Origin of the sequence: Snodgrassella sp. ESL0253 (assembly GCF_013344965.1) — a bacterium.
Lineage (GTDB): Bacteria > Pseudomonadota > Gammaproteobacteria > Burkholderiales > Neisseriaceae > Snodgrassella > Snodgrassella alvi_B.
Genome location: NZ_JAAEDQ010000002.1, coordinates 230,687 through 288,357, shown reverse-complemented (window position 1 = coordinate 288,357; position 57,671 = coordinate 230,687). Strand labels below are relative to the sequence as shown.

The 57,671-nt window shown below is 44.7% G+C and carries 47 protein-coding genes, 2 tRNA genes and 1 riboswitch (2 of these 50 running past the window's edge); of the genes, 14 read left to right on the top strand and 35 right to left on the bottom strand.

Annotation, left to right across the window (positions count from 1 at the left end):
* The 11 genes from lpxD to rpsB form a co-directional block, all read right to left on the bottom strand.
* A protein-coding gene (gene lpxD / locus GYX26_RS03180; RefSeq protein WP_174827998.1) for a UDP-3-O-(3-hydroxymyristoyl)glucosamine N-acyltransferase crosses the window boundary here: on the bottom strand, positions 1-302 show its 5' end (the start). It extends 760 nt beyond the left edge of the window; only the first 302 of its 1,062 coding nucleotides appear in the window; the start codon lies at positions 300-302; its stop codon lies beyond the left edge, outside the window.
* A gap of 9 nt (positions 303-311) precedes the next feature.
* Positions 312-812 (bottom strand): OmpH family outer membrane protein, encoded by a 501-nt coding sequence (locus GYX26_RS03175; RefSeq protein ID WP_100090366.1) that lies wholly within the window; start codon positions 810-812, stop codon positions 312-314.
* A 24-nt stretch (positions 813-836) separates the two neighbouring features.
* The gene (bamA, locus tag GYX26_RS03170; protein ID WP_174827997.1) at positions 837-3,212 is read right to left on the bottom strand and encodes an outer membrane protein assembly factor BamA; all 2,376 of its coding nucleotides are present in this window, start codon (positions 3,210-3,212) and stop codon (positions 837-839) included.
* Positions 3,213-3,215: 3 nt separating this feature from the next.
* On the bottom strand, positions 3,216-4,556 hold the full coding sequence (rseP, locus tag GYX26_RS03165) for an RIP metalloprotease RseP (RefSeq protein WP_174827996.1): 1,341 nt from the start codon (positions 4,554-4,556) through the stop codon (positions 3,216-3,218).
* 14 nt (positions 4,557-4,570) lie between these two features.
* Positions 4,571-5,773, bottom strand: coding sequence for a 1-deoxy-D-xylulose-5-phosphate reductoisomerase (ispC, locus tag GYX26_RS03160; RefSeq protein ID WP_174827995.1), 1,203 nt, complete (start codon positions 5,771-5,773; stop codon positions 4,571-4,573).
* Positions 5,774-5,780: 7 nt separating this feature from the next.
* On the bottom strand, positions 5,781-6,590 hold the full coding sequence (locus tag GYX26_RS03155) for a phosphatidate cytidylyltransferase (protein ID WP_174827994.1): 810 nt from the start codon (positions 6,588-6,590) through the stop codon (positions 5,781-5,783).
* A gap of 4 nt (positions 6,591-6,594) precedes the next feature.
* On the bottom strand, positions 6,595-7,344 hold the full coding sequence (locus tag GYX26_RS03150) for an isoprenyl transferase (protein WP_100137966.1): 750 nt from the start codon (positions 7,342-7,344) through the stop codon (positions 6,595-6,597).
* 28 nt (positions 7,345-7,372) lie between these two features.
* Entirely contained in the window at positions 7,373-7,930 is a 558-nt protein-coding gene (gene frr / locus GYX26_RS03145; protein ID WP_100090360.1) for a ribosome recycling factor, read from the bottom strand.
* A 131-nt stretch (positions 7,931-8,061) separates the two neighbouring features.
* Positions 8,062-8,781: a UMP kinase gene (gene pyrH / locus GYX26_RS03140; RefSeq protein WP_174827993.1), complete on the bottom strand. Its 720-nt coding sequence runs from the start codon at positions 8,779-8,781 to the stop codon at positions 8,062-8,064.
* A gap of 174 nt (positions 8,782-8,955) precedes the next feature.
* Entirely contained in the window at positions 8,956-9,828 is an 873-nt protein-coding gene (gene tsf / locus GYX26_RS03135) for a translation elongation factor Ts (RefSeq protein ID WP_100137969.1), read from the bottom strand.
* Positions 9,829-9,940: 112 nt separating this feature from the next.
* The gene (gene rpsB / locus GYX26_RS03130; RefSeq protein ID WP_174827992.1) at positions 9,941-10,690 is read right to left on the bottom strand and encodes a 30S ribosomal protein S2; all 750 of its coding nucleotides are present in this window, start codon (positions 10,688-10,690) and stop codon (positions 9,941-9,943) included.
* A gap of 216 nt (positions 10,691-10,906) precedes the next feature.
* Here rpsB and GYX26_RS03125 point away from each other — a divergent pair, with 216 nt between their 5' ends.
* Positions 10,907-11,524, top strand: a complete 618-nt coding sequence (locus GYX26_RS03125) for a 5-formyltetrahydrofolate cyclo-ligase (RefSeq protein WP_174827991.1) — start codon at positions 10,907-10,909, stop codon at positions 11,522-11,524.
* A 2,326-nt stretch (positions 11,525-13,850) separates the two neighbouring features.
* Here the strand turns inward: GYX26_RS03125 and nfsB are convergent.
* From nfsB to GYX26_RS03105, 3 genes are all read right to left on the bottom strand, one after another.
* Entirely contained in the window at positions 13,851-14,495 is a 645-nt protein-coding gene (nfsB, locus tag GYX26_RS03115; RefSeq protein WP_100090353.1) for an oxygen-insensitive NAD(P)H nitroreductase, read from the bottom strand.
* A gap of 331 nt (positions 14,496-14,826) precedes the next feature.
* Complete coding sequence (locus GYX26_RS03110) at positions 14,827-15,759, bottom strand: nuclease-related domain-containing protein (RefSeq protein ID WP_174827989.1); 933 nt, start codon at positions 15,757-15,759, stop codon at positions 14,827-14,829.
* Positions 15,760-16,067: 308 nt separating this feature from the next.
* Positions 16,068-16,152: transfer RNA gene (locus GYX26_RS03105), tRNA-Leu, on the bottom strand.
* A 252-nt stretch (positions 16,153-16,404) separates the two neighbouring features.
* Here GYX26_RS03105 and GYX26_RS03100 point away from each other — a divergent pair.
* The 5 genes from GYX26_RS03100 (at position 16,405) to GYX26_RS11260 (ending at position 21,804) form a co-directional block, all read left to right on the top strand.
* A complete protein-coding gene (locus tag GYX26_RS03100) occupies positions 16,405-17,007 on the top strand; it encodes an SCO family protein (protein WP_174827988.1) in 603 nt (200 codons plus the stop codon).
* 101 nt (positions 17,008-17,108) lie between these two features.
* Positions 17,109-17,762, top strand: coding sequence for an ATP phosphoribosyltransferase (gene hisG / locus GYX26_RS03095; protein ID WP_100090350.1), 654 nt, complete (start codon positions 17,109-17,111; stop codon positions 17,760-17,762).
* 42 nt (positions 17,763-17,804) lie between these two features.
* Entirely contained in the window at positions 17,805-19,292 is a 1,488-nt protein-coding gene (locus tag GYX26_RS11640; RefSeq protein WP_100114163.1) for an NYN domain-containing protein, read from the top strand.
* Positions 19,293-19,340: 48 nt separating this feature from the next.
* Positions 19,341-20,630 (top strand): histidinol dehydrogenase, encoded by a 1,290-nt coding sequence (gene hisD, locus GYX26_RS03085; protein WP_174827987.1) that lies wholly within the window; start codon positions 19,341-19,343, stop codon positions 20,628-20,630.
* A 1,033-nt stretch (positions 20,631-21,663) separates the two neighbouring features.
* Positions 21,664-21,804, top strand: a complete 141-nt coding sequence (locus GYX26_RS11260) for a hypothetical protein (protein ID WP_202984271.1) — start codon at positions 21,664-21,666, stop codon at positions 21,802-21,804.
* A gap of 209 nt (positions 21,805-22,013) precedes the next feature.
* Here GYX26_RS11260 and purB read toward each other — a convergent pair whose 3' ends face one another.
* From purB to queF, 5 genes are all read right to left on the bottom strand, one after another.
* Entirely contained in the window at positions 22,014-23,384 is a 1,371-nt protein-coding gene (purB, locus tag GYX26_RS03075; protein ID WP_174827986.1) for an adenylosuccinate lyase, read from the bottom strand.
* Positions 23,385-23,452: 68 nt separating this feature from the next.
* Complete coding sequence (locus GYX26_RS03070) at positions 23,453-24,265, bottom strand: glycosyltransferase family A protein (protein WP_174827985.1); 813 nt, start codon at positions 24,263-24,265, stop codon at positions 23,453-23,455.
* A gap of 60 nt (positions 24,266-24,325) precedes the next feature.
* A protein-coding gene (prfB, locus tag GYX26_RS03065; RefSeq protein WP_100090345.1) for a peptide chain release factor 2 occupies positions 24,326-25,430 on the bottom strand; the annotation gives its coding sequence in 2 pieces (ribosomal slippage) (positions 24,326-25,348 and positions 25,350-25,430; 1,104 coding nt in all).
* 116 nt (positions 25,431-25,546) lie between these two features.
* On the bottom strand, positions 25,547-26,206 hold the full coding sequence (locus GYX26_RS03060) for a 7-cyano-7-deazaguanine/7-aminomethyl-7-deazaguanine transporter (protein WP_100090344.1): 660 nt from the start codon (positions 26,204-26,206) through the stop codon (positions 25,547-25,549).
* A 101-nt stretch (positions 26,207-26,307) separates the two neighbouring features.
* The gene (gene queF / locus GYX26_RS03055) at positions 26,308-26,778 is read right to left on the bottom strand and encodes a preQ(1) synthase (RefSeq protein WP_100099292.1); all 471 of its coding nucleotides are present in this window, start codon (positions 26,776-26,778) and stop codon (positions 26,308-26,310) included.
* 6 nt (positions 26,779-26,784) lie between these two features.
* A riboswitch (PreQ1 riboswitch) is annotated at positions 26,785-26,829 on the bottom strand.
* Between the two features lie 269 nt (positions 26,830-27,098).
* Here queF and aroG point away from each other — a divergent pair.
* On the top strand, positions 27,099-28,154 hold the full coding sequence (gene aroG / locus GYX26_RS03050) for a 3-deoxy-7-phosphoheptulonate synthase AroG (protein WP_100090342.1): 1,056 nt from the start codon (positions 27,099-27,101) through the stop codon (positions 28,152-28,154).
* A gap of 91 nt (positions 28,155-28,245) precedes the next feature.
* Here the strand turns inward: aroG and ftsX are convergent, their stop codons facing one another.
* Positions 28,246-29,157 carry a permease-like cell division protein FtsX gene (ftsX, locus tag GYX26_RS03045; protein ID WP_174827984.1) on the bottom strand — a complete coding sequence of 304 codons (912 nt, stop codon included), beginning with the start codon at positions 29,155-29,157 and terminating at the stop codon, positions 28,246-28,248.
* Positions 29,154-29,807 (bottom strand): cell division ATP-binding protein FtsE, encoded by a 654-nt coding sequence (gene ftsE, locus GYX26_RS03040; RefSeq protein ID WP_174827983.1) that lies wholly within the window; start codon positions 29,805-29,807, stop codon positions 29,154-29,156. Before ftsE ends, ftsX begins: the two co-directional genes overlap by 4 nt.
* A gap of 144 nt (positions 29,808-29,951) precedes the next feature.
* Here ftsE and grxC point away from each other — a divergent pair, with 144 nt between their 5' ends.
* Positions 29,952-30,209 (top strand): glutaredoxin 3, encoded by a 258-nt coding sequence (gene grxC / locus GYX26_RS03035; protein ID WP_174827982.1) that lies wholly within the window; start codon positions 29,952-29,954, stop codon positions 30,207-30,209.
* 87 nt (positions 30,210-30,296) lie between these two features.
* Positions 30,297-30,761: a protein-export chaperone SecB gene (secB, locus tag GYX26_RS03030; RefSeq protein WP_174827981.1), complete on the top strand. Its 465-nt coding sequence runs from the start codon at positions 30,297-30,299 to the stop codon at positions 30,759-30,761.
* A gap of 87 nt (positions 30,762-30,848) precedes the next feature.
* Here secB and GYX26_RS03025 read toward each other — a convergent pair whose 3' ends face one another.
* Complete coding sequence (locus tag GYX26_RS03025) at positions 30,849-32,144, bottom strand: MFS transporter (protein ID WP_174827980.1); 1,296 nt, start codon at positions 32,142-32,144, stop codon at positions 30,849-30,851.
* A gap of 213 nt (positions 32,145-32,357) precedes the next feature.
* Between GYX26_RS03025 and GYX26_RS03020 the strand changes: the two genes are divergently transcribed.
* On the top strand, positions 32,358-33,377 hold the full coding sequence (locus GYX26_RS03020; protein ID WP_174827979.1) for a sulfate ABC transporter substrate-binding protein: 1,020 nt from the start codon (positions 32,358-32,360) through the stop codon (positions 33,375-33,377).
* A gap of 94 nt (positions 33,378-33,471) precedes the next feature.
* On the opposite strand, the gene cysI is transcribed toward GYX26_RS03020, so the two are convergent.
* Complete coding sequence (gene cysI, locus GYX26_RS03015; RefSeq protein ID WP_174827978.1) at positions 33,472-35,241, bottom strand: assimilatory sulfite reductase (NADPH) hemoprotein subunit; 1,770 nt, start codon at positions 35,239-35,241, stop codon at positions 33,472-33,474.
* A 165-nt stretch (positions 35,242-35,406) separates the two neighbouring features.
* Between cysI and GYX26_RS03010 the strand changes: the two genes are divergently transcribed.
* Positions 35,407-35,616: a DUF1653 domain-containing protein gene (locus GYX26_RS03010; protein ID WP_100090334.1), complete on the top strand. Its 210-nt coding sequence runs from the start codon at positions 35,407-35,409 to the stop codon at positions 35,614-35,616.
* Positions 35,617-35,750: 134 nt separating this feature from the next.
* Here GYX26_RS03010 and mnmE read toward each other — a convergent pair whose 3' ends face one another.
* Both mnmE and GYX26_RS03000 read right to left on the bottom strand, forming a co-directional pair.
* On the bottom strand, positions 35,751-37,124 hold the full coding sequence (gene mnmE / locus GYX26_RS03005; RefSeq protein ID WP_194240683.1) for a tRNA uridine-5-carboxymethylaminomethyl(34) synthesis GTPase MnmE: 1,374 nt from the start codon (positions 37,122-37,124) through the stop codon (positions 35,751-35,753).
* Between the two features lie 78 nt (positions 37,125-37,202).
* Entirely contained in the window at positions 37,203-37,529 is a 327-nt protein-coding gene (locus GYX26_RS03000) for an FKBP-type peptidyl-prolyl cis-trans isomerase (protein WP_174827977.1), read from the bottom strand.
* A gap of 96 nt (positions 37,530-37,625) precedes the next feature.
* Between GYX26_RS03000 and GYX26_RS02995 the strand changes: the two genes are divergently transcribed.
* Entirely contained in the window at positions 37,626-38,561 is a 936-nt protein-coding gene (locus GYX26_RS02995; protein ID WP_174827976.1) for a D-2-hydroxyacid dehydrogenase, read from the top strand.
* A 6-nt stretch (positions 38,562-38,567) separates the two neighbouring features.
* Here the strand turns inward: GYX26_RS02995 and GYX26_RS02990 are convergent, their stop codons facing one another.
* The 10 genes from GYX26_RS02990 to GYX26_RS02945 form a co-directional block, all read right to left on the bottom strand.
* Positions 38,568-39,743 (bottom strand): DUF2827 domain-containing protein, encoded by a 1,176-nt coding sequence (locus GYX26_RS02990; protein WP_174827975.1) that lies wholly within the window; start codon positions 39,741-39,743, stop codon positions 38,568-38,570.
* A 77-nt stretch (positions 39,744-39,820) separates the two neighbouring features.
* The gene (locus GYX26_RS02985; protein WP_174827974.1) at positions 39,821-40,951 is read right to left on the bottom strand and encodes a DUF2827 domain-containing protein; all 1,131 of its coding nucleotides are present in this window, start codon (positions 40,949-40,951) and stop codon (positions 39,821-39,823) included.
* A gap of 3 nt (positions 40,952-40,954) precedes the next feature.
* Positions 40,955-42,100 carry a DUF2827 domain-containing protein gene (locus GYX26_RS02980; protein WP_174827973.1) on the bottom strand — a complete coding sequence of 382 codons (1,146 nt, stop codon included), beginning with the start codon at positions 42,098-42,100 and terminating at the stop codon, positions 40,955-40,957.
* A 97-nt stretch (positions 42,101-42,197) separates the two neighbouring features.
* The gene (locus tag GYX26_RS02975) at positions 42,198-48,131 is read right to left on the bottom strand and encodes an ESPR-type extended signal peptide-containing protein (RefSeq protein WP_174827972.1); all 5,934 of its coding nucleotides are present in this window, start codon (positions 48,129-48,131) and stop codon (positions 42,198-42,200) included.
* Between the two features lie 922 nt (positions 48,132-49,053).
* Positions 49,054-49,127, bottom strand: a tRNA-Gly gene (locus tag GYX26_RS02970).
* 769 nt (positions 49,128-49,896) lie between these two features.
* Complete coding sequence (gene purD, locus GYX26_RS02965; RefSeq protein WP_174827971.1) at positions 49,897-51,177, bottom strand: phosphoribosylamine--glycine ligase; 1,281 nt, start codon at positions 51,175-51,177, stop codon at positions 49,897-49,899.
* 78 nt (positions 51,178-51,255) lie between these two features.
* Entirely contained in the window at positions 51,256-51,864 is a 609-nt protein-coding gene (locus GYX26_RS02960; RefSeq protein ID WP_174827970.1) for a YigZ family protein, read from the bottom strand.
* On the bottom strand, positions 51,861-52,913 hold the full coding sequence (locus GYX26_RS02955) for a low specificity L-threonine aldolase (RefSeq protein ID WP_174827969.1): 1,053 nt from the start codon (positions 52,911-52,913) through the stop codon (positions 51,861-51,863). Before GYX26_RS02955 ends, GYX26_RS02960 begins: the two co-directional genes overlap by 4 nt.
* Before the next feature lie 202 nt (positions 52,914-53,115).
* On the bottom strand, positions 53,116-54,060 hold the full coding sequence (locus tag GYX26_RS02950) for an electron transfer flavoprotein subunit alpha/FixB family protein (RefSeq protein ID WP_174827968.1): 945 nt from the start codon (positions 54,058-54,060) through the stop codon (positions 53,116-53,118).
* A 10-nt stretch (positions 54,061-54,070) separates the two neighbouring features.
* A complete protein-coding gene (locus GYX26_RS02945) occupies positions 54,071-54,820 on the bottom strand; it encodes an electron transfer flavoprotein subunit beta/FixA family protein (RefSeq protein ID WP_174827967.1) in 750 nt (249 codons plus the stop codon).
* A gap of 981 nt (positions 54,821-55,801) precedes the next feature.
* Here GYX26_RS02945 and tsaA point away from each other — a divergent pair.
* Together tsaA and lpxC are read left to right on the top strand one after the other, a co-directional pair.
* Positions 55,802-56,515, top strand: coding sequence for a tRNA (N6-threonylcarbamoyladenosine(37)-N6)-methyltransferase TrmO (gene tsaA / locus GYX26_RS02940; protein ID WP_370520833.1), 714 nt, complete (start codon positions 55,802-55,804; stop codon positions 56,513-56,515).
* 307 nt (positions 56,516-56,822) lie between these two features.
* Positions 56,823-57,671 carry the 5' portion of a UDP-3-O-acyl-N-acetylglucosamine deacetylase gene (lpxC, locus tag GYX26_RS02935; protein WP_174827966.1) on the top strand. Its footprint extends 69 nt past the window's final position, so 849 of the gene's 918 nt are visible here — the first part of the coding sequence; its start codon is at positions 56,823-56,825; its stop codon lies beyond the right edge, outside the window.

Sequence of the window (57,671 nt, the reverse complement as noted above, 5' to 3'; positions counted from 1 at the left end):
CTTGCTTTGGACGGCGGGCGTGGATGAAACAGACGCGCAACACGCGCAAAGTAAAGATAGGGATCGTCGGTGATAATCAGGGAACGGCCAGCCAAAATTTCAGCAGATTTTTCGGTAACAATTAATACACCAGCATGGCTGGCAATGGCTTCAGCACGCAGGCGAGGATTACTCAGGAAGCTGATATCATGCGCCTGCGCCTGTTGCAATGAGGTTATACTGGTGATAATGACATCATCACCACGCAATTGTCCGCCCAGTTGTTCAACCAGAGCTGTGGCGGTTATCTGGTTCACAGCCATGATTCTGCCTTACTGTTTTTGTGCATTTAGTGCTTTGATAACGGCATCAGTGATGTCAAATTTGCTGTTGACAAATATGGCATCCTGAATGATAAGGTCATAACCCTCTTTCCGTGCCATATCGATAATGACTTTATTGGCATTTTGCTGGAGTGAGGCAAATTCTTCATTGCGGCGCAGGTTGTAATCTTCTGCCAGTTCAGCCGCCGCTTCTTTATACTGCTGATCCATTTGTAACATCTGTTTGATTTTTACTTCCCGTTCTGTCACAGGAATTTTGCCGGACTCAATTGCTTCTTTGAGTTTCAGGCCTTCAGTTTGCATGGCTTGCAGTTTTTTCTGCCGTGGTGCAAATTCTTTATCCAAATCTTTCTGGATGGACTGCGCCTGAATAGATTGCTGATAAACCCGGCTGGTATCAATAAAGCCAAGTTTTTGTATGCTTTCTGCCCATGCCAGAGTACAGGAAAGCAGGGTAGCAGCAAATGTTAAGACAATTTTTTTAAGCATGAATTTGTCCTTATCTGACTACGATTAGAACGTGGTTCCTAACTGGAACTGGAAGCGTTGCAACTGGTCTTCTGGTTTTTTGTGAATCGGATAGGCATAACTGAATTTCAGAGGTCCCATCGGCGATAACCAGGTAACAGCCAAACCTGCGGAGTAACGCACTTCGTTACCAAAGCTGGATTTGTGTGCTTTGGAGCCGCCATAGGGGTCCTTTTCATCTTGGTAGTTGTAGGTTTTGTTATCCCATACGCTACCGGCATCAGCAAACATACTCAGGCGGACAGTATGCTGGTCTTTAATTCCCGGAAACGGAAATAAAAGCTCCGCAGTTGCATTAGCAGTGTAATTACCACCATAACTGCTGGAATCACTGCTGTAAGAACCATCACTGTAGCGATTGAAATATTTGGGACCGAGTGTACCGGATTCATAACCACGGACTGAACCTAAACCACCACCACTAAAGGCATACATAAATGGTAAATCTTTGGTTTTACCATAGCCGTCTGCATATCCCAGCTGACCATATAACATAAGGGTAAAGTTTTTACTTAATGGGAAATACCAGCGTTGATCGTGGTTGATTCTGTAATATAGTAAATCACCGCCAGGTAAACCGCTGTCTATATTAGCATTCATTATGTAGCCGCGAGTAGGCCATAATGCACTGTCAGTGGTATTGCGCCCCCAGCCTACGGTACCTTTGAATATCCAGTTATCTTTACCATATTTCTGCACAAATTCAGCATAACGTTGCGGTGCGTAATCACCATACAGGTTTACGGCCAGATGCTCAGCGCCAAGGCTGAAATTCACCCGATCGTATTCAGTAATTGGCACCCCCATAGTCATGGCTGCACCGATGGTGGTGGTTTTGTAATCCATGGAGTTACTATCGGATTTACTGGGGTTGTAACCACGATAGTACATGTTGTAACCCAGACTTACGCCATCGGGGGTAAAATACGGATCGGTAAATGACAAGGCGGCAACCTGATTAACCTTGGAACGGGATAATTGCAGGCTGGCAGATTTACCGGTACCAAACAGGTTATCCTGTGAAATACCTGCTGACAGCAGCAAACCATCATCCTGTGCCCAGCCTGCACCGACATTGATGGAACCGGTTGAACGTTCTTTGACGCTCATATCCAGATCCACCTGATCGGGTGTACCTGCCACGGGCTTAATATCTACCTCAGCATTATCAAAGTAGCCCAGTTGTTGAATGCGCTCTTTGGAACGGTTAATTTTAGATACATCATACGGAGCGCGCTCCATTTGCCGCAACTCACGCCGCAATACTTCATCGCGGGTTTTGTTGTTACCGGTGATATTGATCTGATTAACGTATACTTTCCGATCTGGTACTACGTTCAGGACGAAATCGACAACATGGGTGTTTTCATCAGGCACCGGACGAACATTAACTTGGCAGAAGGCATAACCTGAACTACCCATTTTTTCCTGAATTGCCTTGATGACATCAATCAACTGTGCGCGGTTATACCATTTGCCCTGTTTGATTTTAACCAGCTTCTGTAATGATTCTGCCGGTACTTCGCGAGTATCGCCGCCAATGGTTACTTTACCCCAGCGGTAACGGGCGCCCTCATCCACCGTGATATTAATCACCCGCTGCGCTTTGTCTTCGCTATTGTTCATTTTGACATCAGCAATGCGAAAATTCAGATAGCCATGATCTTGATAATAATTATTGATTTTATCCAGGTCCTGCTGTAACTGGGTATCGGAATAACGGTCATCTCTGGTTAGCCAGCTTGTCCAGCTTTTCTGGCTCAGTGACATCTGTTTGCGCAAGGTATGTGCTGAGAACTGTTTGTTACCACTAAAATTGATGGATTTGATGGTTGTGGTTGAACCTTCGTCAATGTTCAGTTCGAGCGCAACACGATTACGTTCCAGCCGTGTGACTTTAGGTGTGATTTTCACGGCATTCTTACCGCGCTGACGATATGCATCCTGCAAACCGAGTATGGCCTGCTCCAGTGTCGCCGGATTAAACACGCGTGATTGCCCTAAACCAAAGCTACTCAGATTTTTCTTGATGTCGTTGTTATTGATTGACTTGCCACCGGTAACATCGAAATTGCTGATAATCGGCCGTTCAACTACGGTTAACAACACCTGATTGCCCATAGTCTCAACCCGGACATCATCAAAGAAGCCTGTGGCATATAATCTTTTAATAATGTCTTCACCTTCGACATCGGTGAAAGTATCACCAATTTTAACTGGCAGGTAACTGAAAACGGTTGTCGGTGCGGTGCGCTGTAAACCCTCTACCCGAATGTCTTTTATGGTAAACGGTTCGACTGCCAACGCCAGTGAAGACAGGCCCAGAGCCATTAAACTGACAGTAATCTGCTTTAATTTCATCATTCATCCAAACAAGCGGGTAATATCATTGAAGAAAGCCACCAGCATCAACATTAACATGGCAGCGATACCAAAACGTAGTCCTATTTCTTGTATACGTAAACTCAGAGGCTTACCGCGAATCCATTCGATCGCATAATACAGTAAATGCCCCCCGTCTAACACGGGAATGGGTAATAAATTCAGTACACCAAGGCTCACGCTAACGAGTGCCAGAAATTCTGTATAGCTCTGCCAGCCCATGGCTGCGGTTTTGCCAGCCACATCAGCGATAGTTAAAGGACCGGAAAGATAATGCAGCGATGCCTGACCGGTGAGTAATTTGGCAAACATGGAAAGGGTTAGTGTAATGTAATCCCAAGTACGCTGCATAGCCAGTTGTACTGATTGAAAAAAGCCGGGCTGATAATGCTGGCGAATCTGGGTATCCCATGCTTTATCGCGCATGGCACCTACGCCAACCTGTCCGATAATGGTACCATTTTCCACTACTGAGGCGGGTCGCAAACTGGTTTGCAGGGTCTGCCCGTTGCGCTGATAAGTAATATCCAGTTTAGCACCAGCACTGGCACGGATGCTATCCACCCAGTCCTGCCAGCCTGTGAGTTTGCGGCCGTTAATGGTTAACAGGATATCACCGGGACGCAAGCCAGCTTTTGCTGCAACGCTATCGGGTACAACCATGCCTATCTGGTTGATAACTTTAAATGGCATGATACCCAGATAACCGGTTTTGGCAACATTATCTGCGGCATCTGTACCGGCGATATTTAGCTGCCGCTGTCCGGAATGTCCTGCAGCAGTAATGACGTCAACCTGAACTTTACCACCATCCAGATTCAGCATGATTTTTGCCTGAGCATCTGTCCAGTCGGTTACGGCCTGTCCATTCACCTTAACGATGCGGTCACCCGGCTGAAAGCCGGCTTCTGCCGCTACGCTTGCCGGTTCAACCATGCCAATCCATGGCCGAATCTGAGTAATACCGCCTACACTGAAACTGGCAGCATACAGCAATACGGCCAGCATCAGATTGGTTAGTGGACCGGCAACGACGATTGCAATGCGTTTTAGCGGGTGTTGCCGGTCAAAAGCGTAAGGCAAATCGGCCTCACTGACCTCACCTTCACGGGTATCAACCATTTTGACATAGCCACCGAGTGGGATTGGTGCCAGACACCATTCGATATTGGCACGTTTAACGCAAAAAAATGGCTTACCAAAACCTATACTAAAGCGCAGTACTTTAACACCACACCAGCGTGCTACAACCAGATGGCCTAATTCATGCAAACTTACCAGCAGTAAAATCGCTACGATAAAAGCAACTATGGTTAATAACATGGTTTATCCTGTTCTTATCTGGCAGCCCGGCTAGCTACCCATGTTTTTGCTGCACTACGCACTTGTGCATCCAATTGCAGGAGCTCCTCAATAGATGATGCAGACTGCCCACTGAAGTGCTGTAGACAGTTGTCTACTACTGATGCCAGTTCGGTAAAGCGAATAAGCCCTTCCAAAAAGGCAGCCACTGCAATTTCATTGGCCGCGTTCAGTATACAGGAGCTGGCAGCGTGGCTGCTGTGCAATACATCATAGGCCAGTTTCAGGCATGGGAAGCGTACAAAATCCGGTGCCAGAAAGTTTAAGCCACTTAAACGGGTAAAATCTAGCTGTTTAACCCCTGAGTCAATTCTGTCTGGCAATCCCAGGCAATGTGCAATCGGAATACGCATATCCGGCTCACCCATTTGTGCCAGCACTGAGCCATCTATGTAGCGTACCATACTGTGTATCACACTTTGCGGATGGATGACTACTTCCAGCCGTTCGGCAGCGGCATTAAATAGCCAGCGTGCCTCAATCAACTCCAGCCCCTTATTCATCATGCTGGCTGAATCAACGGAAATTTTGCGCCCCATTTGCCAGTTGGGATGCTGTATCGCGGCTTCTGGGGTAATGGCAGCAAAATCTGCCAGTGGAGTATGCAGGAAAGGACCGCCTGATGCAGTTAAAATCAGCGAAGCCACTCCGGCCTGCTCCAAATCACCCTGATAATCTGCCGGCAAAGCCTGAAAAATGGCATTGTGCTCACTGTCAACCGGTAACAGGCGCGCACCATTTTGCTGTACAGTTTGCATAAATAATGCACCGGCAACTACCAGAGTTTCTTTGTTTGCCAGATAAATGGTTTTACCTGCTTTGGCCGCGGCCAGAGTTGGTTTTAACCCGGCAGCACCGACGATGGCAGCCATGACTGCATCAGTTTCACTGGCCTGAGCGACATCACACAGGGCCTGCTCACCAAATAATACCTCAGTAGTCACAGCGGCAGCCTGTAATTGTACTTGCAGGGCACTTGCCTGTGTTGCTGAGGCAACTACAGCATAAACTGGCTGAAAACGAATACATAATTCTGCCAGACGATCAATTTGCTGGTGTGCAGTCAACGCAAAAACAGCAAATCGTTCGGGATGTCGGGCAATAACATCCAGAGTATTGAGGCCAATACTTCCGGTAGCCCCCAGGATGGTTATGGACGTTGGATTACAACCACTCATCAGGAAATCACTTTACACTAAAACAGGCCAGTAAGGCTGCATACACGCTTAGTACGGCAATCAGAGAATCTACTCGGTCAAACACCCCGCCATGGCCGGGTAAAAGCTGGCTGCTGTCTTTTACACCTCCGGCACGCTTGAGCCAGCTTTCCAGTAAATCGCCGCAGATACTCACAGCAGTCAGAATCACCGCCAGACAAAGGTTTTGCCACCAAGGCAAGGTAATGGGCAGCCAGCTTTGCTGTTGCAGGACAACTGTATAGATAGCAACGCAGATAACTGCGCCAATGGCACCTTCCCAGCTTTTATTCGGGCTGATTGTCGGTGCCAGTTTGCGTTTACCCACTGCCCTGCCGACAAAATAGGCCGCAATATCGGCAATCCACACCAGTGCCATGATGGATAGCAGAGCAGTAGCTGCTGCGGTATCTGGCCGCAGGGATATTAAAGCCTGCCAGAAAGGTACCATTAACAGCCAGCCTATCAGGATACCAAACAGGTTTGCTCCGATTTTCCATTTAAATTTTAGCCAGACTGGCACGATAATCAGCCAAAACAGCAGTACTGTTATCTGTATCCATAGTGGCAATACAGTCTGTTGACAATAGGAATAAAGACAACAGCCCCCTGCTGCACTTAATAGCAGATAGAGGGCGTTCTGGATACTAGAAAAATGAACAATACGGGCGTATTCCCATAACGCCAGTAATGCGATCAAACCGCTGAAAGCAGCCCATAAACTGTTGTTGGCCCCAAACAACATACCTATCATTAGGGGCAATAAAACCAGAGCAGTGAGAATACGTTGTTTGAGCATAAAATCAGGGACGCTGTTGGGTAAGAGGCAACTGCTCCGAAGTTCTGCCAAACCGTCGCTCCCGTACCTGATAGGAGCGGATAGCAGTATCTAGCTGGGACTCGTCAAAGTCAGGCCACAAAACCGGCGTGAAATATAACTCGGTATAAGCCAGTTGCCATAAAAGAAAATTACTGATGCGGGTTTCACCACCAGTACGGATAAACAGATCCGGCTCCGGAGCATCACCAAGTGACAGATACGGTAGAATACTGGTCTCAGTCAGCTCGGTGGCACCAGCCGCAATAGCTTGATTGGCTGCCTGCAAAATATCCCAGCGGCCACCATAATCGGCTGCGATTGTGAGCGTAAGGCCAGTATTAGCGGCTGTTAATGCTTCGGCTTCTTCAATACCACGCACGATTTCTGCTGCAAAACGGCTACGATCGCCAATGACACGCAGACGCAGGTTATTTTTATGCAGTCTTTGTACCCGTTTTTGCAATGATTGCAAAAACAGGTTCATCAGAAAATTAACTTCATCAACCGGGCGACGCCAGTTTTCGGTAGAAAAAGCAAAGACAGTCAGATACTCTACGCCCATACGAGCGCAGTTGGCTGTCATTTCTTCTAGCATTTCCAGACCTTTTTTATGCCCCATGATACGCGGCATAAAACGCTTTTTAGCCCAGCGTCCGTTACCATCCATGATAACGGCTATGTGACGCGGAATTTCAGTGTGATCAGGTACGCTTTGGGTACTACTGGTAGTCAAAACACATCCTTTACGTCGATTAAAAGGTTTAGATTGCCATCAGGTCGGCCTCTTTGGTGGCCAACATTTTATCAATTTCAGCAATGTATTTATCGGTAAGTTTCTGAATGCCTTCTTCGCCACGGTGTGCTTCATCCTCACTGATTTCCTTGTCCTTAAGCAGACGTTTGAGGTCATTATTGGCATCACGGCGGACATTACGGACTACTACCCGGCCATCTTCCACTTCGCCACGGACTACTTTTATCAAATCTTTACGCCGCTCTTCAGTGAGCATTGGCATTGGCACCCGAATTAAATCACCCATGGCTGCTGGATTCAAACCCAGATTGGAGTTGCGGATTGCCTTTTCGATAACGGCTGCCATTTTGCTTTCATAGGGTTTAACCCCAATGGTACGTGCATCCAGCAAGGTTACGCTGGCAACCTGACTAACTGAAACCATGCTTCCGTAGTATTCTACTTCTACCTGATCAAGTAATCCGGTATGCGCGCGTCCTGTGCGGACTTTAGACAGATTATCGCGCAATACTTCAAGGGATTTCTGCATTTTGGTTTCAGCGGTGTGTTGAATTTCGTTAATCATGAACATTCCTGTCTGAACTGGCTGCATTTATTTCAATCTTTTCGAAATTTTTGCTACCAGAAAATGGCAAACGCGCATACTAACGCAGTTATACGCGTCACCACAAGTTTAGTTAAGTACTCTGGTGGGTTTTATACGTGAACCAATGTACCTTCGTCTTCACCCATAATGACATTTTTCAGTGCACCTGGCTTGAATATACCAAATACTACGATATTCAGTTTCTGCTCGCGGCATAAGGCAAATGCTGTAGCATCCATCACCTTGAGGTTCTGGCTGATCGCTTCATCAAAGGTAATCTCTTGATAACGTCTAGCCTCAGGATTGGTTTTGGGGTCGGCAGTATACACACCATCTACATTGGTTGCTTTTAACATAATATCACAATTCATTTCCACACCACGTAAGCTGGCTGCTGTATCTGTGGTGAAAAACGGATTACCGGTTCCTGCTGCGAAAATTACCACCTTGCCTTCTTCCAGATACTGAATGGCTTTGGGACGGGCATAGGTTTCTGCAACCTGCTGCATACTCAGGGCAGACTGAACTCGGGCTTTAACCTGCTGGGTTTCAAATGCCTCTTTCAAGGCCAATGCATTCATCACTGTTGCCATCATGCCCATGTAATCGGCTGTTGCACGTTCCATGCCTTTGGCTGACTGTGCCATGCCACGAAAGATGTTACCACCACCAATAACAATGGCTACTTCTACGCCCATGTCGACCACTTCTTTGACCTGTGCGGTGATTTGCATAATGGTATCGCGATTGATACCGAAAGCATCTGGCCCCATCAGGGACTCACCGGATAGTTTCAATAATACACGCTTGTATTTAGCTGGTTTAGTCATGATCATTCTTTCTGTCAGTTTGCCATTAGATAATTAACAGCTATCACTATAATTTTCAATGGATAAGGATGGGAACTTTTATTTCAGTTATCTCAACCGGAGTAAACAGATAACTCAAAAAAAAGCACCCTGATTCAGTATCCTGAATCCAGAGTGCCCATGGCATTAATTGCCTTATACTTTAGAAGCAGCAGCGACTTCAGCAGCGTAATCTACTTCTTTTTTCTCAATACCTTCACCAACGTGGAAAGCAACAAAACGGTTTACTTCAGCATTCTGTTCTTTCAGGAATTTTTCCACAGTCTGATCAGGATTGATAACAAACTGCTGTCCCAGTAGGGTTACTTCAGCCAGAAACTTCTGCACGCGGCCTTCAACCATTTTTTCAATGATGTTTGCCGGTTTGCCGGAAGCAGCTGCTTGTTCTTCATAGATGTGGCGTTCTTTAGCTACAATTTCAGGGTCTACTTCAGCAGCAGAAACACATTGTGGCTTGGAGGCAGCGATATGCATTGCTACCTGACGGATAGCCTGAGTGTCGCCGCCTTTATGCTCAACCAGTACACCGATTTTGGTACCGTGCATATAGGTAACCAGACTGTTGTCGGTTTCAATGCGTTCGAAGCGACGTACAGTAATGTTTTCACCCAGTTTGGCAATAACAGCTTTACGTGCTTCTTCAATAGTTACACCGTCATCAGTTTTGGCTTCAGCCAGAGCTTCCAGAGTAGCAGGGTTATGTACGGCAACAGCTTTGGCCACAGCCTGAGCAAATGCCATAAAACTGGTATCTTTGGCTACGAAGTCTGTTTCACAGTTAATTTCGGCAACGGCACCTACTTTGCCATCTACATAATCAGCAACTACGCCTTCTGCCGCAGTACGGCCGGCCAGTTTGCCAGCTTTGGCACCGGATTTGATGCGCAGAATTTCTTCTGCTTTTTCCATGTTACCTTCAGCTTCTACCAGTGCTTTTTTGCATTCCATCATGCCCAAACCGGTAGCAGCACGCAAATCACCTACCATTTTTGCAGTAATTGCAGCCATGTTTTACTCCTTAAACTTGATTACGCTCAGCCGGATGGATATCAGGCTGAAAATTGTTTCAAAAAAAGGGGCACTAACGTCCCCTTCTTTTACAAAGATGCGAGATTACTGATTACTCAGCAGTAGCTGCAGCCTGTCTTTCTTCCGCAGCCTGAGCAGCCTGTACCACTTCCTGTAAAGACTGAGCCTTACCTTCTAAAATGGCATCGGCAATACCACGGCAATACAGACGGATTGCCTTGGCTGAGTCGTCATTACCCGGAATCACGTATTTAACGTCGTCAGGGCTGTTGTTGGTATCAACGATAGCGATAACCGGAATACCCAGCTTGGCAGCTTCTACCAGCGTACCTTTCTGATAGCCGGTATCGATAACAAAAATCGCATCCGGCAAGCCTTTCATGTCTTTGATACCGCCTAAAGAGCGTTCCAGCTTGGCCACTTCGCGCTGCATTTCCAGCACTTCTTTTTTACCATAACCGGCTTCAGTGGCATTTTCCAGCGCAGCGGTTTTTTCTTCCAGACGTTTGATAGACTGTTTTACGGTTTTGTAGTTGGTAAGCATACCGCCCAGCCAGCGATGATCCACGTAAGGAGCACCAGCGCGGGTTGCTTCTTCCTTAATGATATCACGTGCCTGACGTTTGGTACCTACAAACAGAACAGTACCTTTGTTGGCAGCCAGACGGCGCACAACATCCTGTGCTTCTACAAACAGCGGCAGGGTTTTTTCCAGATTGATGATATGGATTTTGTTACGCGCACCGAAAATATACTCAGCCATTTTCGGGTTCCAGTAGCGGGTCTGGTGACCAAAGTGTACGCCTGCTTCCAGCATCTGGCGCATGGTAATTTGTGACATAATTCAATCCTTAAAGGGTTAAAGCCTGACACCGCCACGCATAGAACTCTGCAACAGAGCACCCTTTCGCGTACGATGCGAGCGTTACTAAAAATTTTTTACCGAGGTAAAACCACGGAATAATACAGGAAAAAATACATCTTCACAAGTATAGCAATCCATACCCCTTATTCCATCGTCTAAAACCATTGTATATAAATTTGTTAGTTGAAATCCATGACTACTCACTCAGATAAACAACAATTACGGCGACTGTTGCGCCAACGCAGGAAAGCATTAAGCCAAGAAACACGTCGATTAGCGACCAAGAAAATCAACTGTCTTTTATACCCATTTATCCGGCGCCAGAAACGCATAGCCGTATACTGGGCTGTTGGTAGTGAATTATCTTTATGGTCGTTAATTGTAACGGCGCAGAAACGCGGCGCTCAGGTTTATTTGCCTTATATTGAACCTAAAAAACGCCAGCTATGGTTTACACCCTGCCCTCGTCTCCCTCGCCGTCACGCTACTGTTCGTTATCTGAGTCTGCATCACCAGAATACTGGCAAGCACAAAATACCGCAGTTTAATGGATGCAAAATCCGGGCACGCTATTTACATACTATGCTGATACCACTACTTGGCATAGATCATCAGGGTAATCGACTGGGACAGGGTGGCGGCTATTATGATGCAACTCTGGCAAGATTTCGCTATCGTCAGCCATTATTAATAGGTGCTGGATTTAGCTGCCAGCAAGTGGATTCAATTCAATCAGAAGACCATGATATTAATATACCTATATTTGTCAGTGAAAATGGCTACCAATATTTGAACAGCCAGCATAATTAATGATTACTGATTCAAAACCATGCCAAAAAATATATTTGTATTGAAAGACGATATAAAATTTTATGTATTTTAATTAATGCGTAGCATGTCATTTTGAAATAATCGGCTTAGTAGTTATATTTTTATTATCAATAAGCTTAAAGCCCCGTGCTTTATTGTAGAGAAATGGATATAAACTCTGAGCTATAAAATATTAAATTTCATATAATTATAACGCAATATGCCATCCAATTTACTGGAAATAGATTAACTCATGCTATACATTAATCTACTCTAAGACGAGTGATGATAAATTGAAACATGGCAATATTTGGTGCCTGTGCCTCAAACGAGTATAACAATAAGGATTGGAAATTCTTTATTAGATACAGAGGATTTATCCATGCAAAAAATAAAGCACTTTTTTTGGATTATTCGTTTTATTTTTGCTATAGCGACAATATTCCTTTTTGAGCAAACTGCTTTTGCCAAGAGAGGACTTTGGATTACAGATTCTTCTAATGATCAAATTCAACTCATTAGATACTGGACATTATATTATTGATGACTAGGTCTGCTATGTTTCAACCTAACATTTATCTGAGCCGACAAATTGGCTGCCGATGTAAATAGCTTAATGTTTAAGAAAGATGGCATTATCTCAGGTTTAGCTAAGCATATGGTGAAAGACAAAAACCACTTTTTTATGAAAAGCACAAATTACCTTATGTTGCTCCTAATAGTGCTCAATTTGTGGCACAGGAAAATCATTTTAAAGATAAAAATCATATTTATAAATATTATTCGAATTAAACTGATTTGTACTGGATGATTTAGATCCTGAAATGTTTGAAATCGTTACTAGCCATTACTGTACCCGCTACTACGCTAAAGACAAAAATAATGTCTGTTACGATGGAAAAAGGAGCTTATTCCGAAAGATTTGAGATGGGTGGGTAATTTGGTAATAATGAGGGTGATGAGGATTATTGTTATGGTGCAACACTCGTTGCGCTCGATATAAAAGTATCTCCGTTAATAGCCATCAAAATTAAACTTGATTAATGCCAATGTAACGAATTCAAAATCAATTTAGTGAATTGGTGCAAATTTTATTTACTAAAAAATGCCTTTACTGTTTTACGAGCCATTACCCAGCCAATTGCTCATAAAGCAAGAAGAAATAATATATCCCATAAGCTATCGCTTCTTGTTCTGTTAATGAATAAATTCTATTTTCAAACCATTGCCAACAATATGAATTGAGAAAGAAAGCAATTATCGCCAGCAACAATGTCAAAATAAAAGCAATGGTGGAACTTAAAATTAATGCTTTTACTTGTACTTTATCTTCGATAACAGTAAATTGTTTGCGTAAAGCAAAATAGCCAATGATAATTAACAATCAATAAAAAAATCGAATAAGAAGCAATAATTACAGCATTACGTTCTAAAGGTTCTGTAGCAGCACCAAGAAAGAAACTTAAAATGAAGAATACATACTAAAGATTTTTTATTGACCCGATAAATCGCATACCAGCACAACCGCTATTGCTGGAGTGATAAAAATTACAACCAGATTTGCTAACTGAGTAAAAGTATTAGATATAATTATACAAACAATTATTGATGCAAGAGAATTTATCGGAATATACGGCTTAACTTGCCTAGTTGAAAACTGTATTATCCATAAATAGTTCATACCTAAACAAAAATTTGATATCGAGCAGCCAATAAAACAGTACAAAAAAGAACGGTAATTTAAAAAAGGTGGGTTTCATGTATTTTTCTTACAGTAACAATTTGATAAGTTAATTATTTATATTCACAATCAACATTAACGTTCATCTCGTGTTCATTTCACTGTAAGCAGAGTTTTTATTGGACTAATGGGCAATCATGCCGTTTGATATTATGAATCTGCTGACTGGATATTTTATATATTAATTGAAAACCTAACTTAGAAACCTATTTTTAGGGAAAATTTTCCCTTATATATAGAGTTTAGCCTCAGCTATTAAGCATATGACATATTGAACTGCTTTAATCGGATACTGGCACATTCTTCATTCAGATAATAAAAAATCAATATTTTCTATTAAAATTCAATAATATAAATTAGATAAAATTTTTATGTTATTATTGAAATATTAAGATTACAAGACAAATACAAATAAATTTTGTATCAAACCAAGCGGGTTATACTATCTGTTAACATCAAATATTATCATTTAAGTATGTAAATATTATTGGTGTGGCTACTGCTAATACCAATTAGCCTTATATCAAAATAGATTCTTTCAGTTAACTAAAAGAATCTATTTTATTTATAAAATCAGAAAATAAATTATATCTGGGTAAATATCTGTTCTATCGGCAGACGTGATTTCGGACGACTGGCATTACTGTCATTAGCAGCACGATAACCGAGGCTTACCACCAGAATGCTTTTTAAGCCCTGTTGTTTTAATTCTAAAATATCATCCATTTTTTCATCATCAAAACCTTCGATCGCCGTTGAATCAATGCCAATAGCGGCAGCAGCAAATAATAGCTGTCCCAGTACGATATATAACTGTTTGCTTTCCCATTCGAGCTGAGCTTGTGACGTAGTGCTGTTTTTATTTACAAAGAAATGGCGACCTTTATCCATCATTTCCTTGATTTCACCTTCTCCAAAACGGCCATCTTTTTCTTCCTGTGCTAGCACGGTTTGTAAATGCTGTTCATCCAGCGGTGTTTTGGCACAAAATATCAGAGTATGAGATGAATCTGCTACCCGTGGATGATTTATTTCCATTATTGCTGGCATGATTCTGGCACGTGCCGCATCATTATCCACTACAAAGAAATGCCATGGTTGAGCATTTACTGAAGAAGGGCTGTTTCTGATAACTTCGAATAATTGCGTTAATTGCTCAGCCGGGATTTTTCTGGTTTTATCATAATGCTTGGTGGTATAACGCTGTCTGGAAATATCGGCAATGTTCATAATTGGATTCCTGTTATTGTCTACAATATTGATATGATAGTTCAACCTGTTGAATTTATATAAGAATAATATTCGTGGCAGTTTCGTAGATATGGCTACCTGTGAAAACAAATATTACTACTGCATATTGCTTGTATAAATTCAAAAGTCGCACTTTCATATCTGATAATTATAGTATTGCATTTCTGTAACTTTTTTTACCAGTACTTATTGTGTAAAAAATATTGGCTTTAATCCATTCCTGTTATGGATGTCTGATATCAATCGTTTTTGTTGACGATAAAAGCTAAGGTATATCAAACGAGGATACGGAAATTCACGAGTAATGTATTTATTGCTGTTTAATTTTTTGCTGGCATTGATAACAATAAGCTTTTCCACCAAATATGTTTTTATGATTCCAGCAATAGTAAGCGGCACTGGCGGTAATATTTTTATGACAGGCAATACAAAAATAATGGCTGGCTGTTTGACTCTGGTTTTCAGTCTGCGATTGTGGCTGAATCTCAGTAGCAAGGTGAGCAAATTTACTGGCTAAATGATTCAAGCCAAAATAGCCTAACCAGTCATATTGTGCCGGTTGATGCAGCTGCACTAGCTGGCGGGCAAATTTTTGCAGACTGGTGCACGATGCAGTGCGAATAAAACTGAATATACCCAAACCTTTGCTTAACTGGTGCACTTTTGTTTTCAGCTGTTCATTTTTAATAATCTGATCCAGCCCTGGTACAGAAATTTTAGGACGCCGGATATAGGCATCATTGGAAATCAGTATCAGACTGTGCATGGATGGTCGTAGCCGCCAGCCGAAACGGCTGGGCAACTGAATCAGATTGGTTTGCAACAGTTTGCTCAGTAAGGTGATATGGCGCTGGTTCTGTTCCAGTGGCGAAGGCATGCCTTGTCCTTTGCCTTTATACATGCGTGAAAATTCACCCAGTTCATTGATAATCAGACTACCAGCTACTCTTTTGCTTTCACATACAAATATTTGCAGGTGACGATTAATCAGTAAATGGTCTATTTGTGCCACTTTACCCTGATATTGCAACCTCAAATCGTTGATAATTACCCAATCAGGGTGATTGCCAAAATGAAATTGCAACTGATAAGCTGATTCTGCTTCGCCTTTTATGCCCGAGCGAATTAATCGTATCTGCTGCTCAATATTTTGCCGTGTCTGTTGCGCTAAATCAGGCCATTGCAATAGCTGCTCTAGTGCCTCCAAATCTTTTTTTTTGCTATCAGCCTGTTTAATAATCATTTGTTCAGTGAATTTTAATAATTTGTCTTGAAAGATTTGTCAATAATGTCCAGTCTGTAACTGTATGATTACTATTGGTAAAAATAAATGCATACATGATAAACATGGTACATTTTTATAATAAAGTCTGCGTTCTGCGAAATCTGCCATAAATACTGTGTTGAACAGGTTAGTTTAACCACAAAGTTTTTGTCTGCTTAAACACAATACCTGACCAGCAGTCTGGCTGATTGCCCATTATCTGGGACACATAAAATCGCCAGGTAACAGACGTAAAAAAACCGCTGTTATCAGCGGTTTTCAAAATCTGGTGCCCAGGGACGGACTCGAACCGTCACACCTTGCGGCGGGGGATTTTGAGTCCCCTGCGTCTACCAATTTCGCCACCTGGGCTAGCGAAGAAAACGGCATTATAACGGATTTTCTGTTGTTGTAAAGAATTTTTTTATGGCAAAAATTTTTTTCTAATTATTTCTGAATAAAATATTGATTTTATATTTGGATTTTTTTATATTTTACTTATTAATTAGAACTAAAAATCTGTATAGTATTGTTATCTGAACATTATAAATGTACAACTTTTGTATTATTAATAAATTTATGCTTAAAATCCAATCTTTTCTGGCTTTAATGATATCTGCACTGATGCTAAGCGCATGCCAACCACAGCAGGCAGCGTCTACGGAACAGGTAGCAAGTACAAACGCTGTTGAGCCAAAGCAATATAGTTTTGAAGGCAGCGATGTACGTGATGCAGGTCTTGGTGGCAAAGATTTTTCTTTGCTGGGTGTAAATGGGAAAACAATACATCTGCGAGATTTTCAGGGTAAGGTGGTAGCGCTGGTATTTGGCTATACTCATTGCCCTGATGTATGTCCAACCAATCTGCTTGCCTATGCAGACGCCATAAATCAGTTGGGGGAAAAGGGTAAACAGGTACAGGTATTATTTATTACTGTAGACCCTCAGCGTGATACGCCACAGGTTATGACTGCTTATGCATCCGCTTTTAATCCGGATTTTATTGGTTTAACTGTAGACAAACAGCACATGGAAGCGCTTAATAATGTTATCGGCCAATATAAAATCGCTGTACACAAAGTAGCCGGGCGTAGCTCAAATGAATATTTAGTTGATCACAGCACAGGTACTTATTTACTAGATAAACAGGGACATACCGTGGTTTATGAACCACACAGCCAGACAGCCACTCAATTGACCCATGACATAAAACAATTGTTAGACTAAAATTATTTAATTAATATTTTTATATTTTATACAAATTTATTTTTAGCCAATAATAAATTTATAGCTTAAAAAAGTTTTACTTTTCCTCTATACTGAAAAAAATGACTGCACAATTAACCATAGCGTTATCCAAAGGTCGAATTTATGAAGAAACTCTGCCACTACTGGCAGCGGCGGGAATTCATGCGATTGAAGACCCGGAACAATCACGCAAACTGATTATTAATACGAATCATGAAAATATCCGTTTAATTATTGTCCGCGCAACAGATGTGCCCACATATGTGCAATATGGCGCGGCAGATTTTGGAATTTCCGGAAAAGATGTTTTAATTGAACATGATGGCGATGGGCTATATCAGCCTCTGGATTTAAATATTGCCCGATGCCGGATGATGGTGGCGGTACGCAAGGGCTTTGATTACGCGGCAGCTTCGCAGCCTGGTTGCCGTTTACGGGTAGCCAGTAAATACCCGAATATTGCTGCCGAGCATTTTGCCGGTAAGGGTGTGCATATTGATTTGATTAAACTGTATGGTTCGATGGAGCTGGCTCCATTGGTAGGATTAGCCGATGCAATCGTCGATCTGGTTTCTACCGGTAATACATTACAGGCAAATAATCTGCATGCAGTGGAACATATTGTGGATATTTCCAGTCAGCTGGTGGTAAACAAGGCGGCTTTAAAGCTGAAATATGCAGCCATACAACCCATTATTGATGTTTTTGCCTATGCAAAAAATCAACAAATTTAAACTTATTTTTAAGCTTATTTATATTGAATAGGAATTCTTTAAATGACTACAGAAAATTCAGCCAAACTAGCAGTACTCATTGATGCGGATAATACTTCAGCCAGTACTGTGGAATCTTTACTGGAAGAAATTGCGAAATATGGCATTGCCAGTGTTAAACGTATTTATGGCGACTGGAGTAGTGGTTTGTCCAAATGGAAAGACGCACTATTACCACATGCGATTACCCCGGTGCAGCAGTTCGCTTACACCAAGGGAAAAAATGCCACTGATATGGCTATGGTCATTGATGCGATGGATTTATTGTACAGTAATACTTTTGATGGTTTCTGTATTGTCTCCAGCGACAGTGATTTTACCCGTCTGGCTTCGCGTATCCGCGAAAATGGACTGACCGTGTATGGTTTCGGGCAGAAGAAAACGCCAGAATCATTCCGCAAAGCTTGTGACAAGTTTATTTATACCGAAAATCTGCTCAGCCATACTACGATAGAAATCGGTGAAGACAAAACTCAGACACCAATTTTCCGCAATAAACGCAAAACCCCAGCCGAGCTGAAACAGGATACTGCACTGATAAATCTGTTCCGTAATGCAGTGAAGGAACATGCTGATGATGAGGGTTGGACATCACTGGGTGTGGTTGGTCAATATATCAACAAGGTAAATTCTGATTTTGATGCGCGCAATTATGGCTATACCAAACTTTCCTATCTGATTAATGCGATAGACATTTTTGAAACTCAGATGCATGGTAATCATTTATGGCTGCGTCTGAAAAAACGCAATAATAATCTTGCTCCGAAAACAGAAAGCAAGTCTTATGCACCGGTTGGTGAACAAGCGGCTTTCCAGCAGAACAATGATGCACCGCTGGTAATTACCATTCCGGCAGTCTCTACAGCAATGCCGGCAGAAAAGGTCAGTGTAACCATTGAACCGGAAGAGAAAAAGAAAGATAAAGAGCCGCTGCTGGTACAAATTGAAACTCAGGAACCAGAATTTACCAATTACGATAAAACGCGTGAAGACCAGACCAAGCGCGGTCGTGGCCGTCCTCGCAAAACCGTATTTGAAGCTGCAGTAACTCCGGCCACAAGCGGCCGTGGTCGTGGCCGCCCGTCTAAATCTGCTTTCAATAGCCGTTCAGCCAAGCCTGGCCGTTCCAGTAATGAAACTTCCAGCCGTCATCACTGGAACCGTCTGGTACCAATGGTGCAGAAAGCCATTGAGCGCACCTGTGATATCGAAGGCTGGGCAACAGTCAGCTCAGTTGCCCGTGAGCTGGTAACCAGCGATGGTGGCTTCAATGCCAGAGATTATGGCTTTGATAGTGCTAATAACGCCATTGCAGCCATCAGCAGTGAATGGGTAGACAGCCGCAAAGCCGGCCGTGGCTTGCGGGTACGGGTAATTAAACCCTATGATGTTGAAGTAGATGGCAATACCATTCCGGCACATGAACTTGCTGCCAAATCAGTAACACCTGTTATTGATGAAGATGATGATAATTTTGGTAACAATCTTTAATTAATAATATCAGGATCGGGCAGCTTAGGCTGCCCGAAATACAAAGGTATGAAATATATTTCTACGCAGGATGCTGATTTTAAGACTCAGTTAACTGCACTACAGGCGTTTGAAACTGCACAGGATCCACAAGTGGATGCAGCCGTGGCTGCTATCTGTGCAGATGTACAGCAGCGTGGTGATGCTGCTGTAATCGAATACACCAATCGCTTTGACCATACGCAGGCACAATCCATGGCTGAGCTGACTTTAAGTCAGGCAGACCTGGCCGCAGCCTTTACCCGACTGCCGGCAGATGCCCAGACGGCATTACAAACCGCAGCCAAACGGATTGAAAGCTATCATCAGCACCAGAAACAGCAGTCTTGGCAGTATGAGGATGAAAACGGTACGCTACTGGGACAGCAGATTACTGCTCTGGACCGGGTAGGTATTTATGTTCCCGGTGGCAAGGCTGCCTATCCGAGCTCGGTAATGATGAATGCTATACCAGCACATGTGGCCGGTGTGGCTGAAATTGTGATGGTTGTACCTATGCCTTATGGAGAACGTAATGATATTGTTTTGGCTGCGGCCTATGTAGCCGGTGTAACACAGGTATTTACCATTGGCGGTGCACAGGCTGTAGCAGCACTGGCTTACGGTACACAGAGTATTGCTCAGGTTGACAAGATTACCGGCCCGGGCAACGCCTATGTTGCCGCTGCCAAACGGCGCGTATTTGGTGTGGTGGGTATCGATATGGTTGCCGGACCAAGTGAAATTCTGGTTATTGCTGACGGCACTACCCCAGCCAAATGGGTGGCGATGGATTTGTTCAGTCAGGCAGAACATGATGAAATTGCTCAGGCGATTCTGATTACTACCGATGCTGACTATGCGCACGAAGTAGAAGCACAGATGCAGGCACTGTTGGCACAAATGCCGCGCAAAGAAATCATTGAAGCGTCACTGGCCAATCGCGGTGCCATTATTCAGGTACAGAATCTGGATGAAGCCTGTGAGATTGCCAATTATCTGGCGCCTGAACATCTGGAATTGTCGGTAGCCAACCCGCAAAACTGGGCACCGAAAATTCGCCATGCAGGTGCGATTTTTATGGGACAGTATACCAGTGAAAGTCTGGGGGATTACTGCGCCGGTCCTAATCATGTCTTGCCAACCAGCCGCACCGCCCGCTTTGCTTCTCCGCTGGGCGTATATGATTTTCAAAAGCGCAGCAGCCTGATTCAGGTTTCTGCTCAGGGAGCCAGAAAGTTAGGCCAGATTGCCAGCATTCTGGCACATGGTGAGGGGCTGACGGCACATGCCCGTGCTGCGGAATTACGTATGGAATAATTAGTTTAATTCCAATGCCAATGCTCTTAAAAAGCATTGGCATTTTTATATCTACCGTTTGCGTAATCGTTTTATTCTGAATAAGCTAAGTAGCGCTATTAAGCAGTTATCATATAAGTTGCTATATACATTGATCATGGGAATATAAATTTTCCTGATACTGACTGCAACAGATACTGCTTACAATAAATAAGCTGCCAAGATATTTATGCTGTACAAATAAAATTACTTGGTTATAAGTATTTTGAATATTCAATTATTAGCAGATAAGCATCACATAAAGCAATTGTATAGAATTACCATTCTATATGACTATGTAATTTTATTTTATCTGATATATTATCTTAGCGATAGCGTATTTATGCCACATAAAAGGGATAACCATTTTAATAATCCCTGCTACCCAATTGACTGTATCATTTCCAGTACCTCTGACATACAGCTTTCTATTTTGGCGTATCGATACCAGCCCTTATCAAGTGCTGCATTTGTACAAGCTGCACAGATTTTATTTCAGATAAAATTGTATAGTGCTTTTTATTGGCTACTTTTTGAGCAGAAACATTAATTAATAGTGGCTCTATAAATATTTAATTGTCTGTTACTAATCGTTAAGCAGAATAATTATGTTACTTCACTCATAGATAAATTGATGGTTATGTGCCAGCCATACCAATTTTATCTGATACAGGTTTGTTTATCTGACTACAACCAATAGTGTTAACGATTTTATTTCCTGAATCTGTAGCATCAAATTTATATCAGACAGACCAGATTTATACTGAAGCTAAAATCCGCCATATTTCACAGTAAGGGAACAATTTATGCTGATTAAAGCACTGGATCATCTGCTATTAACCGTTAAAGATATTCAAACATCGTGCGCCTTTTATGCCAATATACTTAGCATGTAGGTAAGTACCTTCGCTGATAACTGCACTGCGCTGCATTTTGGTCAGATGAAAATTAATTTACACCAGCTGGGACATGAATTTAAGCTAAAAGCACAGCACCCTACCTCAGGCTTAGCGATTTGTGTTTCATTGTTGAAGAAACACTGGATGAAGTAATGGCCATCATGCATCAGCATAATATTCCACTGAAACCAGAACCAAACACCAGAACCGGTGCCTGTGGAAAAATCACTTCGATTTATATTTATAATCCCGGATAATAAACTGATTGAGCTAGTAAATTATCCACATAAATGATAAGTGCCAATTAATTTCTGCCAAGTTATCCACATCTGGATAAAGTCGATGCCAGTAACAGTAATTCGGTATTTAATTGTGCTGCTGTTTTAGTTGTGGTGAGAAAGTTTCTCTTGTATTCAGATAAACAATAACGGTGGGCAGAGTGCCCACCGTTATGTCTGAAAAAGATTTAAATCCGTTCAGCCAGTTCCTGTGCTTTACCTACATATAATGCTGGTGTCAGTGCCAGTAACTGCGCTTTTGCCGTATCTGGAATAGCCAGTTGATTAATAAAAACCTGTAAACTTTCGGGGGTAATGCCGTGTTTACCACGGGTAAGCTCTTTGAGCTGTTCATATGGGTTGGCTACGCCGTAGCGGCGCATGACTGTCTGAATCGGCTCAGCCAGTAATTCCCATGTGGCATCCAAGTCTGCGGCAAATGCGGCTGGATTGATTTCCAGCTTGTTCAGACCACGCAAATGGGCACTTAGCCCCAGTATGGTATAGCCGAAACCCACGCCCATGTTTCGTAATACAGTACTGTCGGTTAAATCACGCTGCCAGCGCGAAACTGGCAATTTTTCGGCCAGAAAACCCAGAATGGCATTGGCCATTCCCAGATTACCTTCTGAATTTTCAAAATCAATTGGATTGACTTTGTGCGGCATGGTAGATGAACCTACTTCGCCGGCTTTCACTTTCTGCTTAAAGTAACCAATAGAGATATAGCCCCAGATATCGCGGTTAAAATCAATCAGAATGGTGTTGATACGGCTGATGTTCTGGAAAAATTCTGCCATATAATCATGTGGTTCAATCTGAATGGTATAGGGATTGAAAGTCAGTCCCAGATTGTACTCAACAAAACGGCGGCAATGGCCTTCCCAGTCTATATCGGGATAAGCCACCAGATGGGCATTGTAATTACCCACCGCGCCATTGATTTTGCCCAGAAACTGCTGTTGCTGTACGGCCTGAATCTGGCGCTGTAATCGTGCCACCACATTGGCAATCTCTTTGCCAAGGGTACTGGGGGTGGCCGGCTGCCCATGAGTACGGCACATCATCGGTAAAGCCGCATGGGTATGTGCCAGATTACGCAATACGGTTACCAGTTCGTTAAGCTTGGGCAGTAATACCTCATCCCGCGCCTGTTTCAGCATCAGGGCATGTGACAGATTGTTGATATCTTCACTGGTACAGGAGAAATGAATGAACTCACTGACCGCCAGTACTTCTGGCACATTGGCAAAGCGCTGTTTCAACCAGTATTCAATGGCTTTAACATCATGATTGGTCGTGGCCTCAATGGCTTTAACTGCCTGAGCATCTTCGAGAGAAAAATCAGCAATGACGCGGTCAATCTCGGCAATGGTGGCCGCACTGAATGGCGGCACTTCGCTGATTCCGGCTTCGGTTGCCAGTGCTTTGAGCCAGCTCAGTTCTACCTGTACGCGCGCATGCATCAGGCCATATTCGGAGAAAATCGGCCGCAGGTCAGCCACAGCCGGCGCATAGCGTCCATCCAACGGAGACAGGGCAGATAACGGATTTATCATGTTTCTTCTACTTCCAGAGTTATAAAAAGACAAAAATTCAGATAACCATTACACATAGGGTGAAGCGGTTAATCCGTAAAAAGCTGTAACGCTTGCTTACCCGGGTTGGGGTAATCCAGTATCTGGCGCAAATTCTGCAAACGTTGCACAATGGTTTGCGTAACGGCATTTGCCTGCTGCAATGCTGCATCATCACAATCGGGACGATTCTGCCCGAACAGCATGGCATCCAGCAGTTTACGTACATGCATGCTGTCGTGGCCATAAAAATCGACACCAATATCAGCCATACCGGCCTCATCAAAGAGGGTGGCCACCATACAGCTTTCTACCGTGGCCAGACCAAGGGCGCCGTCTTCGCCGCCCAGACGCCGAAACAGTGAATCAGCCGGAAAACCACCACAGGCCAGAAAATAGGCGCGGTTAAAAACTGTATTGGTGGCCGTAATCATTTCAAAGGTACGCCAGACCAGAGCAAACTGCGCATGCTGACGATAATGTTCTGGAATATTGTGTCCAGTTACCGGCAAACGCAGCAAGCCTGCCTGTGGACGAAAACGAAATACTGCGCTGGCTGCCTGTAGCGCATGGGGCTGGTAGGCATCATCAGCATCCAGAAAAGCAATATGGCTGCTGGCTGAAAGCAATGCTGCCCAGTTGCGTGCCAGTGCTGGCCCGCGGTTAGTTGTCAGAAACTCTGCCCGAATCTGTTGTGGATAACGCTGCTGCCATTGCTGAATCAGGCTGGCGGTATTATCGGTAGAAGCATCATCAACCAGCCACAGGCAACCCAGTTCCGGCTGTACCAGCACACTTTTAATTGCCCGCGTCAGCGTGTTTTCTGCGTTGTAGCAGGGAATGATGACATCAATGCAGTCCATGCACGTACCTTACAAAATTAAGGCTGCCCAGATACAGCAGGCAGCCTTGTGACCCTTTATTTAAACACCTTGTTTCAGGCTGGCTTCGATAAAGCCATCAAGGTCGCCATCCATAACGGCCTTGATATTGCCGACTTCGTAGCCGGTACGCAAATCCTTGATTCGCGATGAATCGAATACATAAGAACGAATCTGGTGTCCCCAGCCCACGTCATCCTTGCTGGCTTCAAGATTCTGTTTTTCTTCATTGCGGCGGCGCATTTCCAGCTCAAATAACTTTGCCTTAAGCATATTCATCGCTTCTTCGCGGTTGCGATGCTGCGAACGGTCATTCTGGCACTGCACCACAATACCGGTAGGTTCGTGCGTAATGCGTACGGCTGAATCAGTTTTATTAATGTGCTGTCCGCCGGCACCAGATGCTCGGTATGTATCTACGCGTAAATCCGCCGGATTGATTTCAACTTCAAAACTATCGTCCACCTCGGGATACACAAATACTGAAGCAAACGATGTATGCCGTTTGTTATTGGAATCAAAAGGTGAATAGCGTACCAGACGATGGATACCGGTTTCGGTACGCAGCAATCCATAGGCATACTCACCATCCAGCTTGATGGTAGCCCGGTTGACACCGGCAATTTCGCCCTCGTCTTCTTCGAGGATTTCTACCTTAAAGCCTTTGCGTTCGCCATAGCGCACATACATGCGCAGTAACATGCCTGCCCAGTCTTCCGCTTCTGTGCCACCGGCACCGGCAACAATATCAATAAAGCAGTTGTTGACATCGGCCGGCTGATTAAACATGCGTTTAAATTCCAGCTGTGCCACTTCTTCCTGCAAGGCAGTAATATCTGCCTGTACCGCAGCAAAGGCGTCGGCATCATTTTCCTCTACGGCCATTTGCAGCAGCATGCGATTGTCTTCGATACCACTATGCAGGTGATCCAGCGTCAACACAATGCCTTCAAGTACTTTGCGCTCTTTGCCCACTTCCTGCGCTTTTTTTGGGTCGTTCCACAACTCTGGGTCTTCTGACAAACCAATTACTTCTTCCAGACGGTCTTTTTTGCCAGCGTAGTCAAAGATACCTCCGTAAATCGTGACTGCGGGATGCCATATCATCCAGAATATTGTTTAACTGATTAATCCGCTCTGCTTCCATGATGTTCTCTTAGCCAGGTATTTGAAAATAGGCGCGTATTATAACAGAAGCTGTTATAGCAATCAGGCCGCTTTAAAAGCGGCCTGATGGATGGGATATCATGATTTGATGCTAAATTACCTGTTTACAGTACGCGGAGCTAAAGCTGTCAGCCGGTACAATAAATAGCGCAGCACAATTCCATAAGTAGGCAGAAAGAAAAGTGCGGCAACGCTGATTTTAAAAGCATAATCTGTCAGGGAAATCTGTAGCCAGTTGGCTGCCATAAATGCATCCGGGGAATGATAAAACGCCACGGCAAAAAACAGTAATGTATCGACAGCGCTGCCCAGAACAGCAGAGGCACTCGGTGCCGGCCACCAGCGCTGACATTGCCGCAGCCGGTTGAATACCAGAATATCCATTAGTTGGCCAACAACATAAGCAGCAAAACTGGCCAGCGCAATCCGTGCCACAAATAAATCAAAATGGCTTAATGCCGCCCAGCCCATCCAGTGCCCATCCTGAAACAGCACGGAAATGGCATAGGAAAACAGCAATGAAGGCAGCATTACCCAGAAAATAATCCGTCTGGCCAAGCCAGAACCAAAAATCCGTACAGTTAAATCCGTAGTAAGAAAAATAAACGGAAAGGTAAAAGCTCCCCAGGTATTGTGCAAACCAAATAGGGTAAAGGGAAACTGTACCAAATAATTACTGGCCACAATCACCAGCATGTGCCAAAAAGTGAGCCAGCGCAATGCTTTATGGCGCTGCGCAGCAGAAAATTCATACATATTTGTTCCTATCAATCAGCCAGCCACCATCACATCAGGTAGCGTAAGCCACGCCAATGCGCTGAATCTGGCAAAAGGTATAGCAATGCAATGTGCGGCTATTATTTCACCTGAAACTGGAGTAAACGCTGTGCGGCCATATCGCTATAGCGCGTATCCGCTTCACCGTAATTGGCATACGGATGGATGGCAATACCACCACGCGGCGTAAATTCACCATATACTTCAATATATTTTGGCTGCATCAGGGCAATCAGGTCTTTCATGATAATGTTGACACAATCTTCATGAAAATCACCATGATTGCGAAAGCTGAACAAATACAGTTTTAAAGATTTACTTTCCACCATGCGCAAACGCGGCAGATAATTGATATAAATGGTGGCAAAGTCCGGCTGGCCGGTTTTCGGGCACAGGCTGGTGAATTCGGGACAGATAAATTTAACGAAATAGTCGTTATCGGGATGTTGATTGTCAAAGGCTTCCAGCAGCTCAGGCGCATAATCACTACGGTATTCCGTATGCTGATTACCCAGCAAGCTCACTGTGCCCAGATCATTTTGTGCACGCATATAGTTGATTTCCTAGTTTTTTAATGTGGGAGGTTTACGAACCACAGGATGGGCGATTATACCGGAAATTTACTTGGGATTAAAATCACGGTTGCAAGATTTTAGTTACTATGCAAAGACAACAAAATGGTTTTTATTAATATATTATTCTAAGAATATGTGCCAATCAGGCATAAAAAATGATTATCTGCTATATAAATTAATATCAGAGCAATAATATAGCTATGCAAAAGTTTAATCCTTGCTTTTTAAGCACATTCATTATAGCCTGATAGGTAAATCATTTAAATTTAGAATAATAGTGTTAAACAGGAATTATTATGAATCAGGTTGCATCTCGCCCAATAGATGACGTTAGAATTAGAGAAATTAAAGAACTGTTGCCACCTATTGCCCATTTATATGAATTACCCATCACTGAACAAGCTTCTGAAGTAGTACATAATACACGCGATGAAATTGCTGCTCTGGTACATGGCAGAGACAAGCGTTTACTGGTGATTATCGGCCCATGTTCTATCCATGACCCAGCAGCCGCACTGGAATATGCACAACGGCTGAATGTGTTACGCGAAAAATATGCTAAAGAATTACTGATTGTGATGCGGGTTTATTTTGAAAAACCACGCACCACAGTAGGCTGGAAAGGATTTATCAACGACCCGCGTATCGATGGTTCCTACGATATTAACTATGGCCTGCGTCTGGCTCGCAAACTGTTGCTGGAACTGAACAACATGGGCATGCCGGCAGCTACCGAATTTCTGGACATGATTACTCCGCAGTATTTTGCCGACCTGATTTCCTGGGGCGCAATCGGTGCACGCACTACGGAGAGTCAGGTACACCGCGAGCTGGCTTCTGGTTTAAGCTGTCCGGTAGGCTTTAAAAACGGCACTGATGGCAATCTGAAAATTGCCATTGATGCCATTGGCGCTTCCAGCCATCCGCATCATTTCCTTTCAGTAACCAAAGCAGGTCATTCGGCCATTGTGCGCACCAGTGGCAATCCGGATTGTCACATCATCCTGCGCGGCGGGAAAACACCCAATTACAGCCATGAATATGTGCAGGCAGCAGTGAATGAACTGAACAAACATCAGGTAACACCCAACCTGATGATTGATTGCAGCCATGCCAACAGCTGCAAGGATTACCGCCGGCAAATGGAAGTGGCACAGGATATTGCCGCCCAGATTCAGGCCGGGGAACAGCACATTATGGGGGTGATGGTAGAGAGCAATCTGATGGCCGGAAGACAGGACAATCCGGAGAATTATGGTCAGAGTATCACCGATGCTTGCATTGGCTGGGAAGAAACAGAAACCATGCTTGCCTTACTGGCACAGGCTGCACAGGTACGTCAGCAAAAATAATTTAGTATTGATATTAGGGAGCATGCAGAAACCGGTTTTTTTGCTGATCTAGTCTTACTCAAAAATATCCCCGCTGCTCGCGGGGATATTTTTATCGTACGGATTTAAAACTGAGCAAATGCTGGCGGGTGGCCAGCCACGCACCCAGCATACCCAATCCACAAACCACCAGTAAAATAGTCAGCACTTCCCAGAGATTGAAAAAACGCCAGACAACATGCACCCCATATGGCTGCAAAATGGCACTGAGTAAGGGTTGGGTCTGGTAGTTGAGCCAGTAACACAATCCGATACTGATGGCCGTAGCCAAGAGGCTTTGCCAGATAGCCAGATACAGGAACGGCCGACGGATAAATGATGCCGGTGCCCCTAACAGCTTGGTGATTTCGATTTCTTCACGGTGGCTGAGAATCTGCAAACGAATGGTGTTATAGGCCACCAGAGCAAACGCCAGCCCCAATGTAATGGCCAGAAACCACAACAGGTGATGGACAAACTGATTAATCTGATAGAGGGTTTGCATCCATTCAGCGTCCATTTTTACACTTTCTACCATTGGTAGCTGTGCGAGCTGAGTCTGCAATGCGGCCAGCTCCTCTGGTGTATCCACTTGTGGAGTAACGGTAAATGCATCCGGCAAAGGATTGCTGTCAAGCATTGAAACCAGGTCCTGATTACCCATACTGCGCTGTAACTCTTCCAGCCCCTGCTGTTTACTTACAAACACCACTTTTTCCAGCTGCTTATTGCCACGCAAGGCTTTTTCAACAGCCTGATTGTCGCTGGTCTTGGCATTAACCTGCATGTACAAGGTCATGGTTGGTACTTCATTCATCTGCCCCAGTACCTTCTGCCCACTCTGCACCCCGAGATACAAAGCCAGTGGTAAAGTCATGGCAATCGCCAGCATAAGTAAAATCAGCAAGGTTGCAACCGGCTGGCGCAGCAACTGGCGCAATGCTTTACAACCTGCCTCTTTATGCAGTGAAATAAACTGATTCATGCGTATAACCTGCCTTCCTGCAAGCGGATGATACGGTGGCCATAATCAGCCATTAATGTTTCATCATGTGCGGCCACCATCACCGTGGTGCCGGCTTCATGAAACGTTTTGAACAGCTCCATGATATCCAGTGCATAGGCTCTGTCCAGATTGGCCGAAGGCTCATCAGCAATCAGTAAGCTGGGCTGGTGTACAACGGCACGGGCAATACACAACCGCTGCTGCTCACCACCGGACAAGGTAATCGGATCAGCCAGCTCACGCCCGCCCAATCCAACTTTTTCAATAGCCACCCGTGCCCTGCGCTCCGCCTGTTTGCGCTCATAACCGATAATACGCAGCGGTAACATCACATTTTGTAACACATTGCGGTCAAACAGCAATTTATGGTCCTGAAACACAATACCGATATGCTGGCGCAAATAGCCGAGCTGGTTGTCATTCAGGCGTCCTAAATCCTGATTATTCAGCCACACCTTGCCCTTGGTTGGTTTAACAATACCACTAATCAGTTTAAGAATAGTTGATTTGCCCGCACCAGAATGGCCGGCAATAAAAATCATCTCACCTTTGTTAATAGAAAAACTGAGGTTTTTCAGTGCGGCAAAACCGCCCGGATATATTTTTGAAACCTGCTCAAAACGAATCATCTGTATATGTCCGTTTGTTATATGAATATTAACCAATTATACCGCAGCATACAGCCAAAGAAAGCCTGCACCTGTTCAGTATCGCCAGTTCGCGGTATGCTACTCTATTCTAATCAGTATCTGTACGCATACGAGGAAATTGCAATGCAACCGATTACCATGTATACCACGGGTGTATGCCCTTATTGCCAGATGGCCAAAGCATTACTCAAACAGAAAGGTGTAACCGATATTAATGAAATCCGCATTGATACCGACCCACAAATCCGTGAACAGATGATGCAGCGCACTGGCCGTCGCACTGTACCGCAGATTTATATTGGTGAAGTACACGTTGGCGGCTTTGACGATTTGAATGCTTTGAATCAAGCAGGTAAACTAGACGATCTGCTGGCAGGCTAAGCACGTACTATCCTCTTTTCTCCTTCATCCTGCGCGGCAGCATGAATCTGCAACATTAACTTTTATCCCTTTGTTGAAAGAAAAAGCATGAACAAAAAAGAAGAAACACCAGAACAAACTACACAACAACCGGTATTTAGCATTGAAAAAATTTACCTGAAAGATTTATCACTGGAAGTACCGCATGCACCACAAATCTTTCTGGAAAACGGCGAACCACAAATTGAAATGCGCGTAACTACTGCTGCTGAAAAACTGGAAGACGAATTTTATAACGTAACCGTTACCGTAACCGTTACCGCCAAAATGACCGAAGAACGTGTTCTGTTTCTGAACGAAGTGGCACAAAGTGGTATTTTCCGCATCGCCAATATTGCTGAAGACGATGTGGAAATGTTGCTGGCCGTGGCCGCACCGAACATTCTGTTCCCATACGCACGCGAAACCGTATCCAATACCATTACCCGCTCTGGCTTCCCGCCAGTAATGCTGGCTCCGATCAACTTCGAGGCCATGTATCAGGCTGAACAGGCCAATGCAGGCAATGCCTGATTGCTGACAAAAAAAGCTGCTTTATCCACAGTGGTTGCTGCACCGGGATAAAGCAGTTTTTTTGCGGTGGCCACTGCTGCTATGGCATCAGCGCTGATAACGGCACTGGAATGCGCAGGCAGTGAGCAAGCCCATTACACATAAAGGCAGAATATAATACATGGCGCCAATCGGGCTAAAACTACTTAGCCATTGCACCAGCGGTAGTGTTAACGCGCCAACAATCGCATAAGCCACATTATAAGAAAATGAAATACCCGTAAAGCGAATAGCTGGCGGGAACATCCGAATCATGGCTGCTGAAATAATACCGGCCACACCAGTAGCCAGCCCCAGCAGCATATACAGGGCAAAAATCATACTCTCACCATATTTCCCTAGTGCCGGATAGAATACCGCAGCCATCAAACCGGTAAACGCAATTCCGCCAATCAGTATCCGCCCTGTACCCACACGGTCAGCGAGCAAGCCATAGATAACACAGCCAAGCATTTGCATCACAATGGCCATGCTCTGCATTTCAAATGCCTGAGCACTGGAAAAACCAAAGCTGCCGGTCAGTAACTGCGGCATGGCCAGCAGAATCAACACAATACAGCCAGTTAAAAACCAAGTGAGCAGCATACCAATAATAACAGCAGTTTTATGCTGGTTAATCAAAACTTTAACTGGCATTTCCGTTACCAGCTCCTTGCGTTGCTGCATTGCCTTGAAAACTGGTGTTTCACGCAGATAACTGCGCAAATACAAAGTCAGCAGGCCAAACAGTCCCCCTAAAATAAAGGGTATACGCCATGCCCCCTCTAGAATCTCTGCGCTACTAAATAGTTTTGCCATTACCAGCGCAATCAGCGAACCGAGTAAAATACCCAGCGATAGACCAGCAGTGAGAAAGCCATTGGCCATACCCACATGTTTTTCAGGCACATGCTCAGATACAAAAGTCCAGGCTGCCGGAATTTCGCCACCAATCGCCACCCCCTGTATCATGCGCAATAGCAACAGCAATACCGGCGCTGCATAGCCGATAGTAGCAAAAGTAGGCATCAGCCCCAGAAACAGTGTCGGCAGCGCCATCATCATAATAGAAAGTGCAAACAAACGTTTACGCCCGAATAAATCACCAAAATGTGCCATCACAATGCCACCCAGCGGGCGGAACAGATAGCCGGCAGCAAAAATACCATAGGTATTGAGCATCGCCCAGAACGGGCTTAATCCGGCCGGAAAGAACAGTTCAGACAATACTTTGGCATAAAAAACATAAATTACAAAATCATAAAACTCCAGCGCGCCACCAAAGGATGACAGCATCAAGGTACGCACATCTTCCCGTGTTAACAACTTTCTATCGGCTGCAACCTCTGCATTCTGGCTCTTCATGTAATTTTCTCAATCAAACAGATTAAAATCAAAAGCGGTTTATAACAGCCCCATCCAACTTTTTCAAATCTACCATAACCACTGCACCAGTATTTAGACACTTAGCCAGCGTACCACCTTGCTTTTGGTTATAAATAAACAAAAAAACAGTATTTCCGTCCCCACGATAGCATTGCTACATTAAAACATCCGTTTATAAACAAAACTTCTGGCATGAACAAATTCCGCCACTATGGCCTGTTGGTGACAATATTGATAGGCTTAACAGCATGCGATAGCAATAACAACAGCAAAACAACCCTGCTTAATGCTTCTTACGATGCCACTCGTGAACTGTACCAGCACTACAATACTGATTTTCAGCAATACTGGTATCAGCAAACTGGCCAGAAAATTCATATCCGCCAGTCTAATGGCGGCTCCGGCAAGCAGGCTATCGCCGTACAGAATGGCCTGAAAGCTGATGTCGTGACGCTGGCACTGGCCGGCGACATCAACGCTCTGAACCATGGCAAAAAAGTGTTACTGCAACCAGACTGGCAGCAGCGTTTACCTTATAACAGCACGCCCTATACATCTACCATTGTCTTTCTTGTGCGCAAGGGTAATCCCAAACATATCCATGACTGGGGCGATCTGATACAGAATAATGTCCAGATCATTACCCCTAACCCGAAAACATCCGGCGGGGCACGCTGGAATTTTCTGGCGGCATGGGCATGGGCCAAACACCAGCCAGGTGGTAACGATGCCAGTGCACAGGCATTTTTACGCGCCCTGCTCCAGCATGTGCCCATGATGGATACCGGCGCACGTGCCGCAACCATTACTTTCACCCACCGTCAACTGGGCGATGTATTACTGGCATGGGAAAATGAAGCCAGACTGGCACTCAAACAGGCACCAGACGAATTTGAAATCATCACCCCGTCCCTCTCTATCCTGTGTGAACCTCCGGTAGCAGTAGTTGACAGCAATGTGACTACTCCGGACAAGCGCAGGCTGGCCAACGCCTATCTGCAACACTTGTACAGTGACAGCGCACAGCGGCTGATTGCGCAAAGCTATTTCCGGCCGGTTAATCCGAAAATCATGGCAGAATACCGCCATCAGTTTCCTCGTCTGCAACTGATTAGCATTGATAAAGAATTTGGCGGCTGGACAGCAGCACAACAACGTTTTTTCAGCGATGGCGGCATATTTGACCAGATTTATGCCAGCCCGAAGCCATAAATCAGAAACATAAATATTAAAATAGTCTGAACCCGTCATCAGGTATTCAGACTATTTAATTCGAACACAGTAACGTATCCGTCAGACTCATTCCTCACACAGGTACTTTGTCTGCATCCCAGAAATCCACCGCTGCATCCACTACCGGTTTGACAATACCGACACGAATGGCAAAATCGCCAAAATCTTCAGCTGCATTACGTTCCTGTGCCCAGCGGGCAATCCACTGCTGTAAGATAACCAGCACCTCATCAACCGTAATATTCTCGCGGAACAAGCGCGGAATACGCGTGCCGGCACGATTACCACCAACATACAGATTGTAGCGGCCAATGGCCTTACCAATCAGCCCAATCTCGGCCAGCAATGCACGGCCGCAATTATTTGGGCAGCCTGTAACGCGCAGGATAATATGTTCCTGTGCCAGACCATATTGCGCCATCAGCGCATCAACCTGATCGATAAAGCCAGACAAAAAGCGTTCAGATTCTGCCATTGCCAGCGGGCAGGTTGGAAAAGCAACACAGGCCATGCTGTTTTTGCGCTGCTCTGTAATCCCATCATCAATCAGCCTGAATTGACGTGCAATCCGTTCAACCTCATCCTTATCTTCAGGCTGCACACCAGCCACAATCACATTCTGATTGGCAGTCAGCCGGAAGTCACCTTTATGAATTCTGGCCAGCTCACGCATACCCGTTTTCAGCGGCCGATCCGGATAGTCGAGCAAACGACCATTTTCAATAAACAAAGTCAGATGCCAGCGCCCGTCTTCACCGTGTACCCAGCCGATACGGTCGCCGCGCTCAGTTAATTCATAGGGGCGGCTGGCAGCGAATTTAAAGCCCTGCCGCCGCTCAACTTCCTCCTTAAATACATCCACCCCCACACGCTGCAACGTATAACGCGTACGCGCGTTCTTGCGATCACTGCGGTTTCCCCAGTCCCGCTGTGTTGTTACCACCGCTTCCGCACAGCGCAATACCTGCTCTACCGGAATAAAACCAAAATCTCTGGCCGTATTGGGAAACGTACGCTGATTACCATGTTCGATAGACAAACCACCACCCACCAGCACATTAAAACCAACCAGCCGGCCAGCTTCACCAATGGCCACAAAATTCAAATCATTGGCATGCAAATCCACATCATTCAGTGGCGGAATAACCAGCGCCGTTTTGAATTTGCGCGGCAAATAAGTTTTGCCATTAATCGGTTCCACCGCATCACCACTGACACCCTCAGACAGAGGCGCGGCCAGTTCCGAACTGAGTACCTTCTCCCCGTCCAGCCAGATATCAGCATAAGCATGTGTGCGTGGCAATAGATGTTCGGAAATTCTGCGTGCCCATTCGTAGGCTTCCCGATGCAGACTGCTTTCAACCGGATTACTGGTACACAAAACATTACGGTTAATATCACCAGCCGTAGCAATCGAATCCAGCCCCAGTTGATGCAACCACTGATGCATCGGCTTGATATCATGTTTCAACACCCCGTGAAACTGGAATGTCTGGCGCGTAGTCAGGCGAATACTGCCATACAGCGTATGTGCTGTAGCAAACTCATCTATTCCCAGCCACTGTTTTGGCGTAATAATTCCGCCAGGCAGACGACAGCGCATCATCACATTTTTCAACGGTTCCAGTCTGGCTGCCTGCCGCTGTGCACGCACATCGCGGTCATCCTGCTCATACATGCCATGAAAACGAATCAACTGGAAATCATCACCATTAAACCCACCGGTAATTCCATCATGTAAATCAGCAGCAATCTCGCCATACAGATAATTACTGTCACCTTTGAGCCGCTCATTGTCTGACAATGGCGCATCCGGCATTCTGGCACGTGGGTCATTATTCATGTTCTGTATTCCTTAATATGGCATCTTGTTATAATTCATTCAAAACATTGTATAATTAATCAGCAAGCAGCCAAAAGAATACCGAGTTGTAATCAAAGAGATTTTAGTTATATCACCCCGCCGCCAGAACACACCGGCGGCATTCACCCAACGCAGGAAACACACATGCAACGTGGCATTTATCAGCATTACAAGGGCAAACTGTATCAGGTTATCGGAACAGCACGCCATAGCGAAACCGAAGAAGAACTGGTTATCTACCAGTGTCTGTATGGTGATTATTCAACATGGGTACGACCCAAAAGCATGTTTAACGAAGCCATAACCACCAATGGCCAGACCCAGCCAAGATTTGCCCTCCTACAACCGCTGTAACCTAACCAGTAATCCCCGCCCGCTTTATTATCACCATAGCAATTAAGCTATATCCAAAGCCGAAAAAAAGCACTAACTATCCACCAAAAGCGATAGTTAGTGCTGCTGTCAGACAATCATCTTCTGACAAAAGCTTATTTACCGATACAAAACCGGCTGAAAATCACCCCCAGTAAATCATCGGCACTGAATTCACCGGTAATTTCATTTAATGCATTTTGTGCCAGACGCAAATGTTCTGCAAATAGCTCAATCTGATTATCCTGACACAAACTGGCATTCACCAGCTCCTGCTGAGCCTGTTCAAGTGCCTGAATATGGCGTGTTCGTGCCAGAAACAGCCCTTCACTTTCTCCCTGCCAGCCCACTTGCTGCAACAGCGCCTGACGCAGCAAATCCAGACCACTACCCGTTCTGGCAGACAGAGCAATCACCTGCTCTGCATCCGTAAACGCCTGTAGCTGGCCGGTTTCACGTGAAACACTCGCAGCATCTTCACCTGTTAAATCAATTTTATTATGCACTTCAATCTTGTGTAAACCAGCTGGTAACTGTGCCAGAATCGCCGCTGTGGTGGCATTTATTCCTTCACGCTGGTCAACCAGTATCAGCGCTACATCTGCCTGCTGTACTGCCTGCTGGCTGCGTTCAATACCAATACGTTCAACCACATCCTCCGTTTCACGCAAACCAGCTGTATCAATAATATGTACCGGTACCCCATCCAGCGTAATCTGCTCTCTTACCGTATCCCGTGTGGTACCAGCAATATCAGTGACAATCGCCACATCATCACCGGCCAGCGCATTGAGGAGGCTTGATTTACCCACATTTGGCGCCCCTACCAGCACCACATTCATGCCTTCACGCAGCAGCGCACCCTGTTGTGCATGTTGCAGCACCTTATCCAACTGGCTGCGCAACTGTAGCAGCTTGCCACTGGCATCCGCTGCCTGTAGAAAATCAATATCTTCCTCTGGAAAATCCAGCGTTGCTTCCACTAGCATGCGCAAAGTAATCAGCTCATCCACCAGCCGGTGAATTTCCTGCGAAAATACCCCTTTCAGGCTGCGCACCGCCATGCGTGCTGCTGACTGACTGGAAGCATCAATCAAATCGGCCACACTTTCAGCCTGTGCCAGATCCAGCTTGTTATTTAAAAAAGCACGCTTGGTAAATTCACCCGGTTCAGCCAGCCGAGCACCCAGTTGCAGGCAGCGTTGCAATAACATCTGCAACACCACCGGCCCACCATGCCCCTGTAACTCAACCACATCTTCACCAGTAAAGCTGGCCGGTGCAGCAAAATACAGCAGCAAACCATTATCAATAACCGCACCCTGTTCATCAACAAAATCGGTGTACATCACCCTGCGTGGTACAGGCGTTTTACCACCACTTAATTTTTGTGCCAGAGACAGTAGATTTTTACCGGATAAACGCACTACCCCCACACCACCACGCCCGGGCGCAGTTGCAATCGCAGCAATAGTCGGATTATTCTCCATTATCAAAACCCCAGCTTATCAAAACAGTTCAGGCAGCCTGAAACAGCTGCCTGAACAAAACCTGTATACAACTGCAAATCAATCATCAACCTGCAATAATTCCACATCAAAAAACAGCGTAGCATCAGGCGGAATCACCCCTTCAACACCACGGCGACCATAGGCCATATGTGGCGGAATAGTCAGTTTACGTTTACCGCCCACTTTCATGCCGTTAAAACCTTCGTCCCAGCCAGCAATCACTATACCTGCGCCCAGAGTAAATGTGAGCGGCTGCTGACGGGTAATACTGGAATCAAACACCGTACCGTCTTCCAGCATACCAGTATAATGTACCGTGATTTCCTTACCTTTAATAGCTTCCCGGCCAGTACCCTGCTGCAAGTCTTCAATTACCAGATCCATACTCATTCATCCTTGACTAATAAATTAGCGTACACTGTAACACAGACATTTAACCCATGCATGCCACAACAATCTTTTCATTTATCAGGAGACAACATGAATACCAGCGAAATTGTTTTTCTTGACCGTGCCACCCTACCCGAGTTCCCGTTCAACTTCGATTTTCCCCATCACATCACCAGCTACAGCCATAGCAGTCCAGATGAAGTCGCTGCCCGAATCGCTCACGCCAACATCGTCGTATCCAACAAAGTACGCATTAATGCAGATGCCATCAGCAACAGCCCGCAGCTGCAATTAATTGCTGTACCTGCTACTGGTCTGGATCACATAGATCAGCAGGCCGCACAACAGCACAACATCGCCATCCGCAATGTCCGTGGCTATGGCAACGATACTGTTGCCGAACATGCAATGATGCTGATTCTGGCATTAATGCGCCAGTTACCCGCCTACCAGCGCGATGTAGCGGCCGGATTATGGCAAAACAGCCCTTTTTTCTGCCACTTTGGCGCTCCTATGCGCGATCTGAACGGCAAAACACTGGGTATTTTCGGCAAAGGTGGTATCGGACAGGCACTGGCAACCCGGGCTCAGGCTTTCGGGATGCATATTCTCTGGGGTGAACACAAAAACGCCAGCAGCTGCCGTCATGGCTACACACCATTTACCCAGCTCATACAGGAAGCCGACGTCATATCCCTGCATTGCCCGCTGAATGAACAAACGCGTAATCTGATTGGTGAGGCAGAATTAAAAATGATGAAACCACAGGCCATACTGATTAATGTCGGGCGCGGTGGTCTGGTAGCAGAACAGGCTTTAGTAGCCGCATTGAAATATGGCCAGTTAGGCGGAGCAGGCGTAGATGTACTGAGCGAAGAACCACCCGTACATGGTAATCCATTACTGCGTGCTCAACTACCTAACCTGATTATTACCCCGCATATGGCATGGGGCAGCGAAGAAGCCATACAGCGTATCTGCACTATGCTGGAGGATAACATCAATACTTTTATGCGCAAAAAATAATAGCAATTAGCGCAATGGTCTGGCCACTACTTCTGTCAGCAAAGCAGAATAGCTGGCCACCAGATCGGGATTATTCGGCAGGAACCGGGCAATCTGCTGACGCTGGTCGTGCCTATATTGAGCTGCGTTATAAGCGTGATTGCTCATCGCTGCAAGCAACTGTTTGGCTCCCGCCTGCACATCATTGCCAGCGTAATAATAACCCAGATCGGAAATCAGCTCGGCATTGTGAATCAGAGGATAGCCCTGCCAGCACACTTCCAGATAGAAGTAGTTAAGCGGATTTTCCCACTGATGTGAAATTACTGCGTCAGTATTGGTAGCCAGAAATGTTGGCGTATCATAACGACCCAGAAATACCGACTTGTGACCTTTCACGATATCCAGCCGATTCATCAGCGCAATGAATTCCATGCATTTCTGCGCCATTGGCAAAGTATTGCAAACCTGCAGGATATTAATGGCTTCAGGTGCACTGCGATATGCCATTTCAGCAATCAGAATCGGATACAGACAGAACTTCACTACATTGATATTCGGCTCCATTACTGACAAACGCCAGCCATTGCGCGGATCCGGCTCCTGCCATAAGCCCTGAAATGGCATGGCTGCGGTTTTCTGAAGCAGAAATACCGGACTCCATACAAACGGCACCACACGTGCCTCATGGCGACGAAACACCTCAAAATACGCCCGACTGCAATTAGCAACCTGTGGAATCATCCAGATATCATCATAACGCTGGTTAATAAACAGATTAGCGCCACCCATATTGCGGGAAAACAAAATCGCTTCCATCATCTGAATATACTCAACACCACAGCAATAAGAAATCAGATGTACGCCTCTATCCTTGATATAGGCCGTCTGCGCAGCACTAATCTGTCCACCTAGCTCAATCAGTACATCAACCTGATCTTTGGCCTCAAAGAAACTTTTGGTTGGCCATATCTGCAAATCCCATGGAAAACTTGAGGTAATCGGTATATCAGTGGTGTTTACCAACACCACAGAGTCTACATTAGGGCAATTTTTCAGTGCTTCAGCAAGAAAAACAGCATTCTGTTTAATGCCATTATTCCACAGCGTTTCTTTAGGATGATTCAGACCAATGGTAATCCCAATACGCAAACGTGCTGGCGTATGGCTGGAAATTAAATCCGGATTATTAGATAAATTCATGATTTCAACAGAAATATATTATTGCAGACTGGCTTTATATATACCTGATACCAAGCAGTAAACTAAATCAGTGTAACCTAGGCTTTAAACAGAGATTCAAGTGCTTCAGTATAACAGCGGACATTACTTTCCGCTTCAGGATTCAGTGTTGCCAGAAAGACATTTGCCCGCTCACGGTAACTGGCCAGATTTTCATCATGCATCTTATATGCATCCACCAGTTTCTGCCCACCTTCTTCACAGTCAAAATCATGATAGCGATATCCGCAATCACCAATCAGGTGTGAATTGTGAATCAGCGGATAACCACCATACAAAGCTTCATAATAAATATAATTCTGCGCATTTTCCCACTGATGACAAACAATTGCCTCACAATAACGGGATACCACCTGCCAGATCGGATAACGACCTTCAAACGAAGTCAAGCCATGCCGCACAATGTCCAGACTCTGGGCAAACAGATTGAAAGCATTTTGCTTTTTCAGATTCATGGTATTACAGGCGTAAATATGCTCGATAAAATCAGGATTCAGCCGATGTGCGTTTTCACATACCAGCATAGGCATATAACTGGTTTTCACCATACACATATTGGGTTCAAACATACCAATACGCCAGCGTCTGCGGCCAGGCTGATAGGCAAACTGTTCGCTTTCGGGCAGTTTTTCACAGGCGCGATCGAGAATAACCGGACTCCATAAATGAGGCATAAGCCGTACCGGAGCACGAAATGTACTGGCGAAGTATGGCATACAGGTTTTTTCGTATTCAGGTAATGTCCATACCTCATCATATGGTGCACCCGTAATCAGCAAGGCAGATGGCTTATCGAACAGCATACGTTCAATATCAATCACATAATCATTACCCACGCGCATACTAACTACTTTACCACCTTTGGCCTTGAAATTTATCATCCATTCCCTGGCCAGCTGGGCGCTCATTTCAATCATGACATCCAGCTCATTCATGGCACTGGCCATATCAATCACCGGTACTGGTGAATCCTGCAGAAAATTCATTGCATCCTGCATATCCCCATCGCCGGAACCTGCCACCAGCACCACATGACCGACAATCGGTGATTTCTGTAGCAACATCGCCAGAAACAGACAATTCTGAAAAATGCCGTTTTCCCACAGCGACTGTGCTCCTTTGCGCACATAAATCGAAACACCTACCCGAAGTGAAGACACCGACGACATGGGTTAACCTCTTAATAATTCTGGACGATCTGCACACAGATTAGATAACAGTTGTGCATGGGCAGCAATATTGGCTTCAGCCAGAGGCGCCGTAGCCTTAAACAACGCCTGCGCGGCCTGACGCTGACTACCCAGATTTTCCTCATGATGCTGCCAAGCCTGAATCAATTGCCTGCCGGCCTCACGTACATCAAAATCCGGATAATAATAACCAACACCAGATTCTTTTAACCACGGCGAGTTGTGAATCAGCGGATAATCACCGTACAGCGTATCCAGATACAGATAGTTCTGGTCATTACACCATTGATGCGAAACCACAGCATTGGCATACTGCGCCATAAAACCGACTATATCATGGCGGCCATAAAAGCAGGCTTTATGCTCCTTAACCAGATTCAGTGAGTTGGCCAGATGCAACATCGTCAGATGGTCTTTCATATGCAGCGTATTGAGCACATGCATCATACCCACAGACTGCGGCTGCTGGCGATAAGCCTCATCACAGCCCAGCATCGGAATGGATGACGTTTTCACAACAGAAATATTGGGTTCAAAAATGGCTACATTCAAAGGTGTCTGAATACCATCATGCAAATTGCTGCGCCAGCCAAAATGAAAACCAAGCTCACCGATTTCCTGCTTGCGTCTGGATACAAATATCGAATCCCACAGATAGGGCGTAACATGTACCGGACGGCGATACATTGTACGCAGTATGGGAATATAAGCTTTATCTTTTGGTAATAGCCATACCTCATCAGAACGGTCTACTGGCGGGAAATTAGTCGGTTTTTCAAATATATTATATTCCACCAATCCTACATAAGGCTGGCCAACACAATAATACACCACCTTTTTACCACGAGCCCGCTGTAAAGCCAGCCATTGTGGACTCAATGCACCTGCCAGTTCAATAATGACATCGAAAGCATCACCAGCTTCCTGCTCTGACATTAAGCGCAAATCAAACAAATTTAAATCAATCTGTTCGGCCATACCCGGCTGCCCGCCCACATTAATCAGATCAACCGATTTAACAAACGGGATAGCTTTCAGACTCTGAGCCAAAAATATAATATTCTGACCCATGCCATTCTCCCAGATATTCTGGTTGGCATGAGTGATAACAGAAATACCGATGCGCATACAAATCCGTATTATGAGTAAAATGCTATTACTGATAAACAAATAAGACTTCTGGCTTCACAGTGGAAGACCAGAAGTCTACTCAGTCAGAATTTTTTTACCACTTCAAGCCAAGTGCTGAGTTAACAGCTACTTCCTTACCAGTAGTGGAAACACCTGCGCCCCATGTAACCTTACCGTTTTTACTTGCCGCCTTATAATTTACACCAACGGCACCATAGCTGCGATATGTACCCACACCGAGACCCACAGTCTGTCCACCAGAGTCCAGAGATGGCAGATAAGCACCGGATAAAGCCATGGCCATTGCTGTACCTGAATAGGCACGACGCTCAACATGGTGAATGTTATCATTTAGCTGGTTAACATATTCATTTACCTTGCCAATCTGATTATCCACAGCTTTAAGCTGAGCCACATTCACAGCATCCGAATCGTCAAAACCCGCAGCAACACCGGTTATCTGACGGTATTTTGGCTTATCACCATTTGGATCACCCACAGATACCGCGCCAGCAGTACTTGTCGTTTTACGGATGGCATCTTCCTGCTCCTCGGTTGCCGTTCCCGGTATATAACCTACTATTCCGGCTTTCTTGTCCGCTATTGAACCCGCTCCCAGAGCAATACCTCCAGTCTCCGTTACCTGTGCGCCGCTACCCAGTGCTATACCATTTTCCACCGATGCGGTTGCACCTGCACCTATCGCAATCGCCGAAGTACTAACGGCAGCCGCTCCTCCGCCTACTGCTATCGAATTAGCATGCGATGCACTTGCTGCTATTCCGTTCGGGGAGTTAACTTTCGCATACTTCGTACCATAATCCTGTATCTTTTGCAGTGCATCAGGCACATTAGTTACTTTCTCTATACTACCATCCGGCTTATGAATATCATATCCATTCAAATTAACGCCGTCAGACGGATTGTACGAAGCACCCAGACCTGATGCTATGGTGGCAATCTGGTTGCCAAGTGCAGTTGACAGACTAGTCAGAGCGTCTTGGGAGGAAATCTGGTTGCTAATTGCGAAAGCGTCTTGTGAAATACCGCCACCTGTAGGCAAGCTATCTACTCTCATAGACAGATTAGCCAGATCGTTTTTCACAGATGACAACTGACCAAAATTGACTGCATCGGTAGCTTCCTGACCGGCCCTCACATTGGTAATCCGCTGTGCTTCAGCTACACCATTAATATTACGGCTGGCATCATAAGCTCCCAGCAAACTATTCCACTGCAATGCATTTTCCTGCAGGCTAGAAATATTTACCTGTAGGCTAGAAATACTGTTACTAATCCCTCCTGCTTGCAACATATTGTTTATCGAAGACAAACTGCTTGAAGTAGCGGTAGACAAACTGGCCAGATCACTTTTCACAGTAAACAACTGTCCGCCTGTTACTGCATCATGCGAATGCTCACTAATATCGCCATCGGCCACATTAATAATCTTGCCAGGCTCAGAAGCACGAGTGAGGCTGCCTGGTTTGCTGGCATCAAATGCGCCTTCACCTCCATTATACTCACTATTCCATCTCAGGCTGTTCTGGCTGTCCTCTTGCAGTTTAGCCACATTGTTGTGCATTTCCAGATAACCGGTAGACAGACTTTCTATGCGGGTATTGGTATCGCTCACCAGATTGTTCAGTCTATCATTTGTTGTACTCAGGCTCTCTGACAGACCCGAATATCCGCTAGACAGGGAGTTAGTGATACTACCGATTTCAGTAGGCATTGTCGTTGAAACTGCTGTCGACAAACTATCCAGATCGGATGCAATAGAGCTGGACAAAGTTGAGAGCTGGCTAAAATTAATCGCATCGGTAGCTTCCTGGCCGGCTGCCACATTGGTAATCCGCTGTGCCACCACTTCACCATTAATATTATGGCTGGCATCATAAGCTTGCAACGAATTATTCCACTGCATTGCATTCTGCTGTAATGCCGTCAGATTCTGATTAGTACTATCCAGACTAGACGACAGAATGCTCAGACTCGATGAGGTCGCCGTTGACAGGCTGTGCATCTGCATACCATTGATAGCATCAGTTGAAGTTTCACTGATTGCGCCATTGGCAATACCGGTTAGTTGCTGAGGTTTGCTTTCACGGGTTGCATCAAAAACACCCTCAGTACCATTGGTACTCTTCCATTGCAATGCATTCTTCTGCAATGCAGTCACATCGTTACCGATTACGTCCAGCTTGTCAGATATAGCGCTCAGACTACCAGCAATAGCGCTGGACAGGCTGCCCGACTGGTTTTCGGTAAGAGCCTCCAGACTGGTCGACAGGCTGCTCAAACCTGTTGAGGAAGTGCCGGCCAGACTAAAGAGCTGGCTGCCGTTAATGGCATCAGTAGAATCTTCAGCCACAGCACCAGCGTGGACATGGGTAATAAGCCGAGCACTACCGCCATGACTGGCGTCATACATGCCTGTACCATCAGGATTAGACTTCCATTGCAATGCATTGTTCTGCAAACTGGCTATACCGCTGCTGATACTATTCAATTTTAATGCTGTATTTTCAGTCAGACTTGTCAGTTCAGTATTGGTTTGTTGCAATGAATTGGTTAAATTAGCTATGCTTTCATCGGATATGGTGCTCAGAGAGTTGGTTAAACTGCTCGCATCGGCGGCTACTTTGTCACCCAGATTACCGATGGCTGTATTGGTGTTATACAACTGATTACCAGTTACTGCATCTTTTGACTCTTTGCCCACCTCACCTTCAGCAACATTAGTAATTTTCTGATTTCCATCACTACCGTGTCTGGCACTGAATACTTTAGCACCCTCATCCCATTGCAAGGCATTCTGCTGTAGCGCAGGAATCTGATTATTTATTTCGTTCAGGCGCGTCTCGGTTTCGGCAGACAAATTATCCAGACCTGCAACAGAAGAATTTTGCAATATATTAGAGAGATTGCCCAGCTCGGATGTAGTTGCCTGTGCAAAGTCAGAGATTCTGTCAACGACTGAAGTAGAGAGCGAAGTTATCTGGCTATTCGTACTGTATAGCTGTGCACCAATTACGGCATCTGAGGAATTTTGCACTGTACTTCCTTCGGCCACATTAGTAATGCGCCCTTTATTGCCATTAACATCGCTGGCATCATAGACTTTGCCATTCCATTGCAATGCATTTTGTTTTAATGCCGTTATATTCTCGTCGGCGGTTCTGAGACCTGAATCAATGTCAGTTGTCAGTCTGCTAATCTCTTCTATAGATAAACCATTTAGACCATTACCCACTTTCTGTATTTCTGAAGCAGTAGAAAGCGAGAACGAATAAATCTGGCCAACATTTATCGCATCAGTTGAACCTGACTCCACATGGCCATCGGCCACATTGGTAATTCTCTGTTTTCCATCACTACCATGATTGGCACTGTATGCCTTAACTGTGCTATCCCACTGTAAAGCATCACTCTGCAAAGCACCAATACCTGTACCAACGCCATTTACAAGATTAGTTGCACTTTGCCGGATATTTTCAGAGTATTGGGTCAGTTGTGGAGCAAAATCGGACAGACCAGTACTGGTTGAAGTGGTTAATGTGTTCAGAGAGCCATTTGTAGAATATAACTGTGCGCCAGTAACAGCATCGCTTGAAGCACTGTCCAACGTAGCGTTTGCAACACCAGTAATTTTTTGATCTATTTTATCCCGCTGAGCATTGAAACTGTCACCTACAAGCCGCAACATTTGTTGCGGTAATTCGGAGATACTGTTATCTATTTTACTCTGGACAGATGATGAGAGCGTACTTACGCTGGTATCTATTGATGTGCTCAGATCATAGTACTGGCTACCGGTTACTGCATCAGTTGATGCCAAACTAGAAATATCACCAGCCTCGACACGAGTAATTTTCTGGTTTCCATCACTACCGTGTCTGGCACTGAATCCTTTAGCGCCCTCATCCCATTGCAAGGCATTCGCTTGCAAAGCGGAAACTTTTTCCTTAGTCTCATTCAGGCTAGCCGATATTTGCGTCGGATTGTGACCAGCTGCAGTAGACAGCGAACTGGACAAATCACTAAAACTGCTAGAAAAAGAACTGGACAGACTGCCAATATTGGTATTAGTAGTATATAGCTGCCCGCCATTAACCATATCAGTAGAATCAGCGGAAAGATTTTCGGAAGCCGCCACATTGATTATTTTATTCGTGGTTTGGCCGTCTGCACGGCCAGCATTATAAACACCATCTTGATACAGCAAAACATTCTGTTGTGATGGAATAATGATTCCAGATATTACACCTGCTTTGGCAGATATAGTTGTACTCAAGTCTATTAATTGAGGATTAGCCGTAGATGAAACAGTATCAATCTTTCCACTAAGCTTATTTACCTCAGTGTCTATTGAAGTGGAAACATTACCAATAGCAGTAACAGTATCATCAATGCTGATCGACACATTATTTACACGGTTTGCAACAGACGAAGCCAATCCCTTTAACTGGGCGACATTGGCTGCATCAGTATCCGCCGTACCCGCCGCAACATCCGTTATCTGGCGTGTAATCCCCCCCTCTACGTTTCCTACGGCTACCGCACCGGTGATACTCCTCCATGCCGGCGAGCTACTAGGATCAATATCAGTTACACTGTTATCGGGATTAAAGCCAGCCTGATATGCGGCGGTATTGGCAAGCGAACCGGCCCCCAGAGCAACCGCACCAGCGGTTGTGGCCTGAGCATTAGTGCCCACAGCAATCGCATCAGTGGCACTGACAGAGGTTTGATTACCCAATGCCAAGCCATTGGTTGCACTGGCACTGGCCTCATTACCGATTATGGTTGCGTAATTGGAGGTACCAGCAGCCCCCACTGTATTGCGGTTACCAATAATATGAACCTCATCAATAGCGTTGTTGATGGTATTATTGTTACCAAATATAGCGGTATTGGTTGCTGTAATAAATTCGCTGGAACCAGCATTACTGTTCCCCAGAGACAGGGTATAGTTGCCGCTGATACGGGTATTGTTGGTAGACTTATTTTCTACTGTACTGTCTGGATTGTATGTGGTGGCTGTTGCTGAATTGCCTATGGCAATTGATTGCACACCTGAAACCTCATTATCGGAACCAATACTGATGCTTTGCTTACCAGTGGCTTTATTGTTATTACCGATGGCTACAGCAGAATCCACTGAACCCCGACCAGCCTGAGATTGCACCCCAACCGCTACAGTACCGTCAGCAGTCGCTTGTGCCTGCAAGCCAAGAGCCACGCTTCCTACGCCGTCAGAAGTGGCTACAGAACCTAAAGCCACCGCGGATACACCTGTAGCCTGTGAAACAACACCGATGGCATTGGAAGCACGCCCGCCAGCCAGCGCTGCTATACCAAAAGCCTGCGCACCGCCGGCTGTACTGGTAGCATTGGTACCAAAAGCAAGACTATGATTACCTGTTGCATATGCCCCACAGCCAAGAGCAAACGAATTAATACCATGGGCTGTTGCTAGCCTATTGGGGTCTCCGCCTGTGCGGGCGCCTTGATAGCCTGAATTACCAGTAGTAATCTCTCTCGCCTGCCAATCTTCTCGTTCCAGTGTTACATCATATGGATGATATTCTTTATTTCCGTAAACAAATTTGTGGTTTTTTGCAAAACGCCAATATTCATCTATTGGATCCAAGCCAGTGCCGGAGCCAAGTCCCGAACGGTATTTAATATAATCTGCACCACAAACATTATCATCTCCAGTTACAATGGTTGCATTAGTACTTGCATGAGTATCACCGCCATTTGGTGCATTACTACCAACCAAATTATGCCCTGTTATACCTGCACGACCGGCTGCATAAACATTTGGAATGGCCAACGCCATATTCACAACCGAGGCAAGCAACCCCACCTTAAATGCAGTAATGCCAAATTTACCTAATAGCGATGACTTAACAGTCTGGCTGGAAACGGTATTTGCTTTGGTTTTACTCTTAGCCAATTCGGAAGCAGCCACCCAAGTGTGAGTGGATTCATTCCATATCGCACGATATATTTTATTCAATTGGTTTACTCCTAAAATTTTGTAAAATCATGCGTTTATCAAAAATTATTTAATAACTTAAAAATACGTTAGTATTCTAAGTTAAACTATTAAGTAATATAACATAAATATTTGTATAAATGTGGTTAAACAAGTCCTATTGTTTGACTGACTGATTTATCACTCCATCCCATTCATAATAAATTTTCAGATTTTAAACAAAAAGTTATATAAAATTAAAACTTAAAAACATTTATTTGTACACATAATACATTATTTGTTTATCTATTATTAGATGTATTATAAAAGCAACAATATGCTGAATAACTTAACTTCTGTGTACTGTGTGGTGACCACTATCAGTCAGTATATTCAGCGAATAGATAATCGTTAACATCACGCTGACTCTCAAACAAACTGTTTTTATTTACCTGTCCCTGCCATAAAAATTTACATACGTTAAGTTTACAAGTGTTACAAGTATCTAACATTGAAATTGTACTTTGTTTAATATGCCAGATTATCTGTAGCAAATTAATATCTATTTTTATTCACAATAAAGTTTACTATATAAGGTTTTACAGTAAGATTTTATATATCTATGATTAAATTAAGGTAGATTTACAATTAAATTGCCTTAGTTCATACTTGTGGATAAATCTGTGGATATTATTTTTGATTCAGAATAATACATAATATCAGCCAAAGCTAGTTAATTATTTCTGAATCCAAACTTTTTCTGCTAAAGAGGCCTATTTTGCGCAACCAGTTAATTAAACTGTGTATAAACAGGCCAACGATTCTATCTTTAAACAGGCACAAACCTTATCCACAGGGGTATCATACTAAAACTGTCTATATATACCAGTAAGGCTTATTTAAGATATTTTGCTAGAAATTATTTACAACTATTGATTTAGCCAGAAAACCGTTTTAAATCGGCTGGAGCGGATAACGGGATTCGAACCCGCCCGAACTGCTTGGGAAGCAGTTATGCTACCACTACATCATATCCGCACAGAAAATTCATCCTATAGCTGTTAATAGCATTGGCACAGCAGTATCAGAAAGTGATGATTATAACCGCATGACTGGCTAACGGCCATAGGATATAGTGGAATGGGCTTACAAAGACTGAATAAAATATTAGTTATCCACAATTAGCGGTGCAACGATAACCTAATACAGTAATACAATACCAGCAGTTTAAATCGCTATTCACTCTATCCATGTGCAACTTGTTTTGCCTGTACTGAAATAATGTTTACATGCTGAGGTCAGATAGTCGAAACTTTTTCCAGATTTTTAGGTATAGGAAAGCTTTTACCTGAATAGAGATTATTTTGAACAGCCAAACAGGCGAAAAAAACAGCATAAGGAAGCAGAGCTAAGCAAGCTACAGAAGCAATTATCAATCAGCATTTTACTAGAGAATGGCAGATAGCTGCATATTGTACAGATTTTTTACCCCAGCAACTGGCCACACAAGCACTATCTATAGCAAATACAAGTATATTGCCTTGCTTCTATACTTATCAACAGCTAAGCCAAAAATGATTGCTACGTAAAATATTATCCACAGCCTAGGTTATTAATGGATTGAAGCCATAACAGCAAAGGGATTAGAAGTAATAATTGAACCGCAGCCATTACTGATAATACCTGTTCAGATAGCTCTGAAATCCATACAGCGTGCCGAATGGATTTCTGATATCAGATAGAATAAATTCCTGTTGTCAAATAGCTGCCGGCAGATAGATGGCAGCCGCAGCTGTATAAAACCAGTTCAGTTATCCACAGGGCTCCGTGCCTTTGCCCCGATATCATGCCGGTATTGCATGCCTTCAAAATGTATTGGCGCCAGAGCAGCATAAGCCTGTTTCCGGGCAGCATTCACATCTGCTCCCAGAGCTACTACACACAACACCCGACCACCGTTGGTAATCAGTTGATGACGAGAATTGAGTGCCGTACCGGCATGAAATACTTTACCGGTTTTATTAGCAGCTATAACACCGGAAATCACATCACCTTTACGGGGAGCCTGTGGATAACCGGCAGCAGCCAATACCACACCAACAGCAGCCTGATTACTCCAGCTTGCGGTTACGGTGTTAAGCTCCCCAGCGAGAGCGGCCTGTATCAGCTCTACCAGATCACTTTGTAATCGGCACATAATCGGCTGAGTTTCCGGATCACCAAAACGGCAATTAAACTCAATCGTGTATGGGGCTCCTGTTGCATCAATCATCAGGCCTGCATACAGAAAGCCGCGATAAGGATGGCCTGCTGCCTGCATGGCTTTTACCACAGGCAGGATGATTTCATCCATTACCCGCTGATGCACAGCCGCGGTAACCACCGGTGCAGGAGAATAAGCCCCCATTCCGCCAGTATTAGGCCCTTTGTCGTGATCGAGTAAACGCTTGTGATCCTGACTGGTGGCCATGGGCAAAACATGTTCGCCATCTACCATAACAATAAAACTGGCTTCTTCTCCCTGCAAAAATTCCTCAATAACGATTCTGGCTCCGGCAGCACCCATGCTGCTGTCCAGCAGCATATCGTCTATCGCCTGATGAGCTTCAGTCAGTGTCATGGCAACAATTACGCCTTTGCCGGCAGCCAGACCATCTGCTTTAATCACAATCGGCGCGCCCTTTTCACTGACATACTGATGTGCAGCTTCGGCGTCTGTGAAAGTCTGATAGGCAGCTGTAGGTATACCCTCTTTGGCCATAAATGCCTTAGCAAAATCCTTGGAACTTTCCAGCTGGGCACAATACTGGCTCGGGCCAAAAACTGCCAGACCGGCAGCAGTAAAATCATCCACAATGCCGGCAGCCAGTGGTGCCTCCGGACCAACAACGGTAAACGTAATCTGCTGCTCACGACAAAATGCAACCAGTTGCTGATGATCACTTATTGCAATATTGTGCAGTTTTGGTTCTGTCGCGGTACCGGCATTCCCCGGAGCCACATATACTGTGCTCACTTTGGGCGACTGCGCCAGACGCCAGGCCAGAGCATGTTCACGCCCGCCACCACCTATAACCAGTAATTTCATATATCCCCTTCTCCAGAAAATGATTTTCAGATTGTCAGTAAACCATTTTCTGTATCTTTAAGCAATAATCCGTGTTATTCAGTTGTCAAGTTTAACATCAATTGCCCGCTGCTGACGTAAAACGGCCAGACCGCCTTCCAGTTGTGCAAGCGGTATGCGTACAAGCAGACAGCACTGCTGCTGTAAATCCTGCTGCAATACTTGTGCCTGTTGCTGCTTACACCAACGTAATGCTTCACTCAGATGTGCATAATCACAGTAAAGCCGTAGTTGCTGGCATACATCCAGACGGATCTTTTCGGCACTAGCTATCGCAGCAGCAGTTACGGTTTTATAGGCATGAATCAACCCTGGCACGCCAAGTAAAGTACCGCCAAAATAACGTATTACTACCACAAGAACATCAGTAATGGCCGCAGAATCAATCTGCCCGAGAATTGGCCTGCCGGCGCTACCGGCCGGTTCACCATCATCATTGGCACGATAACGATTGCCATCCACACCCAGACGCCAGGCATAACAGCAGTGACGTGCCTTATGATGCTGTTCACGCAATGTTTGCACATACCCACGGATTTCAGCTTCACTGTGCACCGGCCAGACAAAAGCAAGAAAACGGCTGCCTTTATCCTTGAATTCAGCCTGCGCCGGTGCTGCCAGCGTTGTATATTGAAAAACTGTACTCATGCTTTTGCTACAGCCTGCCTGATGGCAGCCACAAAAGCATCAACCTGCCCGGCAGTGGTATCAAAACTAGTCATCCAGCGCACTTCTCCCCTGCTTTCATCCCAGTCATAAAAATGAAACTGCTGGTGTAACCGGGTGCGGGCAGCAGCAGGCAAAACAGCAAATACGGCATTGGCCTGCGTTTTCTGCGTAAGAGTAACATGTTCAACCCCAGCCAGAGAGTTGGCCAGACGTGTCGCCATCAGGTTACTGTTGGCAGCTAAATTCAGCCACAAATCATCTTCCAGCCAAGCCAGAAACTGGGCAGAAACAAAACGCATTTTTGCCCCAAGCTGAGCATTGATTTTACGCAAATATGGCATGGCAGCATGAGCATCTGCCCGCATACTGATAATACACTCGCCCTGTAACATGCCATTTTTAGTACCACCCAGATTCAGCATATCTACTCCGGTATCAGTAATCATGGTTCTGACATCGGTATTTTCTGCAACCAGCGCATTTGCCAGACGCGCACCATCCACGTATAGCTTCATATTATGCTGATGACAGTAATCAGCCAGAGCGCGGATTTCAGCTACACTGTAACAGGTGCCCAGTTCAGTTGTCTGGCTGATATAAACCACGGCCGGCTGGGCGCGGTGTTCCATTCCGAAACCCCATGCCTGTTTTGCCACCAACTGTGGTGTTAATTTACCATCGGTGGTGGCAACGGTTAATAGCTTCACGCCAGCCATATGTTCAGGTGCAACACCCTCATCACACTGAATATGCGCACTATCGGCACAGATTACGGCACCCCAGCGGGGTAATAATGCCTGTAGAGCGGTTATGTTTGCACCAGTACCATTGAAAACAGGAAAAGCCTCAGCCTGCTCACCAAATAACTGTTTTATTTTCTGTTGCAAGGCAATAGTATAAACATCTGCACCATATGCTGGCTGATGGCCGCCATTAGCCAGCGTCAATGCCTGTAAAATTTTCGGATGGACACCTGCATAATTATCTGAGGCAAAGGCATAACTCTGATTATCATGTAAACAGTTCATTTTGTTATAAGCCAGATAGAAAATTTTATGAACAGCATTATGAAAACTACCTGAATAATGCTCACTTTCAGGCAATTTACCAGTAACAAGGAGCAATAAAAATATTTCTCCTACCAAATAGCACTGCTGCTAATCAGTTTGCCGGATTCGCTACATACAGCAATGTTTCACGTGAAACATTGCCAAATCCGTCATCATCAATTCAATGTATGATTGCCTTTATTTGCTGGATTAGTTCAGGAACAGCGGTATTCAGATCAGCAACCAGACCGTAATCTGCCACCTTAAAAATAGGTGCTTCTGCATCTTTGTTAATCGCCACAATTACCTTACTGTCTTTCATTCCAGCCAGATGCTGAATGGCCCCGGAAACACCTATAGCCATATATAAATCCGGTGCCACTATCTTACCCGTTTGCCCCACCTGATAATCATTCGGGGCATAGTCTGCATCTACAGCTGCACGCGAAGCACCAATGGCTGCATTCAGAGTATCAGCCAGCGGATTCAGCAGCGCAGCAAAATTTTCCGCACTGCCTAATCCACGCCCACCACTAACCACAATTTTAGCAGTGGTTAATTCCGGATGCTCAGATTTGGTGAGGCTACGCTCAATAAAACGACTCAACTGCGGCGCTGCTACAGCAGCAATATTTTCAATTACTGCCTCTCCACCAGTTATTTCGGCCAGCGCAAAAGCGGTTGTACGAATGGTAAGTAGTTGTTTTGCCTGTTCACAGCGCACAGTCTGTAAAGCATTTCCGGCATAAATCGGACGAACAAAGGTTTGCGTATCGATAATCGCAGTAACATCGGAAACCGGTGCACAATCAAGTAAAGCAGCTACGCGCGGCAGCAGATTTTTACCAAAACTGGTAGCGGCAGCAACAATATGACTATATGAATCAGCTAGTTGCACTACTAGCGGCGCCAATGTTTCGGCCAACGCATGAGCATAGACAGACGCATCCGCCAGCAAAACTTTACGTACACCACTAATTTGCTGTGCCTGCGCAGCAATATCCGCTACATTATGCCCTGCTACCAGTATATCTACTTCACCCAGTTGCCGGCCAGCGGATACCGCAGACAAAGTAGCCTCATCCAGACAGGATTGCTGCTGTTCAGCAATAATCAGTACAGACATCAGTATCTCCTTAAAAGACTTTAGCTTCGTTATGCAATTTGTCCACCAGTTCGGCTACATTTTGTACCACAATACCAGCCGCACGGACTTGAGGTTCTGTCACTTTCAGCTGCACCAGCCGCGGGCTGATATCCACACCCAGCTCAGCTACTGTTTTTTTCTCCAGCGGTTTCTTTTTTGCCTGCATGATATTGGGCAGCTTGATATAGCGTGGTTCATTCAAACGCAGGTCAACACTAATCACCGCAGGTAAGGTTAGCGCCAGCCGTTCCTGCCCGCCATCTATTTCACGCGTAATCAGTACTTCATCGTTAGCCAGTTCTATCTTGCTGGCAAAAGTACCCTGAGCAAGCTGCATCAGGGCTGAAAGCATTTGTGCTGTCTGATTGGCATCATCATCAATTGCCTGTTTGCCCAGCAATAATAACTGTGGCTGCTCCAGATCGGCCACGGCTTTTAGCAGTTTGGCCACAGCCAGTGGTTGAAGTGCTTCATCCGTTTCCACATGAATGGCACGATCAGCGCCCATGGCAAGAGCGGTTCGCAGGGTTTCTTCGCATTGTTTCACCCCGAGCGATACCACAACCACTTCAGTAGCCTTGCCCGCCTCTTTTAAACGTACAGCCTCTTCCACTGCTATTTCATCAAACGGATTCATCGACATTTTTACATTGCCAATATCCACATCTGATTCATCTGCTTTTACGCGTACTTTAACGTTGTAATCAACAACACGTTTTACCGCTACCAATACTTTCATCCGAACCATCCTAATACAGAAAATCAGCCAATTAATATGATTCAACTGTTACTATAATTCTTAACTAACCTGACATAGTAACATAAGAACAATTAAACTGCCGAAAATCAGCCAATAATATCATTCTGCTGACATGATCAGCCTGTGGATAATATTTAACAGACTGGTATCGATACTATTCTTCACCTAACAATATCCACAGTTGAGCAATAATCCAGTCAACAGAGATAACAAATATTTTCTGCCAGCTAAATCTGTCTGGCTGATTCACGGGTAGTTCAGGATTGATTGTGCATTTTGTACAGTCTTATTTTTAGCAGCCGAAATAAGGCAGATTCCTGCTGAAGGATATGGCACCGTCAGGTAGAGCAATAATATAAATATAAATCAAAAATTTAAGCCCTGCCCTACTCTATCAGACTTATCCACAAGCAGTGGCTGATACTTAACCAAACACAATATTCATGTTTCGTACTTTAAGTTATTCACAGTTACCATCATGCAGAAGCAGTGTCCACACAACAATAGCCATTATTGCAATACCTATTGCCAGCAGTGCCAATTATCCACAATCAGTGCATTTATGGATGTTGGTTCAGCTTGTTTTGCTGTCTCGACAACAGCCATATTGAATAAAGACGCATTGTTAAAGTAGTAAACAGAAGCTACTGAATAGATCTACTGTGTCAGGTGGCCAGTTTCTTAATTTTCGCTCAGAAATTGACACAATATAGCCAGAGCAGATAAATAAAAAATTAATATTTATCAATATACTAAAAAATAATTTATTTTAAATTGATACGAGGTATTAAGAGTAAAGTTACCAGATAATCAGCCATAAGCTGTGAAAAATGGCAGCTGAAAATTAAATACAATAGTAAACAATAAACTGAATATTTTATCCACAACTTATATACATACATATGCACTTGTTACCCTATAATAGTTGCTATTCAGATAAATAATTATGTGTTCAGTTTTATGTCTCATTCTTTCGCAGCCTCAAGTGAGCATTGGATGATCCAGCCAATCGGCTATATATATTCTCCCTATAAACAAAAATTTGGCGTGGCCCGACAGCCCGGTCTGGTACCTGCGGCACATGCTTATATAGATTTATCAACTGAATTCACCGTTGATTGTGTGCGTGGATTAAGTGATTACGACTATATCTGGGTACAGTTTGTTTTTCATGCCACAGTTAAAGATGGCTGGCAACCTTTGATTAAACCGCCAAAATTGGGAGGTAAAGAAAAAAAAGGTGTTTTTGCTACCCGCAGTCCACACCGGCCAAATCATCTTGGGCTTTCACTGGTGAAGCTGGAACAGATTGAATACGGTAAACATATTCGTTTGCATGTAAGTGGGGTGGATTTTCTGGATCAGACACCAGTTATTGATATCAAACCCTATATTCCTTTTGTTGAAGCCAAACCTGATGCGAGCTGTGGTTTTGCTCATGAGCGCGAGCTACTGAATGTGTACTGGTCACAGCCGGCTTTAGAGCAACTGGCATTATTTTCTTTAGATTCAAATTATTATCAATTAGTTAACCAGAGTCTGGCTCAGGATCCACGGCCAGCACATCAACAACATGCAGACAAGATTTTTGTCATGCATTTGTTTGATTGGGATGTTTTGTTTCAGATCAAAAATAATATGGTTGAGGTAACTGGATTGAGAAAGCATGTGTAGTATTAAATTATTATTCAAATAGAAGTATAAATAATAAAAGGATGGGGACAAAGATGAAGTCATACATCTTGTGGAAAACTTGAAATATTCATATTAATCATATGTTTGAATCTTAATAAGTTCAAGATTTTTTCTGGGCATGGATTGTGGATTATGTGGATAACTTTAATAAAAATTTCGCTGCTTGTGAATAACTGGCCGTAATGAAGGGCAATAGCGATAATTTATCCACTTTTTGATAAAATTCATTACCTCCATTGGCGAAATTCGCTACCATAGTGCAATCAGATTAAGCAGGAAGCAGAATATGCTGCAGCGTACATTAGCAAAAAGCATCAGCGTTACCGGGGTGGGCTTACATTCCGGTGAACGGGTACGGCTGGGACTGTATCCGGCTGCACCGGATAGTGGTATTCGTTTTCGGCGTACTGATCTGTTTGGGGAACAGAGCAGGATTGTGCAGCTGAAGCCTGAGCTGATTAACGATACACGTCTGTCATCCACAGTAGTCACGACAGATGGTATTCGTGTCGGTACCATAGAACATATTATGTCGGCATTTGCAGCCTATGGTATTGATAATATTCTTGTAGAACTGAATGCGCCGGAAATTCCCATCATGGATGGTTCCAGCCTGCCTTTTATTTATCTGTTACAGGATGCCGGTGTTATCGATCAGCCTGCTGAAAAACGTTTTTTACGGATAAAACAGCCAGTGATGCTTGCTGAAGGAGACAAATGGGTAAAATTTACGCCGTATGAGGGCTTTCGGGTTACTTTAACCATAGCTTTTGATCACCCGGTTTTTAATCGCAGTAACCAGACTTTTCAGATTGATTTTGCTGGCCAGTCTTATGTGGATGAAATATCGCGGGCGCGGACGTTCGGTTTTATGCAGGAAGTGGAGCTGATGCGCAGCCATAATCTGGGACTGGGGGGAAATCTGACTAATGCGCTTGTAATTGACGACATGGATGTTCTTAATCCTGAAGGATTACGTTATCCAGATGAATTTGTGCGCCATAAAATTCTGGACGCCATCGGCGATCTTTATACACTAGGCCATCCGGTTATCGGTGCTTTTGAAGGCTACAAATCCGGCCATGCAATAAATAATGCACTGCTACGTAAGTTACTGGCTCAGCCTGAAACATAT

What these genes read in the sequence shown, in the direction of transcription:
- GYX26_RS03175 (WP_100090366.1), bottom strand. Translation starts at nt 812, where the DNA reads ATGCTTAAAAAAATTGTCTTAACATTTGCTGCTACCCTGCTTTCCTGT.
- bamA (WP_174827997.1), bottom strand. Translation starts at nt 3,212, where the DNA reads ATGAAATTAAAGCAGATTACTGTCAGTTTAATGGCTCTGGGCCTGTCT.
- rseP (WP_174827996.1), bottom strand. Translation starts at nt 4,556, where the DNA reads ATGTTATTAACCATAGTTGCTTTTATCGTAGCGATTTTACTGCTGGTA.
- ispC (WP_174827995.1), bottom strand. Translation starts at nt 5,773, where the DNA reads ATGAGTGGTTGTAATCCAACGTCCATAACCATCCTGGGGGCTACCGGA.
- GYX26_RS03155 (WP_174827994.1), bottom strand. Translation starts at nt 6,590, where the DNA reads ATGCTCAAACAACGTATTCTCACTGCTCTGGTTTTATTGCCCCTAATG.
- frr (WP_100090360.1), bottom strand. Translation starts at nt 7,930, where the DNA reads ATGATTAACGAAATTCAACACACCGCTGAAACCAAAATGCAGAAATCC.
- pyrH (WP_174827993.1), bottom strand. Translation starts at nt 8,781, where the DNA reads ATGACTAAACCAGCTAAATACAAGCGTGTATTATTGAAACTATCCGGT.
- tsf (WP_100137969.1), bottom strand. Translation starts at nt 9,828, where the DNA reads ATGGCTGCAATTACTGCAAAAATGGTAGGTGATTTGCGTGCTGCTACC.
- rpsB (WP_174827992.1), bottom strand. Translation starts at nt 10,690, where the DNA reads ATGTCACAAATTACCATGCGCCAGATGCTGGAAGCAGGCGTACACTTT.
- GYX26_RS03125 (WP_174827991.1), top strand. Translation starts at nt 10,907, where the DNA reads ATGACTACTCACTCAGATAAACAACAATTACGGCGACTGTTGCGCCAA.
- nfsB (WP_100090353.1), bottom strand. Translation starts at nt 14,495, where the DNA reads ATGAACATTGCCGATATTTCCAGACAGCGTTATACCACCAAGCATTAT.
- GYX26_RS03110 (WP_174827989.1), bottom strand. Translation starts at nt 15,759, where the DNA reads ATGATTATTAAACAGGCTGATAGCAAAAAAAAAGATTTGGAGGCACTA.
- GYX26_RS03100 (WP_174827988.1), top strand. Translation starts at nt 16,405, where the DNA reads ATGCTAAGCGCATGCCAACCACAGCAGGCAGCGTCTACGGAACAGGTA.
- hisG (WP_100090350.1), top strand. Translation starts at nt 17,109, where the DNA reads ATGACTGCACAATTAACCATAGCGTTATCCAAAGGTCGAATTTATGAA.
- GYX26_RS11640 (WP_100114163.1), top strand. Translation starts at nt 17,805, where the DNA reads ATGACTACAGAAAATTCAGCCAAACTAGCAGTACTCATTGATGCGGAT.
- hisD (WP_174827987.1), top strand. Translation starts at nt 19,341, where the DNA reads ATGAAATATATTTCTACGCAGGATGCTGATTTTAAGACTCAGTTAACT.
- purB (WP_174827986.1), bottom strand. Translation starts at nt 23,384, where the DNA reads ATGATAAATCCGTTATCTGCCCTGTCTCCGTTGGATGGACGCTATGCG.
- GYX26_RS03070 (WP_174827985.1), bottom strand. Translation starts at nt 24,265, where the DNA reads ATGGACTGCATTGATGTCATCATTCCCTGCTACAACGCAGAAAACACG.
- GYX26_RS03060 (WP_100090344.1), bottom strand. Translation starts at nt 26,206, where the DNA reads ATGTATGAATTTTCTGCTGCGCAGCGCCATAAAGCATTGCGCTGGCTC.
- queF (WP_100099292.1), bottom strand. Translation starts at nt 26,778, where the DNA reads ATGCGTGCACAAAATGATCTGGGCACAGTGAGCTTGCTGGGTAATCAG.
- aroG (WP_100090342.1), top strand. Translation starts at nt 27,099, where the DNA reads ATGAATCAGGTTGCATCTCGCCCAATAGATGACGTTAGAATTAGAGAA.
- ftsX (WP_174827984.1), bottom strand. Translation starts at nt 29,157, where the DNA reads ATGAATCAGTTTATTTCACTGCATAAAGAGGCAGGTTGTAAAGCATTG.
- ftsE (WP_174827983.1), bottom strand. Translation starts at nt 29,807, where the DNA reads ATGATTCGTTTTGAGCAGGTTTCAAAAATATATCCGGGCGGTTTTGCC.
- grxC (WP_174827982.1), top strand. Translation starts at nt 29,952, where the DNA reads ATGCAACCGATTACCATGTATACCACGGGTGTATGCCCTTATTGCCAG.
- secB (WP_174827981.1), top strand. Translation starts at nt 30,297, where the DNA reads ATGAACAAAAAAGAAGAAACACCAGAACAAACTACACAACAACCGGTA.
- GYX26_RS03025 (WP_174827980.1), bottom strand. Translation starts at nt 32,144, where the DNA reads ATGAAGAGCCAGAATGCAGAGGTTGCAGCCGATAGAAAGTTGTTAACA.
- GYX26_RS03020 (WP_174827979.1), top strand. Translation starts at nt 32,358, where the DNA reads ATGAACAAATTCCGCCACTATGGCCTGTTGGTGACAATATTGATAGGC.
- cysI (WP_174827978.1), bottom strand. Translation starts at nt 35,241, where the DNA reads ATGAATAATGACCCACGTGCCAGAATGCCGGATGCGCCATTGTCAGAC.
- GYX26_RS03010 (WP_100090334.1), top strand. Translation starts at nt 35,407, where the DNA reads ATGCAACGTGGCATTTATCAGCATTACAAGGGCAAACTGTATCAGGTT.
- mnmE (WP_194240683.1), bottom strand. Translation starts at nt 37,124, where the DNA reads ATGGAGAATAATCCGACTATTGCTGCGATTGCAACTGCGCCCGGGCGT.
- GYX26_RS03000 (WP_174827977.1), bottom strand. Translation starts at nt 37,529, where the DNA reads ATGGATCTGGTAATTGAAGACTTGCAGCAGGGTACTGGCCGGGAAGCT.
- GYX26_RS02995 (WP_174827976.1), top strand. Translation starts at nt 37,626, where the DNA reads ATGAATACCAGCGAAATTGTTTTTCTTGACCGTGCCACCCTACCCGAG.
- GYX26_RS02990 (WP_174827975.1), bottom strand. Translation starts at nt 39,743, where the DNA reads ATGAATTTATCTAATAATCCGGATTTAATTTCCAGCCATACGCCAGCA.
- GYX26_RS02985 (WP_174827974.1), bottom strand. Translation starts at nt 40,951, where the DNA reads ATGTCGTCGGTGTCTTCACTTCGGGTAGGTGTTTCGATTTATGTGCGC.
- GYX26_RS02980 (WP_174827973.1), bottom strand. Translation starts at nt 42,100, where the DNA reads ATGCGCATCGGTATTTCTGTTATCACTCATGCCAACCAGAATATCTGG.
- purD (WP_174827971.1), bottom strand. Translation starts at nt 51,177, where the DNA reads ATGAAATTACTGGTTATAGGTGGTGGCGGGCGTGAACATGCTCTGGCC.
- GYX26_RS02960 (WP_174827970.1), bottom strand. Translation starts at nt 51,864, where the DNA reads ATGAGTACAGTTTTTCAATATACAACGCTGGCAGCACCGGCGCAGGCT.
- GYX26_RS02955 (WP_174827969.1), bottom strand. Translation starts at nt 52,913, where the DNA reads ATGAACTGTTTACATGATAATCAGAGTTATGCCTTTGCCTCAGATAAT.
- GYX26_RS02950 (WP_174827968.1), bottom strand. Translation starts at nt 54,060, where the DNA reads ATGTCTGTACTGATTATTGCTGAACAGCAGCAATCCTGTCTGGATGAG.
- GYX26_RS02945 (WP_174827967.1), bottom strand. Translation starts at nt 54,820, where the DNA reads ATGAAAGTATTGGTAGCGGTAAAACGTGTTGTTGATTACAACGTTAAA.
- tsaA (WP_370520833.1), top strand. Translation starts at nt 55,802, where the DNA reads ATGTCTCATTCTTTCGCAGCCTCAAGTGAGCATTGGATGATCCAGCCA.